The sequence below is a fragment of the Nodosilinea sp. AN01ver1 genome, from assembly GCF_050565655.1.
In the GTDB taxonomy this organism is placed as follows: domain Bacteria; phylum Cyanobacteriota; class Cyanobacteriia; order Phormidesmidales; family Phormidesmidaceae; genus Nodosilinea.
This window is the reverse complement of sequence record NZ_JBNXVS010000016.1, coordinates 1-57,061: the sequence shown is the minus strand read 5'-3', so window position 1 is coordinate 57,061 and position 57,061 is coordinate 1. Positions and strand designations below refer to the sequence as shown.

Genomic DNA, 57,061 nt, shown 5'->3' with positions numbered 1-57,061 from the left:
AAATGATCTACGGCAATGCCGAGGGGGGCAACAATGACACCGCCACCCTCAGCCTGTTTTGGCAGGCCCTGGGCCGATCGCCCGCCGAAGCCCCGCTCAAGCAGCGCTGGGCCGCGCTCCAGGCCAAAACCCTGCTGGAGCAGCACCGCGATGCCTTCGACGCGCTGGTCGCTGCTATGGGCGATCGCGCCCCTGTAGCCGACTGCTGTGCTCTGATCGAGCAGCACCGCACCCCGCTAAAGGCGGTTTAGGCGACTTTTGCAAAAGATTATCTAATGGTGGGCACTGCCCACCCTGCGGTGGCTACGGTCGCTGGCTGCGAGGGGATGGTTGCTTCCTGGTTGAGAATCTCTATAGCTGACGGTTACACCTTTTGCAGCACAAACAGGCTGCCCTGGTTGCCGCGCCCAATCCGCAGGTCGTCGTCGAGGTAGGTGACCTCCAGCCAGCCCGACTGGCGCTCCGGGTTAATGCTGAAATCGAGGCCCTGCAGCAGCGAAAACTTGGGAGTAGTTTGCATTTTCTCGATGAACTGAGCCACCGACTGGTAGCCCAACGCCCGCCGCAGGCCCACCACACCCCGCACAAAGCGCACGTTCACCCTCTGGGTAGAAACGGGCTCCAGGGTCGCCGCCACCGCCACCAGGCCCGACAGCAGAGGCGGCCCGTTCACCTCGGCAATGTTGTAAATGCGGTTTTCGGCCAGGCAAATCGACTGGTAGATGGGGCCAAGGGAGGCCAAGGGCACGCGATCGATATTCAGCAGCTCGCGGCTGGTGGTGTAGAGCAAGCGCCAGTCGCCATTGAGGCGATCGCTGGCCTGCAGCGGCTCAGGCGTGGGGTTGCGGCCCTCCAGGGTAGCGGCAGCGGCCTGAATAGCGGCGCGATCGCTAGGGCTGCTATTGATCCCTCGATTGACTCCAGCGACCGCGTCTAGTAGCTCAGCTTTGCCCAACATGGCTCCAGTCTCCCAGCACTATCTCCGCAGCCAAGAGGCATGATACGGCAAAACCCCGAGAGCGGCAGAGTGAGCGACAGAAGGGGCGGCAAACATAGGGTCTCTGCTAGGATGGAGTGTCTGCCTCTTGCTATAGGCCACCGCTATGTCTGAAAAATACTACAACCCCTCATTGCGCCAGGTGCCCCGCAGCGCCAAGGCTCCCATTCTGCCGTCTTCGGGCGACTCCTCGATTCTGCACTGGCTAGAAGACATTGGCCGTCTGCGCAGCCGCGATGTCGTTGAAAACATCCCCGACGAGGCCGAAAACGAAGAAATTTCAGACCTGATGGGCAACGATGACAGCTTCGAAGACGATGACGATACCGATCTCGCCCTTGACGATGACGACGACTAGCCGCCGTACCCAAGCGGGCCTCAGCCGCGTCAGCCAAATTTATCGTTAAGTGTTGTTAAACTTCGCGTCTTAGTGAGACCATTCATTTAGACTTCCTGACTATTTCCTGCCGCCAGTCGTAGTCAATTGGAAGATCATCCAGTAGACTCCTGTTGGTGTGTGGTGTGATGCAATTGAGGAATTGTTCGTGGATGCGAAGTTTTTAGCATCGAAGCGGCTGTCTCTGAACGGCCAAACGCTATTTTGGCTGCTGGGCCTGGGTCTCAGCGCTGCCGCCGTCGGGCTAGACGGCCTTTTGGGGAACGCTGCCAGTCTGGGGGCGTCCATTACTGTGCCGTTCATAGTGGCGGCTCTGGGCAGCAGCCTGCTGGGCTTCACGGCCGTGCCCCTGCTGCGCGCCCTCAAGACCGGGCAGTTTATTCGCCAGGAAGGCCCCCAGGGCCATCTCAAGAAGGCGGGTACGCCCACGATGGGCGGGGCCTTCTTTGTGCCGGTCGCGATCGCCGTAGCCCTGGCCGCAACGGGTTTTGCCCGCGACGCCGTCGCCGTCTCGCTGCTGACGCTGGCCTACGGTGCCATCGGCTGGGTCGACGACTGGCAGGTGATTCAGCGCCGCTCGAATAAGGGCATTTCTCCCCGCGCCAAGCTGGGTCTGCAAATTGCGGTGGCCGTGCTGTTTTGCCTGTGGGTACTCGCCAGCCAGCCGGTCAGCTTGACTACCGTAGCTCTGCCCCTGGGCCTGGGTTTGCCCCTGGGGTTTCTGTTTTGGCCGCTGGCCGGGTTTGTGCTGGTGGCCGAGAGCAATGCCACCAACCTCACCGATGGCCTCGACGGGCTAATGGGCGGTACGGGCGCGATCGCCTTTATGGGTCTGGCCGCCATTGTGGCCCCCACCCACCCCGATTTAATGGTTTTCTGCGCCGCTATGGCCGGGGCCTGTCTGGGCTTTTTGCTGCACAACCACAACCCCGCCCGCGTTTTCATGGGCGATACCGGGTCGCTGGCGCTGGGTGCGGCCTTGGGCGCAGTGGGCATTCTCAGCGGCAACCTGTTTGCCCTGCTGGTGCTCACCCTGCTGTTCTTTGCCGAAACCCTGTCGGTAATTATTCAAGTCGCCTACTTCAAGGCCACCAAAGGCCCCGATGGCGTGGGCAAGCGCTTCTTTAAGATGGCTCCCCTGCACCACCACTTCGAGCTATCCGGCTGGTCTGAGATTCAGGTGGTAGCGGTCGCCTACGCCGTGACGGCAGGGCTGGCGCTGCTCGCCCTCCAGGTCAAATAGCCGCTTCCTTACCGCCTAAGGCTGCCTCCCCCAAAGGTTGACATGAATGTCTCAAACCTGCGTCCGTTGGGCAACCCGCCCAATGCCTGGTGGGTCAACGACCACACCGCCGATATTAGCCGCCAGGAACTACAGCCTCGGCTGGCGGTTTTAACTACCCAGACCAAGCAGGTGCGGTTTGACCTCAGCAAAACGGCCTGTCTGGTGGTCGATATGCAAAACGATTTTTGCCACCCCGACGGCTGGCTGGCCAGTATTGGGGTCGATGTCACCCCGGCCCGGCAAGCGATTGGGCCGCTGCAAACCCTGCTACCTCAGCTGCGATCGGCCCAGGTGCCGATTGTGTGGATCAACTGGGGCAACCGCGCCGACTTGCTGAACATCAGCGCCGGGCTGCGGCACGTCTACAACCCGTCTGGGGCGGGGGTTGGTCTGGGCGATCCACTGCCCGCCAACGGTGCTCCGGTGCTGACCAAAGGCAGCTGGGCGGCGGCGGTTGTCGATGAGCTCCAGGCCCAGCCCCAGGATATCTGGGTTGATAAGTATCGCATGAGCGGCTTTTGGGATACGCCCCTCGACAGTATTTTGCGCAACCTGGGCAAAACCACCCTGCTATTTGCCGGGGTAAACGTAGACCAGTGCGTAATGGCGACCCTGCAAGACGCCAATTTTCTGGGCTACGACTGCATTCTGCTGCGCGACTGTAGCGCCACCACTTCGCCCGACTACTGCGCCCAGGCCACGGTCTACAACGTCAATCAGTGCTTTGGGTTTGTGGCCGACAGTGCTGCGATCGCCGCCGCTCTAGGGGCTGTCGTCAATTAGCTGCTAAACGTTCAAGAATCAAGGGTTACAGGCCCTAGCTTGTCTTTGGGTCGGGGCGTGGCAAGGCTGACATACCGAGCTTTTGGTCAGAATTAATGACACGCCCTAAGACTCGTTAATCAACACTCGTTGCTTGACCTGGTCGGCAAACTATCAGCGGTAGCGTATTTTTTTAAGTAATACACGTAAACTATAAGGCAGGGGAGGGGCCAGAGCGCTTTTTCCTGAAGGCCTGTGTTTGCCCTGACTATCGTCTCCATCTGCAGGCCCAGCGGCAAAACTTTTTTTGATTCAGCTGGTGCATTCGCGCCAAATTGAACTACCCTTGGGCAGACCAATTATCAGCCTAGTTTTTCAGTCTTCAACGCCCCTTCTACCGTCATCATGAACGCACCTTATTCTTCCGAATCGGCTTACCCAGGGGCGGTTGCCCCAGAGGTACCCCAGGGTAACCGTCAGGCTCCGTCCGTACCTATTTCGGTGTACCGCGAGCTGGCCACAGAACTGCGGGCGACCCAGGCTATGGTCGATTCGCTCAATCAGCAAAACCAGCAGCTTACCCAGCAAAACCAGGTGCTGCGTCAGGAAATGATTCGCTTTGCCGACTCAGCCGCCCGCCTCAAGCAGGCCATCGAGGTCAGCCAGCCCCAGCCGCTCGATATGGCCAACGGAATGGCCAACGGCGGGCGATCGCCCCTAGAGGTCCACTTCAACGCCGAGGCCCAGGCGATGGCTCCTGCCTACCCCATGTCTCTACCGACAATGTCCAGCGACGACGGGGCAACAACGTCTTTGCCAGAGCGGCTTTCTGAATCGGTGGGTGAAGGGGTCTCTAACCTGGCCAGCCAGATCACCCAAATCGTCAAAAAGCCCAAGGCCAAAAAACTGTCTAAAAAGCCACCTCAGCGGCCACAGTCCGGAATGCCCCAGCGGCTTTACACCGAAGAGCGCCTCGACCCCAACCGCCCTGGGCAGCTCAGCCAGCGGTCCTCAGATCTGAGTGGGCTATGGCTGGCCGCCACCATTCTGCTGATTGTCGTCAGCGCCTTTGGGGCCGGTTTTCTGATCATGAAGCCGCTGCTGAATACCTCTCGCTAGGGCCTCTCGCCAAGGCTTTGTCGCTAAATTAGACAAAGCGCTAACCCCAACCACCGCCGTCTCTTCTACGGTTTTGTAGCGAGCGATGCAGTATTCTAGGGGGCAAGCCCGATACACATAGACCGAAGCTAAACGAAAATCGCTGAAGCACCCAGTTTGATCTATGAAAAAAATAGAAGCTATTATTCGCCCCTTTAAGCTAGACGAGGTCAAAATTGCCCTGGTCAACGCTGGTATTGTCGGCATGACTGTTTCGGAGGTGCGCGGCTTTGGTCGCCAAAAGGGGCAGACCGAGCGCTACCGTGGTTCAGAGTACACCGTTGAGTTTTTGCAAAAGCTCAAAATCGAAATTGTGGTCGAAGAGGCCCAGGTTGATATTGTGGTTGACAAAATCATCTCCGCTGCCCGCACTGGCGAAATTGGCGACGGCAAAATTTTCGTCAGCCCCGTAGACGACATTGTCCGCATTCGCACTGGCGAGAAAAATACCGAGGCCGTTTAGCTCAGCTGATCTGGCTCGACTCGTTGAGAACGTAACCTCAGGCGCAGCGGAAGGCTGCGCCTTTTTCATGAGGATGCAGGATCAGAGATACCTTCAACGCAGCTTTTCAATTTCTAAATCGAGGGGCTAGCTGCGATTTGGTAAACTCTACTACTCCAAGCCGAACTCCAAACCGAACATTTGATGCCCGTGGTGCAATCCCCAGTTCCGCTAGATCAACCAATACAAGCGCTGCTCGACCCCTTTGGGCGGTTTGGGGTGGAGCTGGGGCTAGAGCGCATTCAGCGGCTGCTGGCGGCCCTGGGCAACCCTCAAACACGGGTACCCATCGTGCATGTGGCGGGTACCAACGGCAAGGGATCGGTGTGTGCCTACCTGGCGGCGGTGCTGCAGACGGCGGGCTATCGAGTCGGGCGATATACTTCGCCTCATCTGGTGAGCTGGCGCGAGCGCATTACGGTGAACGACGCGCCAATTCAGGCCCAGGCTTTAATGCAGCGGCTGCATCAGGTGGTGGCCGCCATTGACCCAGCTCAGCCCTCACCCACCCAATTTGAGGTGTTTACCGCTGCGGCCTGGCTGCACTTTGCCGACGTGGGTGTTGATCTGGCGGTCATGGAGGTGGGCTTAGGGGGGCGACTCGATGCCACCAACGTGGTGGATGCGCCTCTGGTTAGCGTGATTACCTCCCTGAGCCGAGAGCACTGGCAGCGTCTTGGCCCCACCCTGGCCGATATTGCTGGCGAAAAGGCAGGGGTGCTCAAACCAGGGCGGCCAGCGGTCATCGGTCCACTTCCCCCCGAGGCGGAGGCCGTGGTCAAGGTGCGACTGGCTGAGCTGGACTGTCCGGTGGTGTGGCCCACCCCGGCGGTACCGCTTGAGCATGGCCAGGCCCGCTACGGCAGCGGTGACGATGCCATCACCTACCCGCTGGTGCTGCTGGGTGAGCATCAGCGGGTCAATTCGGCGGTGGCGATCGCCGCCCTCCAAAACCTCCGCCATCAGGGCTGGAAAATTTCCGATGCAGACATTGTCCAGGGCATGGGCAAAGCCCGCTGGCCCGGACGCCTGCAGTGGGTGAGATGGGGCCAGGACTCGGTCAGCTATCCGCTGCTGATCGACGGTGCCCACAACCCCGCCGCCGCCGAGGTGCTGCGCCAGTATGTCGATAGCTGGTGGGCCAGTCAATCAGTCAGCCCCTCAGGAACGGCCTGGCTAATGGGCATGCTTGCCACCAAGGACCACCGCGATATTTTTGCGGCTCTGCTGCGGCCCGGCGATACCCTGCATCTGGTGCCCGTGCCGGGGCACGAAACGGCGGCACCAGAGGATTTGGCGGCGATCGCGCGATCGGTCTGCCCCAGCCTGGCCCATTGTGAGATCTACAATTCCCTCAGTGACGGGCTCACCGCCCTGGGGCACACCCCCAGCCAGCTCAAAGTGCTGTGCGGCTCGCTGTATCTGATCGGCTATTTTCTGGCCACCGAAGCCTACCAAAACCAGGCCTAGCCGCTCACTGGCCTAGCCTAAACTCGTCGAATTTCACTACCTCAGAGTTTGGCTGCCGGGTGTCGAAGTAGTAGCTGCTGACGGTGCCCTTCTCGGTTTCAAACACGCTAAAGACGGTGATGTCGTTGCTAGCGACGTAGGGCAGGGGCTGGCCGCTGTCGTCGCGCAGGGGGGCGAGGGTGGGCACGACAGGCTCCAGGCCGTTGGGGTCGCCCTGGGCCACGTAGTCGGTGGGGGAGTAGGTTACGGCTGAGCCCTCAATGGTTTCAGGCGGCACCGGGCGCGACTTGTCGTTCCAGAAGGCCCCATAGGAGTTGCCGACGTTAGAGGTTTCGAGGTAGTGGGTGCCCTGGGGTGACACAAAGCGGTTCCACAGGTGCGAGTGACCGTAGAAGACCAGATCTACCCCGGCCTGCTCTAGCAGGGGCACCAGGTCGCGGGCGATGTAGTCGTCGGCGCGGGGGTACTCGTAGCGCACGCCTGTGAGGCGACCCTGGCTGTCGCGATCGTAGCGGCGCACCGGGTTGGTAAAAGCGGGCACGATGTTGTCGCCCAGGGTGTGGGGCGGGTGGTGCATCATCACCACCTTATACCGGGCCTGGCGAAAGGCATCGCTGGCCAGCTCTTGCTCCAGCCACTGGTACTGCAAGCTGCCCCGCTCGATCGGCTCGAAAATGTGCTGACCGTGGCCCCAGTTTTGCGGCGTGCCCAGGTCGGCCTCGCGCTCCTGGTAGCGGCCCCGCGTGGTGGCATTGAGCTGGGAGGGCCGCCAGATCTGGGTCACATAGAGCGACACCAGGCGAACATCGCCCAGGGTAATGGCGTAGTAGCGGCTGGTCGTCTCGGGGCGATCGGGGTTGGGCACCTGGGTGACGGGCAGGCTAAAGAGATCCTCGTAGGTCTGGCTGTTGAACGAATTGTCGACAATCCACTGGCGGCGCAGCTCGGGGTCGCCAGCGGGGTTAAACAGGTCGGCATTGGCCTCGTACAGGCCCACTGCCACCTGTCGGGGCACGGGCTGGTTAAACTGCTCTCCCAGCGGAGCGGTGGCGGCAAAGCGCCCCATTACCTCGTGGTTGCCCAGGGTTGTAAACAGCGGCGCGTGCTGGATGATTTCGCCCCCTCGATAGCGCACGGTGCGGCCATTGCGCTCCAGGGCATAGCTCGTGTTGCCCTGTAAACAGGGAAAAAAGCCGCAGCCCCGGCTGTCGTCAAACCACTCAGAGGCGCGATCGGGAATGTTGACCAGATCGCCCGCAAAAAACACTGCGTCTACCCGGCCCAGGGTTTCGTCCACCTTTTGCAGGTTGGCGGCGGTCATGGGCATGTTCTGGTGGTCAGAGGTCAGCAAAACTTTGAGCGGCTGTCCGGGAATGGGGGCTCCAGCCAGGGTAAAGACGCGGCTTTCGGCTACGATGCCGTCTGGCCCGGTGCTGGCCACCCGGTAGGGCACCCGCTGCCCCGGCGGCAGACCGGTCACTTCGGCCTCGTGCCGCCAGATCGGCCGCCGCACGGTTTGCTGAAGATCGGCAAAGTTGGGGTGGTCGAGCCGAGACTGGCCGTCTTCTCGGGTGCGGGTTAACTGGGTGGTGAGCGCTGGTGCCTGGTTGGGTAAGTTAGCATCAGGGCGCTGATCGGCTGTCCCCCACCGGACCTGGTGGTCTTGGCCCTCAAACTCAGTAAACCACACCACCCGTACGGTACCGGGGGTGGGGTACTGTAAAAACGGGTCGGTCAACAGCTGGGTGGGCACGGCAGTAACCTCGGAGGATGGAGCAACCGACGATGTACGAGGCTCTAGAGCAATCAAAAGAATGGCCGTTAGCACGAGCAAAAGGCCCGCTGTCAGTAGGGTCAGGTCTTCGCGTCGCATGGTTCTGAGCCTTCTTTGCTAAAGCCTCGACAGCCCTAGGTTAACGGTAAATGTAGCGCTGGCCAATTCGCTTAGGACAGTACTCATGACTATAGCCAAGACTGGGACGGCGCATTGGCGTATGGCCATCACCTAAATGTGACCTACGCAGTCGCCTTAACCGTTATGGCGATGGCCATGACGACAATATAAAAACTGTCTGTTCACTGTTAACGTCACTGAAAAGTTGTGCCACCTTTAGAGGGCCTAGAAAAGCAAACGCTGACATATACTGGCGCAGAGCAACGGACATGGCTATGGCATTTCCTCTCAACTTTAGGCTGGGCAAACGCGCTCTCCGCTGGTCGGGGGGCGGTTTGCTGGCGGCAGTTTCGATCGGAATGCACGGACTGCTGCTGGGAATGCCGATGCCTGGGAGTGCTCCTGAGGCCGAAGACAAGTTGACCGAGCTCAGCGATCCAGCGGCAGTCATGGATGTGGTGCGCCTGCCCGCGTCGTCAAAACCGATCGCGGCAGGGGGGACGCTGGCCCCAGTGCCCGCCACCCCAGCTGCCCAAACCACTCAACCGGCGCGATCGCCTGTGGCCTCTGCGCCTGAGGCCCCTGCCCCTGAGGCCCCTGCGCCCGCCACGCCGCCGCCAGCTAGCCCCCAGACCTCTCCTCCGCCCCAGGCGGCTCCGGGACCGCCCCCAGAGAACATCGCCCTGGAGCCGCTGCCCTCAGCGCCGCCCCCGCTCACCCTGGACGATCGCCTGCGCGACCCGGCCCAGTACCAGTTCAACGGACAGGCCAAGTCGCTGCTGAATGACGAAGTCTCGCTCTACACCAACAATTTGTCCAATTGGCTAGAGCAGGAGAGCCAGGGGCTGAGCAATGACGATACCCCCATGCTGGGGACTAAGCTAGCCCCAATTCAGGTTGCCTACCCAATTAATACCTGCCTGGTACCGCCCCCCATTGAGGGGCTGATAGGGGTCATCGTCAGCCCCACGGGCCAGCTGGTTAAAGATCCGGTACTGCTCGATAGCACTGGCTACACTGTCCTGGATGAAAAGGCCCTGGAGGGCGCGCTACAGCGCACCTTTGCCCCCCAGAGCGGGGCATTGCCCAACCCCCAAGCTCACTGGCTGCCGGTGCAGGTACAGTACGATGGGGCAAATTGCACCCCTTAAGGAAATCTTTAGCCCCCCCCAGGGTAGAGGCAGCGGAGCGTATAGCTTGTCATAGTGGCATCTAAGTCGATTGCCGCTACTGATGTTCCCATGGCTCAAGCTATTTCTACCTCCAGTAACTCTGTTCAGGCATACCTGAAGGAGATTGGTCGCATTCCCCGACTCACCCGTGATGAAGAAATTTCTCTGGGCAAGCGGGTGCAGCGGCTAAACCAGCTCAATGCGATCGCCGCCAAACTCTCCAAGTCATCGGACCAAGATCCTTCCACTGAAGATTGGGCCGCTGCCGCCAACCTGTCGGTGGAGGACTTAAATCAGGAGCTGGAGGCTGGAGAGGCCGCCCGCCGCCGCATGGTGGAGGCCAACCTGCGCCTGGTGGTCTCGATCGCGAAAAAGTACACCAAGCGCAACCTCGATCTGATGGATCTGGTGCAGGAGGGCACCCTGGGTCTGCAGCGGGGCGTAGAAAAGTTTGACCCCACCAAGGGTTTCCGCTTTTCGACCTACGCCTACTGGTGGATTCGCCAGGCCGTCACTCGGGCGATCGCCGAGAAAAGCCGCGCCATTCGCCTACCCATTCACATTTTCGAAAAGCTGACCAAAATTAAGCGTGCCCAGCGCCACCTGGCCCAGGAACTGGGTCGCACCGCCACCCTCGAAGAAGTGGCCAACCATCTAGACATGCCCATTACTCAGGTGCGTCAGTTTTTGGCCCAGTCGCAGCAGCCGATGTCGCTCAACGCCATGGTGGGCGACAAGGGCGATACCGAGCTGGCCGATATGCTCGAAGACGACCAGGGGCGATCGCCCGAAGACTATGCGGCCCAAAACAGCCTGCAGCAAGATATTTTTCGCATTCTCGATCGCCTGACCCCGCAGCAGCGGGAAGTGCTGGTGCTGCGCTTTGGCCTCGGCACTGGCGAGGGGCTATCGCTCTCAAAGGTAGGCCAGCAGCTCAACGTCAGCCGCGAGCGGGTGCGCCAGATCGAGCGCGATGCGATTAAGAAGTTGCGCTACGCCCGCCACGACTTGAAAGCGTATTTGGCTGGATAAGGCAAGTCAGGCAATTGACTAACGCATGGGCAAGCGGTTTTACCCCTTGCCCATTTTTGCGGCTGTCTATCCAGAGAAAACCTGTGAGCTCTACACCAACGGGGCTAACGACATCCTTCAATCTTGCTCGAAATTGGCCTCTCAGTCCATAAGTCCCGGCGGTACCATAGAGCAACGGTGCAGCGCGATCGCCGCCCAACCCGCTTCCTCAGCCCCCTATGGATCTCTTTGATCACAGTCGCCAGGCCCAGATCGCCCGCGATGCGCCCCTGGCGGCGCGGCTGCGACCTCGCACCCTCGATGAATTTATCGGCCAGGATGCCGTGGTGGGGCCGGGGCGGCTACTGCGCCGCGCGATTCAGGCCGACCAGCTCTCCTCACTGATTTTTTTTGGCCCGCCGGGCACGGGCAAAACCACCCTGGCTCAGATCATTGCCAACACCACCAGCGCCCACTTCATCGCGCTGAACGCCGTGCTGGCCGGGGTAAAAGACATTCGCGAGGCGATCGCCGCCGCCCAGGATCTGCGCGGCCAGTACGGCAGGCGCACCATTCTCTTTATCGATGAAGTGCACCGCTTCAACAAGGCCCAGCAGGATGCGTTGCTGCCCTGGGTGGAGAACGGCACGGTGATTTTAATTGGGGCCACCACCGAGAACCCCTACTTTGAAGTCAACAAAGCGCTGGTCAGCCGATCGCGCATCTTTCAGCTCAAGCCGCTGGAGTCAGCGGATCTGTACCGGGTGGTGGAGCAGGCGCTGGCGGATCGGGAGAGGGGGTATGGCGATCGCGCCATTCAGCTTGCCCCCGATGCCCTGGATCATCTGGTAAATGTGGCCAACGGCGACGCCCGCGCCCTGCTCAACGCCCTGGAGCTGGCGGTGGAAACCACGCCCCCCGATGCATCGGGCCACATCCAGATCACCCTGGACGTGGCGGAAGAATCCATCCAGCAGCGGGCGGTGCTCTACGACAAAGAGGGCGACGCTCACTTCGACACCATTAGCGCCTTTATCAAAAGCGTGCGCGGCTCCGACCCCGACGCAGCCCTGTACTGGCTGGCCCGCATGGTCTACGCGGGCGAAGACCCCCGCTTTATCTTTCGTCGCCTGGTGATTTTGGCTAGCGAAGACATTGGCCTGGGCGACCCCCACGCCGTCACGGTGGTGACCAGCTGTGCCGCCGCCTTCGACCGGGTGGGCATGCCCGAGGGCCGCTACCCCCTGGCCCAGGCAACGCTGTATCTGGCGACGGCACCCAAATCCAACAGCACCATGGGCTTTTTTGATGCCCTGGCCGCCGTCGAGCAGGAGCGCGAGCGCGAGGTGCCCAACCCCATGCGCGACGGCAACCGCGACAGCAAAGGCTTTGGCCACGGCAAAGGCTACCTGTACCCCCACGCCTACCGCGACCACTGGGTCGAGCAGCAGTATTTGCCCACGGGCTTGCAGGGGCAGGTGTTTTACCAGCCGTCGGACCAGGGCTACGAGGCGTCGATTCAGACCCAGGTGGCCCAGCGGCGCGAGGCTCAACTGGCGGCGCTGGTGGATGGCGGCGGCGCGCTGCCCGAAACCCTCACCTACAGCCCCGACGACCCGGCCCGCGATCGCTGGCTGCAGCGCACCCTCAGCCAGGCGGGCGAGCAGCTGGGGCAGGTGCGCGATCGCATTTTTGAGCTGGCCCCGCCCCAGCGCCACCACCGCGTGCTCGACCTCAACGCTCGCACCGGGCTGCTCACCTGGGAGGCCCTGCGCCGGGTGCCCGAGGGCGGCGTCTATGCCCGTGTCCACACTGCCCAAGACCAGGCCGCGCTGGAGGAACAGGCGGCCCAGCTACCCAAACTGGTGCGTCCCGTGTTTGTGCATGCCGACTTTGAAGCCCTGGCCGCCTACCTGGAGTCGCACACGCCAGGGGTGCGCTTCGAGCGCATCGTGGGCCGCAATGCCTTTGGCCAGGTGGTTAACCGCGATCGCTTTGTCGAGATTGTGCAGGGGTTTCTCGCTGCCGATGGCGCGGTGGTGCTGGCCGAAACCATTCCCCGCCACAGCCAGCGCATTTCAGAGCTGGTCGATACCGCAGCCCTCAGCAAAGCGCTGGTCAAGCGCTGGCATCAAGCTGAGGATGCGATTCACGGAGTGATCCCTTCGGGAATCGCCCACTCCACCACCGACCCTCGCTTCAACTGGCAGGCCGACACCCTAGAAACCTTGTTTCGCAAAGCAGGGTTTACGGTGCAGCTCACCGAAGATGTTTTGCACAGCAGCATCTATGTGTCTTCTGCGCTGCTGCAGCGGTGGTTTGCGACGGGCGGCACCCCACCCAGCTACCGTGACCAGCTGGCCCAGCATCTATCGGATCAAGATATTGCCACTATTCAGCAGAGTTGTCAGCGGCAGCTCCAGGGCAAGACCGTGCAGTGGCGATCGCCCCTGGTCTACCTGGTGGCCAGGGCCAGCCCTTAACAAACACCTTCAGGGCTTCACCCGTCCTGATTCAACATTCCTAGAGCGGTATGCGCGATGGGGCAGCAACCGTAGGTGCTGTGCTTAGGCCCAGGACTGCTCACTGAAAGGTCGCTAGCAGTTCCTTGGCCGACTCTAGCGTATCGGCTTCGGCGGCAGGTTTGTCCTTTCGCCAGCGCAGAATGCGGGGAAAGCGTACCGAAATGCCCGATTTATGGCGAGTCGATTCTGCAATTCCCTCAAAGCCAATCTCGAATACGTGGATCGGTTCGACCGATCGCACCGGGCCAAACCGCTCGGTGGTGTGGCGGCGAATCCACTTGTCCAGCGCGTCAATTTCCGCATTATCCAAACCGCTGTAGGCTTTGGCAAAGGGCACCAGCGTCTCGCCTTGCCACAGCGCAAAGGTGTAGTCGGTGAAGAGGTTGGCCCGCTTGCCGCTGCCCGCCTGGGCGTAGATCAGCACCGCATCGAGGCTCATGGGTTCAACCTTGTACTTCCACCAGTAGCCGCGCTTGCGCCCCACCAGGTAGGGGCTGTCGATCGCCTTTACCACCAGCCCCTCGGCCCCCTGCTGGGGAGAGTCTTGGCGCAGGGCCTCTAGTTCGGCAAAAGAGTGGAACTCCAGCGGAACGGACTGGTGCAGGTTGGGGGCAGTGTGAACGGCCAGCAGGGTGGTGAGCGATTGGGTGCGATCGCCCCAGCTTTTTTCCCGAATATCCACGCCGCCGTACTCCAGCAGGTCGTAGGCGATGAAGTGGACGGGGCTTTCCTCCATTACCTTTTTGCTGACTTTCTTGCGGCCCAGGCGCTTTTGCAGGTGGTTGAACGACAGCGGCTTACCGTCCTGCCAGCAGAGAATTTCGCCATCCATCACAATGCCGTTGGGAAACGTCGCCATTATCGCCTCTATTTCGGGAAACTGGGCCGTGACCAGGTCTTCGCCCCGTGACCAGATAAACACCTGGTCATCGCGCTTGATCACCTGGGCGCGAATGCCGTCCCACTTCCACTCGGCCCGCCAGCGCTCAACGTCTTCGCTTTGAAACTTGGCTTCGTCCAGCGACGTGGCCAAAAAGAAGGGATAGGGCTGGCTGGGGGCATTCTGCGTGGCCTCTTCACTGGTCAGGCTGGTGTAGAACTCGACTGTGGGCGTGAATTCGCCCATCAGGCGGTGGGTCAGCACCGGTTCTGAAATGCCCGTAGCGGCGGCGAGACCTTTGATCACCAGCTTTGCCGATGCGCCCACTCGAAAGGCCCCGGTGAGAATTTTGTTGAGAACAAAAACCTCGGTGTTATTCAGCGCTGCCCACCAGGAGACGATTAGATCGCGCCGTTCCGCGTCGGTTTCCATCGCCTTGTACAGGGGAATAATCTCCTCCATCCACTGGTGCAGGGGAAGCGAAGATGAGGAGGGGGAGGAAGAGAGGGAGGGCAAATCTACATCGCGCAGCAGCAGGGCGATTACCTCTGCCGAGTCGCCCACCTGGGCGTAGCAGTCTTTAAACAGCCATTCAGGAATGTCAGAAATTTGCAAAAACACGTCCCGCAGCACCCGCGAGGTCACCGTGCGACGGCGGGTTTTGCCCAGCAGCAGGTAGAGCGCCCAAACTTTGTCGGCGGGGTCGGCGGCTTGAAAGTAGGCCTGCAGCGATCGCACCTTTTCATTGGTTGAGGTAGTCGCGTCTATATCTAGAAAAAGCTGGGTGAATCGCTGCATGGCTGGCGGGATGGGCACACGTTGCTTTGCTCATCCTACTGTTCTGGCTCAGATTCTGCTTTCACGCTGGCGACGTGAACCAGCGCGTCGCCCTGGTTGACCAGCGGGTTCTGGCCGTGGCCGATGACGATGCCCGCCATCGGGCTGCGCACCTGTACGGGTTTGTCGCCAAAGGTGTCGCTGATAAAGCCCAGGGGCTGGCGCTGCTTGACCTCGTCGCCCAGGGCAATGGCGCGGTGCCAGATACCGCCGCGCGAGGCTCGCACCCAGCGGGTTTGTTGCACTTCGACAGTGGGCAGCGGCGGCGGCTCGATGGGGGCGACCATGCCCAGGTAGGCCATCACCCGGTAGATGCCCTCGACGCCGGTTTGAATCGCCGTTTCGTCAAATCGCAGGGCCTCGCCGGCCTCGTAGAGCAGGGTGGGAATGTGGCGCTTGGCGGCGGCCTGACGCAGCGAGCCATCGCGGTGGGAGGCGTGGATCATCACCGGGGCTCCAAAAGCCTGGGCCAGGGCGTAGGTAGCTGGGTCGTCCAGATCGGCCCGCACCTGGGGCAGGTTAACGCGGTGAATGGCCGCCGTGTGCAGGTCAATGCCGTGGGTGCACTGGCTGACCACCTCGCGCATAAACAGGGCCGCCAGCCGACTGGCCATCGAGCCCCGGCTAGAGCCCGGAAACGAGCGGTTTAGATCGCGGCGATCGGGCAGGTAGCGCGACTGCTCCAGCAGGCCAAAGATATTTACCACCGGCACGGCAATCACCGAGCCAGTCAGGCGGCTGGGCCTCAGCGCTTTGGCCACCCGGCGAATAATATCGACCCCGTTGAGCTCGTCGCCGTGGATAGCGGCGCTCAACCACAGGCGCGGCCCCGGCTTTTTACCGCAGATCACCGTCACCGGCAGCGACATCATGGTGCCGGTGGTGAGGCGGGCGATCGGCAGATCCAGCCGCACGCGCCTGCCGCGAGGGATGGTTTCGCCCCCGATGGTGAGCGGCGAGGGGGGAGCCGCCGCTGCGGCTAGGCTGGCCGCCCCGACCCGCCGCAGGGACTCTGGTGTGGGTTTGCCCAAGGCAACCTCCAAACACAACCTTCGAGCAGGGGAGGGTTGGTTTGCCGTCACTATAGCCAATTCGCTCCGTTCTGGATAGAGACCGGCTGAAATTGCCAGTCGGCCAGGGCCAGATTTACGGACTTTGATCCAGCGCTCAGCCCCTCCAGATTGACAATTTGCCACAAAACTTATTAACTTGAAGTCATTACGATTATGCATTAGGAGGTTCGCGATGGTTAAGTTTGTGGGTATGGCCGGCAGCCTGCGGCCCAATTCGTACAGTCAGCTGGCGCTGGGGCTGGCCTGCGATCGCCTGCGCGCCCTGGGGGCCGAGGTTGAACAGCTCGACCTGCGGGAGCTGGATTTACCCCTCTGCCACGGCGGTCAGGATTACCCCAACCACCCCGACGTGGCCCGTCTGCGCCAGGCGTTTCTGGAGGCCGACGGGTTTGTGCTGGTGACGCCGGAGTACCACGGCAGCGTTAGCGGCGTGCTCAAAAACGCGCTAGATCTGATGAGCTTTGAGCAGCTCGACGGCAAAGTGGCCGGGGCAATCAGCATTCTCGGCGGCCAGTCGAACAGCAACGCCCTCAACGACCTGCGCACCATTCTGCGCTGGGTGCACACCTGGGTAATTCCAGAACAGGTGGCGATCGGTCAGGCCTGGCAGGCCTTTGATAACCAGGGCAAACTGACCGACGAAAAGCTCTCCCAGCGCTTCGACGGCTTTGCCCAGAGCCTGTTTGACAACACTCGCAAGCTGCGCGGGGTTGATTAACCCGTCGCCTGCCAGCCCAGCAGATCGGCGATCTGCTGGGCCAGGGTGAGGGGGTTAAAGGGTTTGGTGATCAACCCCGCCACCTGCAGGGCGGTGAAGCGGGCGCGATCGCGGGCCAGCACCTTAGAGGTGAGCACAATGACCGGGATGTTTTGGGTGGCGGGGTGAGTTTGCAGCTGCCGGTAAATCTCAAAGCCATCCATGTTGGGCATTGAAATGTCGAGCAGAATCGCGTCAATTTTAGACTGTTGAGCCAGCGCCAGCCCTTTCTGACCCGACCCCGCGCCCAGGGTTTGCCAGCCCGCCAGCTCTTCCAGCGCCGCCTGCACAATGTCGCGAATGTCGTCTTCGTCATCCACAATCAGCACGCGCTTAGTCATGGTGAACCTCCAGGCCGCCCGGCGGAATGAGGGGCAGGGCGACAAAAAAGGTGCTGCCCTGGCCCAGCTGGCTCTCCACCCAGATCTGGCCCTGGTGCTGCTCAACAATGCGCTTGCAGATAGCTAGCCCCAGCCCGGTGCCGCCCCGCCGTCGCGAGTCGGAGGCATCGACCTGCTGAAACTGGTCAAAAATGCGATCGCGCTTGTCGGCAGGAATGCCGCGCCCCTGGTCGCGAACGGTGAATAGGAGGTGAGGGGATGAGGGGGTGAGGGGATGAGGGGGTGAGGGGATGAGGGGGTGAGAGGACGCGTAAGGAGTCAAGCTCGACGCATCTTCCCCATCGCTCCATCCCCTCATCCCCCCATCTTCACCATCTCGCCATTGCCTCATCCCCTCATCGTCTACCTCGGCGCTGAGCCATACTGTCTGGCCTGGGTTGGAGAACTTGATCGCGTTGCTCAACAGGTTGGTGAGCACCTGAATGACGGCATCGGGGGCGGCGACCAGGGTGGTCGCAAGGGGGGTGAGGGCAATGGTGATGGCCGAATGGTCGGCCAGGGGCTGCACGCTGTCGATCGCCTGGTACATGAGGTGGGCCACCTGGCAGGGTTCTTTTTCGAGCTGCACCTGGCCCGACTCCAGGCGCTCGAAGCTGAGAATGTCATCGACCAGGCGCACCAGGCGATCGCTGTTGCCGATGGCAATGTCGAGCATGCGGCGCGCCTTTTCGGGCCGACTGGCGTAGACTCCGGCCCCCAGCAGCGCCAGCGCTCCCTGAATGGCGGTAATCGGGGTGCGCAGCTCGTGGCTCACCACCGAGATAAACTCATCTTTCATGCGGTTGATGGCGAGGCGATCGCGAATGTCCTGCACATGGCCCACCGAGTACAGCGGGTTGCCTGCTGCATCGTAGATGGGGGCTGCGTTGATGACCACCGGAATGACTTCTCCCTGTTTGCTCAGGTAGCGCTTTTCGATCTGGTAGCTGCCCGCCTCGCCGCTCATCATGCGCTCAAACCCGATCCAGTCGTTGTTCCAGTCGTCGGGGTGGGTAATGGCTTGGAAGGTGAGATCCAGCAGCTCAGCCTCGGTGTAGCCCAGCAGATTGCAGTAGTAGGCGTTGGCCAGCACAAACTGCCCGGTGGTTGTCACTAGCGAAATGCCGTAGGGAGCATCGTCGAAGGCACTGCGAAAGCGGGCTTCGCTCTGGCGCAGGGCAACTTCGGTGCGATCGCGTTCAGCTTCAGCCTGTTTTTGTTTTGTAATATTTTCGACGGTGCCAACAATGCGCACCACCTGACCAGCGTCGTTGCAGATGGGAAACGCCTTTGACCGGAGCCAGCGCAGCTCGCCTGCGGGGGTAAAGTAGCGGTACTCCTGGTCAAAGTTTTCGCCCTGGCGCTCCTGCTCTAGAGCGGCATCAATGCGATTGCGATCGTTCGGGTGAATGCCCGATAGCCACTGCTCCATGCTGTCGGCGCGGCTGTCGAGCGGCAGCCCGCGAACGCTCCAGTAGGCGGGGTTAATGTAGGAATATTGGGCAGTCTCGGTTTCGTAGACAAAAAAACCTTCCTCTACGGTTTCGGCCAGCTGCCGAAAGCGGGCCTCGCTCTCCTGCAGGGCCAGGGCAACCCGCTTGCGATCGGTAATATCCATTGAAACGCCCACCAGCTTGACCACCCGACCCCGCTCGTCAAACACGGGCTCGGCCCGAGTGTCGAGGTAGTGGAGCGAGCCATCGGGGTGAATGGGGCGCAGGTCTAGCTGGTAGGGCAGGCCGTTGACAAGGGCGGTCTCTACGCGCTGAATCAGGCGATTGCGATCGTCCGGGGGCAGCTTTTGCAGCAGCTCGTCATAGGTGGGAACGGCACCAGACGGGTCGAGGCCCCAGTTGCGAAAGGTCGTCTCCGACCAGGTCAGCGATCGGCTGGCAATATCTAGCTCCCAGTAGCCCACCTGGGCCACCCGCTGGGCCAGGGCCAGCCGCTGCTGACTCTGGCGCAGGGCTGCTTCGGCCCGGTAGCGGTCGGTGATGTCTCGGTGGGTAACAATCAGGCAGTCCTGGCCGTCAAGGGTCTGGGCTTCGGCGGAGAGCAGCACGGTTTTAACCCTGCCCCCCTTAGTCCTGATCTGGATCTCCAAATTGCGCACCCGCCCCTGCCGCTCTAGCAGAGTGCGATAGCGATCGCGCTGGCTGAGATCGGCCCACAGGTTAAGCTCTAGCGCCGTGCGCCCCACCATCTCGTGGCGGTCGTAGCCAAAGAATATCAGCAGGCTGTCGTTGACATCGATCAAGCGGCCTTCATCGCGAGTGGCAATGGCAATGGGGTCGGGGCTGGTGCGAAAAATGGTGGTGAACTTGGTTTCCGACTCGGCCAGGGTGAGCTGCAGGCGCTGAAACGACTGCTGCAGCTGCTCGGCCATCTGGTTAAACGAGCGAGCCAGGTGGTTAAACTCGCTGACGCGGCTGTTGGTGGGCAAGCGCTGGGTCAGGTCGCCGGTCGCCAGCTGGCTGCTGAGGTGGGCAAACAGCCGCAGTCGCGCCAGCAGTCGCTCGGTCAGCAGCAGCCCCAGGGCGATCGCCCCCTCCAGGGTGAGCAGCACCAGCGGTATGATGTAGCGCCCGTCGCCGGACTCTGCCCGCCAGGACAGGTGGCCAATTACCCCCGTCGCCACCAGGGTAGACAACGCCAGCGGCACCGTCAGCACCCAGTGCAGCGGCAGCGGCGGTGGCAAATAACTGAGTTGAGGACGAGGCATAGGCGCTAGGTCAGCTCAGACACGGCTTAAGGGCTGGTGTGCCCAACCGCAACCTCTTCCTCACTGGCCGACATCACCAGCGATCGCTTCAGCAACTCCAGGTGATGCCCGAGCTGAGCCTGGAGCTGGTGGGGCTGGGCCGAGCGCAGCAGCAGCTCGATCGCCTCGGCTACGGCCGACGCCTGGGCATAGCCAAATAGCCCCAGCCCTCCCGCCAGCTGGTGGGCCTCACTGGTAGCTAGCTGCCGCTGCTGGGGGCTCAAGGTGCCCGCTTCGAGGGCCTGGATGGCTCCGTCGAGGATGGCCAGCCGCTGCTCTAGAGAAGCCCGAAACCGTTGGGTGGCCTGCTGCATCACCTGGTCTAGCCGGGGTGAGGGTAGGTTCAACTCGTCTTCTGCTGGGGCAATGTCAGACTCGGGCGCGGTCTGGGGAGCCTCCTTGAGGCGATAGCCCAGCCCGTAGACCGTCTCGATGGGGCTGGTGGTGAGGCCAGCCGCCCTGAGGCGCTGCCGCAGATCTTTGATCAAGTTGGTGACTGAGCCTTCGACGGGGGTGTCGGCCATAGGCCAGAGGTGGTCAATAATGGCGCTGCGGGTGAGCAGGCGCTGGGGCGATCGCAAAAACAGCTCCAGCAGCTCGTATTCTTTGGGCCGACAGGGAATGGGCTGCCGATCGTAGGTGACCTGGGTGAGGGCGGGGTCGAGGCACAGCTTGCCCCAGCTCAGCACCGGAGTCGTAGCGCTACTGCGCCGCAGCAAGGCCCGCACCCGAGCCAGCAGCTGCGGCGCATCGCAGGTTTTGGTCAAATAGTCATCGGCCCCGGCATCTAGCCCGGCCACAATGTCATCGCTGCTGGCCTTCACCGTGAGCATGAGAATGGGGGTGCGGCTGCCCAAAGCCCGCAGGCGACGACAGACTTCTAGCCCGTCCAGGGTGGGCAATAGCCAGTCAACAATCAGCAGATCGTAGGGCCAGCGACTGGCCAGGTCGAGGCCGATCGCTCCATCGGCGATCGCATCGACGGCGTAGCGGTGAGTGGTCAGAGTATCGGCTAAAAACTCACTGGTGGGCTGGTCGTCCTCTAGCAGCAGTATTTTCATTATTAAAAGACATTACAAAAGAATGCTTAAAGAGAGTTGTATTGCCCTCACGATACTCCTGTGCTCTGCTGACCACAATCCCCTACCCCAGCAATAGATACTCCTCAAAAAATCTATTCTGCTAAAGCCGCCCCTATCTTTGGGTAGATATTACAAACGGCCACTGGGTTAGGACAGGTTCGCGCAGAGGCATTGCACTGCAATGCCCCACCAGAGAATTCTGCCTGTCCCTGTACTGACTACCTGACCCATTGCCAATGTCGGTGTGAAACGCAGTAGAACCCAACGCTAGCCAATCATCTGGGCCGGTTGGGCTCTGCTGTCGCGCCACTCAACCTACGGAATATCAATGCTTGCCAACGTTGTGTCGGTCAACCAGGTCAATGTATTAGGTGAAACTACAATCGGCGATGGCGGGGGAAGGAATCGAGTAACCCGATTCCTTCCCCCACAGTGACCTAGGCCCGACCAGCGATGCTACTCGGCGCTGTAGGTGGCTAGCTCTCCGGGCGAAATCGTGTTGAGCACGGTTTCGGGAGTAAAGTAGCCCAGCGCCTGAATAATGCGAGCAATGCAGCCCGTCCAGCCAGTCTGGTGGCTGGCCCCAATGCCCGAGCCATCGTCGCCGTGGAAATATTCGTAGAACAAAATTAGATCTTGCCAGTGGGGGTCGCTCTGAAACTTTTCGGCCCCGCCGTAGACCGGGCGACGACCGTTTTCATCTTTGGTGAAGATGCTGACCAGGCGCTCGCTGATGCACTGGGTGATTTCAAACAGCGTCTTGTGGTCGCCTGAGCCAGTCGGGTACTCCATCTTAAAGCTGTCGCCGTAGTAGCTGTACAGCTGCAAGAGCGCTCGAATCAGCAGCAGGTTGACGGGCATCCAGATCGGGCCGCGCCAGTTGGAGTTGCCGCCAAACATGCCCGAGGTCGAGTCGCCGGGCACGTAGCCGACTTTGTACTCCTGCCCAGCGTGGTAAAAGACGTAGGGATGGTCTTTGTGAATGCGCGACAGCGATCGAATGCCGTAGTTGCTCAAAAATTCGCTTTCGTCGAGCATACGGCTGAGCACTTTACGCAGCTTGTCTTCGTTGAGAATGGAGAGCATGAGGCGATCGCGCACGCCGTACTGGTTGGGCAAATGCACGTTGCCGACGAGTTCTGGGTGGCGCTGAATGAATTTGGTGGCCCGCTCGCGGAACCGGGGCAGCTTGTCAAAGGCCTCGCGGGGAAACACCGCCACCGCCATCAGCGAGAGTAGCCCGACGAGCGATCGCACCTTGAGCCGGGTCGAGTTGCCGTCGGGCAAGCGCAGCACATCGTAGAAAAAGCCGTCTTCTTCATCCCACAGCTCGTCGTGGTGAACGCCGATGCGGTCCATTGCGCCCGCAATCCACATGGTGTGCTCAAAGAACTTAATCGCCAGGTCTTCGTAGAGCGAGTCGTGCAGGGCCAGCTCAATGGCAATCTGGAACATGCGCTGGCTAAAGAACACCATCCAGGCGGTGCCATCGGCCTGCTCCAGCCGCCCCCCGGTGGGCAGCGGTGAGCTGCGGTCAAACACGCCAATGTTGTCGAGGCCGAGGAACCCCCCCTCAAACAGGTTGTTGCCGCCCTCGTCTTTGCGGTTGACCCACCAGGTGAAGTTGATCAGCAGCTTGGAAAAGGCGTACTTGAGAAACTCCAGATCGCCCTGGCCGTTGTTGCGCTCGCGATCGCGCACGTAAATTTCCCAGGTGGCAAAGGCGTGCACGGGCGGGTTGACATCGCCAAAGTTCCACTCGTAGGCCGGAATTTGGCCGTTGGGGTGTAGATAGTCTTCGCGCAGCATCAGCATCAGCTGGTCTTTGGCAAAATCCGGGTCAATCAGGCTGATGGGGATGACGTGAAACGCCAGGTCCCAGGCCGCGTACCAGGGGTACTCCCACTTGTCGGGCATCGACACAATGTCGTCGTTCATCATGTGGAACCACTCGCTGTTGCGCACCCCGCTCTTGCTGACCGTAGGCGTCCAGGGGGTAATGCCGCGCTCCCGCAGCCACAGGTCGAGGTCGTAGTAGAAATACTGCTTGGTCCACATCATGCCCGCCAGCGCCTGCCGCATGACATTGGCGCGATCGGGGTCAGCCTGCACCGCTGGCGGTATCACCGTGGCGTAAAACTCGTCGGCCTCCTGCCGTCGGACCGCAAACTGCTGGTCAAAATAAGCGCTCAGGGCATCGCCCACCTGATCGGGAGAATGTTTGCTCAACCGCAGCTTCACCACCACCGTTTCGCCCGCGCCCACGGTGAGCTGATAGTGGGGAGCCACTTTGGTGCCCACCCCGTCGGGGTTGACCAGGTCGGTTTTGCCGTCTACCACGCAGTTATTGATGCCGTCTTTGACGTAGGGGCTGGGGTTGGGTTGGCCAAACACACGCTCGGCGTTGGTTTCGTTTTCGGTAAACAGCAGCGGCACCCCGGCGTCGCAGTAGAAGTAGTAGTCGGTGATTAAATCGGTCAGCGCTGGGTTAGTAATGCTGGCCTGCACAGCCCCATGGCCCAGGGCTCTGAGCACCGGCTTTTCGCCCGTCTCGCGCCACGACCAGGTATTGCGAAACCACAGGGTGGGCAGCAGGTGCAGCGGTGCCGCCTCCGGTCCCCGGTTGGCCACGCTGATTTGAATCAGCAGGTCTTCGGCGTCGGCCTTGGCGTACTCGACAAACACGTCAAAGTACTTGTCTTCGTCAAAAATGCCCGTATCCAGTAGCTCGTACTCCAGCTCGTAGCGGCTGCGGTGGGCGTTGGTTTCGACCAAATCTTGGTAGGGGTACGCCGCCTGGGGATACTTGTAGAGGTACTTCATGTAGGAGTGGGTCGGCGTACTGTCGAGGTAGAAGTAGTACTCCTTCACGTCTTCGCCGTGGTTGCCCTGGCTGTTGGTGAGGCCAAACAAGCGCTCTTTGAGAATGGGGTCGTTGCCGTTCCACAGGGCGAGGGCAAAGCAGAGCAGGTTGTGGTCGTCGGTAATGCCGCCGAGACCGTCTTCACCCCAGCGGTAGGCCCGCGATCGCGCCTGGTCGTGGGGAAAGTAGTCCCAGGCGTTGCCGTCGGTACTGTAGTCTTCGCGCACGGTGCCCCACTGGCGCTCGCTCAGGTAGGGTCCCCACTTTTGCCACGGGGCGAGTTGGGCACGGTTTTCTGCAAGGCGATTGGCTTCTGCGCTCACGGTGCTGTCCTGCCTGACGAAAGTAGCTAGATTTTTGCCCGATCCCCAGGGGTGGTTGAGAAATCTCAAAAAGATTTAAGCCCCAGGGCAGAGGCTAAACGCTATCGTCTCCGATCTTTCTATGAATCTTCTATGGCTGACGGGGGCATTTCCACAAGCAGCCCTATCCAAGCTAAACAGAAACCTCCGAAGACCATCTTCCGGGGGATAGGCGTATATTGCAGAACGCTGGGGCCGCTGTAGCCGCCGTCGCCCCAAACCCGATAGACCCGCGCCACGGTTTCAGCTAGCCGCCCTCTGCATTTGGCGGCTGGCTGTAGCGGCTCAATTAACTCAAAATTAACTCGAACAAATCACGGGTCAAATTGCAGGTCCAGGCTTTACTGATCGCTCTCACGGAGCCGTAGTGTTTATAGCGTTTCTTGATGGAGTGAGGTGCCCAATTGCTGAGTTCTAGATCCCCCCAGTACCTTGCTGTCTAAGTTTCGCGCTTTACCCCCCCCCTTTTCAGGGGGCAGGTAAGGGGGCAGGGGGGATCACCTCGATGTACTTCACCCGAGTGAAATTCGCTATATCGTCTCTAGCCTAGATCGTGCGAGTTTTTTCACTGCTTTTCAAACGCTCTCTTAACCCGTCATCCAGTTGGCACTGGCTAAAAAAGAACCATCAGGGGCCGCAGAAGAAGCTGTTGACCCCTGATGATTGATGTCACCGTAGGTCAAATCCTACGTGTGGTTAGGGTGCACTTAGATCCCAGTGGGCACATTCAAGTTGCGAAAGGCGTTTTCCCAATTAAAGGTATCCCACGCTTCAAAAATACCTTGATCTTCAAAGCCAGCGGGGAATTCATCGTCCTCGACGTAGCCGCTCTCATCAACGTCCCAAGTTTCGAAGACACCCCGGTAAAATTCACCCAGACCAAGCTGGGAATCGCGATCGGCGTCCCAGGTATTAAAGTAGCTCAGGTAGGCATCGTTGGTAAGCCCGGTGCCAAATTCGTCATAGCTGAGATAGGTGTCATTGTCAATGTCTAGGGCATTCAAGAACCCAATCTCATTCAGGACGGTAGAAACCTCGTTCTCACTCAGAAAAGTGTCGCTGTTGTAGTCCCACCTGTCGATAATGGCGGCGTATAGTTCGTTGCTTAATTCACCGCCTACTCCGCCATAGCCAGCGGCAGTATAGCCCGCAGGACTACCGTAAGGATTGAAGCTGGTCGGGAGAGGTTCGTAACAATCGACCTCGGCGTTGCCGAAATACCGATCTTCGTAATATTCACCAAAACCGGAGGTCGGAATAGCTCGGTTATTGGGGCTTGCATCATTTGGTGAAAGAACACCCCCCACTAAATCTTGCGAGCGGTATTCAAACCGACGCTCTTCAGCGCGATTATAGGCCCCCTCTTCGGCACACATAACGTTAACGTTCTCAAGCTGAGCGATGGTGTCGCTGATAGTTTGAGCACGCACAGCAGAGCCCGTTGCTACGGCTAGAGTCGCGGATAGCGAATAAAGGATAAAGCGTTTCATTGCGTTACCTCCTATTTCATAGTCTTCAGTTAGCTTAGCTAGCGTGGCAGAAAAATTTAGGACTTAAACCAAATTTACTTTTTGAAAAATCTTAATCATTAGCCAGGCCAGTCGTTTTTACCCTAACGGCATAGCCTGGCAGGATTATCCGTCTAAAGATATGCATCTTATTTTTGTAATTGTTTTGATTGATGGAGATGATTCTTTTCACAGAAAGATTAAACAGCAGGATTGTGAAATTTCGACAGAGGGGCTCTTTCGGGCTGGCTTCCTCGCTGACTCAATTATGTGCTTGAGTGATGTGGCGCTAGCCGTATTACTGTTTGTGCTGCTGAGGCCGGTCAATAAAACGCTTGCCCTTATCGCGCTGTGCTTTCGCAGTGACGCAGACTGCTGTGATCGCCCTCAGCCTGCTTAACTATTGTGCAGCTATACTGCTTTTGCAAAGTTCGGGCTACACCTCTGTGCTCGATACAGCTCAACTTAACTCACTTGCATTATTGTGCCTCGATCTACACAGCTATGGCTATGATCTTGGCCTGATTTTGTTCGAGGTTCATTGCCTCATCCTCGGTTACTTGATTGCGAAGTCGCTGTATATGCCGAGGCTTCTTGGCTACCTGGTAATGGCTGTAGGCGTCACTTACCTAGTCGGAAGCTATACACGATTCCTGTCTCCCGACTTCGTCGAGACCCTATCGCCGATTTATCTGATTGCTATTATCTCAGCACTCTCGCTGTGTCTGTGGCTGCTGGTCAAGGGGGTGAACCTGGAACAGTGGGAAGAAACGACAGGGAGTGTTGGCGTGGTGTAGAAAAACACTTTTGTTAAATGGGACAAATTAACCTCATTATTTGTTAGAAAAGTTGTCGAAAAATCCGAAGACACTCTCAAAGCATCGCGATCGCTGAAAATAACGACACGCCTCTCTATCTAGGTTGGTGAAGCGCTGCGATGATGACGGTGCTTTTAGATAGGCCTAGCAAACAGCCGCAAAAACTCGCAACTGTCATGAGCGAGCGTATTCCCACCATTGCCGATTTAGCAGGGTACCTCGATATCAGTGGGCGATCGCGGCCGCGTCGGCTATCGGTTGCGATAAGTTAAATGAAGCTGCCGAGCACGATATAAAACCTCAGCAGCCGCTGCCTCGAACCGTCAGGCTACGTTTGATATTGGGCTCTAGTGAATTCTTAAATCTTGCTGGAACTGTTGCTAGTCTTATTCTCAAAACGCAAGTTAGCCGTAGGAGCGATGCGGGAAGTTGAGTCAAAGCACTATTTTGCAATAGTGGAGCTTCAACGGAGTAAGTGATATGACTCAACAGAAACAAATGTCAGGCATGGGCTGGGGTCGGTTCGCGGCGATGATCGCGACCTCAACGTTCATCATGTTCTTCTTGATGTATCAGCTCATATACTCCCTTGACCACGCCATGTTTAGCGTCAACCGAACGGTCGCTTCACTGGTGATGGGGTGCGTAATGACCGCTGTGATGCTTTCCTTTATGTGGTCGATGTACCGAGGAAAAGGAACCAAGATTGCCGTTCTCGGTTTAGCGATCGCGCTCGGCTTGATTCTGCTTTCTGTAAATAGAGCCCAGGCGCTGGTTGGAGATGTCACCTTTATGAAGTCGATGATTCCCCACCACTCCATCGCCATTAACAGTTCGCGGAAGGCCAGTATTAGCGATCCGCGCGTTCGCGAGCTTGCGGATGAGATTATTGAGGCCCAGGTGCGAGAAATAGCGATTATGCAGCTGCTCCTCGACGATATTGCGCAGAACGGAGAACGAGGGACGGAAGAGCTTCCCCCGCGCTCGACCGAAATTACCCCTGAGATGGAGCGTCAGATTAGAGAAGCGGTGCAGTAAACCTAAACAACATAATGGGCCTTATCATCGCCGTCTAGATCGTACTGCCGCTGGCTCTGATCCTGTGGCTCGTTCTGCTGCCTGCCGAGAGCCTTTTCGGGTTTCGTCTTCAAGCGCTGGGGACGGGGACGTTTCTCTTTGCCCTGACGCGGGTGGCGCAGTAGGCCTTGCCAGCAGGGTGGCTGCCGTGGCTCTACGGAGCACTTTGGCTGGCTGCTATTGGGGCATTTGCAGTGCGCAGGAGGCTGTCGGCGCGATCGCTAAATGGCTGAATCAGAGTACCAATTTTGGCCTGCCGAAAGCCCCATTCTGCCGTCTTTTGCCAAACCTGGCCCCACAGCAGCCAGCCCACCTGTGCAAACTGCTCGAAGGGATAGTTATACTGGATTTTCTCTGCTCTACCGATTACAGAGATGCTTTAGCTCTTTGGGTATTTCTACTGCTTCAAAGTTCTATACAAAGGTAATCATTTTCTTTTAAGTTTTAATATCGTGCAACATGGCTGCCAGATGGCTGAGGCGCTGAGCTTTTGCCCGGCTGCTGAGGGCATCGTAACGCTTAACCTATCCATTCAGCCTGGCAGGGCTGATACAATTAAGTTAATTAGCCTGATTAACCGTTATTTTGAATTTTTAGATTCCGCAGCTTTGTTGACTTCCCTTCATTCCTGAAAACTGGATCTTTACGTATGTCAATTCACCGAACTGTCCTGGTAATTGCTGACTCAGATAGGAGCAGTAACGACTACGGGAGGCAGTTGCAGCAGGATGGGAATATGACCTACGAAATCTTGTCAGAGCAGGCTGTAGTTCTCCAGCTTTCTCAGCAAATTGATGGCATTCTGCTAGAGTTTTGCTCTCCTCAGTGCGATCGCATCCAGCTGCTGGGTCAATTAAAGGAGCAGATGGGCGATCGCTGTCCGCCCATTGTGGTCGTTGACAGCGGCGATACCAAGACCGCCGTTCAGGTGTTTAAGAGCGGAGCCGCCGATTATCTGGTCAGAGACCAGACGACTCCCGATGACTTGCGCCTGGCCATGCGGAGCGCGATCGAAAATGCCGAGCTGCGACAGCAGTTGGAGCGCAGCCAGGCCCAGTTTCAGGCATCGGTTGAGACCATGCTGGGCTGCTTTGGTACCTTCTCATCGGTGCGCGACGAGTCGGGCCAAATTGTAGACTTTCGGGTTGACTATCTCAACCAGGCCGCGGGCGAAAACAACCCGGTGCCTAAAGACAGGCCGCTGGGGCAAGGGCTGTGCGATCGGTTGCCTGCCCATCGCGAGGCGGGGTTGTTTGACGACTACTGTCGACTAGTAGAAACCGGATTGCCGCTGATCAAGGAGGTGCTGGTCTACGACAATCTCTGCGAGGGTGAGCAGCGGCTAGCGCAGGCGTTTGAGGTGCGAGCGACCAGGCTGAATGACGGCTTTGTGGCCTGCTGGCGAGACATCACCGATCGCAAGCGGTTAGAGCTGGAGCTGAGCCAGACCGTCACCGATCTGCGGCAGCAGCAGCAGCGTTTGCAGCGGCTGATTGACACCGCGCCAATCGGCATTGGGGTCGGCAGCGCTGACGGCCAGGTGAGCGTGGTCAACAACGCCATGCTGCAGCTGCACGGGCTGACGCGAGCAGACTATGAGCACCAGGGCCTGACGTTGGCTAGCTTAATGCCGCTTGAGCAGGCTGAACTGGCCGATCCGGCGGCGCAGACCCAGGGCTTTGCGCCGCCGGTAGAGCAAGAACTGCTGCGTCGAGACGGCACGCGGCTGCCAATCTGGGTTAGCAGCACCCAGTGGCTCGATGGCACGGGTGAACAGGTGGCCTTTGCGATCGATTTGAGCCAGCAAAAACGAGCCGAAGCCGCCATTCAGCAGCTCAACCAGGAGTTGACCAATCGGGTTGCCGAGCTGCAAACCCTGCTAGAGGTGAGTCCGGTTGGCATTGCGATCGCCTCCGATGCCGCCTGTACCCAAATGCAGAGCAATGCCTACCTGCGGCAGCTGCTGGGAGTTGAGTCCGAAAACAACGTTTCGAAGAGTGCGCCTGCCCCCAATCAGCCGACCTATCGCACCTTTCAGGCGGGGCAGGAAGTCGCTCCTGAAAATTTACCGATGCAGCTCGCGGGCAGAACCGGGGCAGAGGTGCGCGATGTAGAATTTGACATTCTGCTGCCCAACGGTACTGTGCGCCAGCTGCTGTGCTACGCCACGCCTCTGCGGGGCGATCACAATCAGGTTCGGGGGGTGATAGGCGCTTTTCTAGACATTACAGCCCGCAATCGAGATGCGGCTGCGCTCAAGGTTAGCCAGCAGCGGTATCGAGAGCTAGCCGAAGCCATGCCCCAAATGATCTGGACGGCTGATGCCGCCGGGGTGATTAACTACCGCAATCAGCGCTGGTACGAATACACCGGGCTGAGCGAAGACGAGTCGATTGGCACCGCAAGAGCGCATGCCGTTCACCCCAGCGATCGCGATCGCGCCCTCAGGCAGTGGCGCGAGGCGATCGCCCTGGGCGACCCCTTTGAAACCGAATGCCGCTTTCGCCGCTGGGATGGCCAGTATCAGTGGTTTATCTGCCGAGCGGTGCCCACCCGAGATCCGCAGGGCCAAATTACCAGCTGGATTGGCACCATTACCAATATCGACGATATCAAGCGCAGTGAAACCCTCATGCAGCAACAGCTGGCCGAAATTGAAGCCATTTATGAATCGGCTCCTATTGGGCTCAATGTGCTCGATGCCGAGCTGCGCTTTGTACGCATTAACCAGCGGCTGGCCGACATCAACGGCCTGCCAATTGACGCTCACATTGGCCGCAGTGTGCAAGAGCTGTTTCCCAACCTGGCCCCTACCCTTGAGCATCTGCTGTACCCCATCTTAAAAACGGGAGAGCCGCTGCTAAATGTCGAAGTTCAGGGAGAAACGCCTGCCCAACCGGGGGTACAGCGCACCTGGCTAGAACACTTCTTCCCTCTCAAGGCTGGCAATCAGGTGATTGGCATCAGCACGGTTTGCGAAGAAATTACCGAACGCATTCGGGTAGAAGCGGCCCTGCGCCAGAGTGAAGAACGCTTTCGCGATATGGCCGACAACGCGCCCGCCATGATTTGGGTGACCGACTCCACCGGCTGCTGCACCTATCTCAACCGGGGCTGGTATCAGTTCACCGGGCAGACAGAAGCAACGGCGCTGGGCTTTGGCTGGCTCGACGCGGTGCATGCTGAAGACAGTCAGTTGTCTAAAGATATCTTTTTGAGTGCCCACGCCCGCCGCGAACCGTTTCGACTGGAATATCGGCTGCGTCGCCAGGATGGCGAATACTGCTGGGCGATCGATGCGGCCAACCCCTGGTTTGACAAAGACGGCGAGTTTAAGGGCTATATCGGCTCGGTGATTGACATTAGCGATCGCAAACAGGCCGAAGAAGCCCTGCATGAGAGCGAGAGCCGCCTGCGTCTGACCATCGCCTCCGCCGAACTTGGCACCTGGGACTTTAACCCCGGCACCCAAGTTCTGCAGTGGGACGACCAGTGCAAGGCCATGTTTGGGCTGCCCCCCAGCGCCGAGATTACCTGGGAGGTTTTTCTGGCGGGGCTGCACCCCGACGATCGCGATCGCACCCAGCAGGTGGTGCTGCAGGCCACCGATCCGGCGGGCAGCGGCGACTACGACATTGAGTACCGCACCATTGGCCTTGAAGACGGCGTTGAGCGCTGGGTTGCCGCCAAAGGCAAAGCGTTCTTCAACCCGGCGGGGGTGGCCATCCGCTTCATCGGCACCGTCCTCAATATCACCGAGAAAAAGCGGGCCGAGGCCGAGCGCGAACAGCTGCTGCAGCGCGAGCAAACCGCCCGAGCCGCCGCCGAACGCGCCAACCGCATCAAAGACGAATTTTTGGCGGTGCTTTCCCACGAGCTCAGGTCGCCCCTCAACCCGATTTTGGGCTGGACAAACCTCCTGCAAACGCGTCAGTTTGACGCCACCAAAACCGCTGCAGCCCTCGCCATTATTGAGCGCAATGCCAAACTACAGACTCAGCTGATCGACGATCTGCTCGACATTGCCAAAATTTTGCGGGGCAAGCTCAGCTTAACGATGGCCCCCGTAACTCTGTCGGACGTAGTTGAAGCCGCGATCGAGACCATTAAAACAACGGCTGTAGCCAAAGGTGTGTCGCTGCACTGCGAGCTGCCCGACGTTGGGCAGCTGTCTGGCGATGCTGCTCGGCTACAGCAAATCGTCTGGAATCTGTTGTCTAACGCGATTAAGTTCACGCCCAAGGGTGGGCGGGCCGAGATTCGGCTGGAGTGCATCACCATTAGCCACACCGCCCTGAGCCAGCGGCACTATCCAACCTCTCCGGCCTCAGGTTCTTCGGCCCCCTATGCCCAAATCACCGTCACCGACACCGGCAGAGGCATTCACCCAGACTTTCTCCCCCATATCTTTGAATCCTTCCGCCAGGAAGACGCCTCAATAACTCGCAACTACGGCGGATTGGGGCTGGGGCTGGCGATCGTTCGTCAGCTGGTTGAGGCCCACGGCGGCAGCATCACGGCTAACAGTTCTGGCGAAGGCTTGGGAGCCAGGTTTACCGTGCGATTGCCCCTGCTCAACCTTGAACCAGAGTTTCAGCCCACCGATACGTTGCTACCGCAAGCGTTCGATCTCAGGGGCATTCGAGTCCTTGCCGTCGATGATGACCCCGATGCGCGCGAGCTATTAACGGTCTTGCTGACTCAGTTTGGTGCCGATGTGTTGACCGTTACTTCGGCAGCAGAAGTACTGGCCTGTGTCGAATCTTTTCAGCCCGATGTGCTGGTCAGTGATATTGGCATGCCGGAGGTCGATGGCTATACCCTGCTCCAGCAGCTGCGGGCCCTGCCCGCCATCAAAGGAGGGCAGGTGCCCGCGATCGCCCTAACCGCCTACGCCAGAGAAGATGACTACCAGCGCTCAGTCGCCAGCGGCTATCAGCGGCACGTCACCAAGCCCCTACAGCCAGAACAGCTCGTTCAAGCGGTGTTGGCCCTGGCCCACGCCAAAAGCTGCTGACGGCGCACCTGCTGAAGATGATCCTGCAACGGTTGCAGCAACATTGTTGTTGACGTCGCGACATTCCCGACCCCTGGCATAGCCATCGCCAGAACGGCTAGGGCCGGTCTTCTACCTCTGACGCGATCGCCAGCTCGCACCAGGCCTGGCTACGGGCAGGCAGCCCTGTGTCTCAGGCTCACGGGCCAGCCAAACTAGCCCAACCGCTGCACCAGATGTAGGGGTTCCGGTTCCGCAGCACTCGTCAGTTTTAGAGCACTTCTGGGCAGCACCCGCAGCACTTCTTCTACGGTGGTGACGCCGGCCATCACTTTTTCGATCGCCGATGTGCGAAATGAGATCGAGTCGCTCTTGCTCAGGTGGCGGCGCAGCTGAGTCATGGTGCCATCGTAGATCAGCTCGCGAATGCGATCGTCCACCTCCAGCATTTCGACCACTGCCTCCCGGCCCGAATACCCAGATTGAAAGCAGGCTGGGCACCCCCGACCCCGTCGCCAGTTGCCTTTTTTGATCTGGGCCGCCTCCAGCTGCAGGATGGCCAGGAGTTCTGGGTTGGGCTGGCTGGGTTCAGCACAGTGGGGGCAAATGCGCCGCACCAGGCGTTGAGCGACTACCCCGAGCAGGGCATCGCTAATCAACCCTGGATCGGGTCCAATATCTTTGATGCGGGGAATGGCCCCAGCCGCATCGTTGGTGTGCAGGGTGGTGAATACCAGGTGGCCGGTGAGGGCGGCTCGAATGGCGGTTTCGGCGGTTTCGTGGTCCCGCACTTCCCCCACCATAATGATGTCCGGGTCCTGCCGCAGGATCGATCGCAGCCCCGCCGCGAAGGACATGCCCGCCGCTTCGTTCACCTGGGTCTGGGTGATGCGGGGCAGCACGTATTCCACCGGGTCTTCTACCGTGACCACGTTGACATGCTCGGTGGCGATCGCCTGCAAACTGGTGTAAAGGGTGCTGGTTTTACCGGATCCGGTCGGGCCGGTGAAGACAATGATGCCCTGGGGCTGTTCTAGCCAGGTTTTGTAAATCTTCAGCGCTTTGGGCGAAAACCCCAGCTTGTCGATGGTAGTGAAGGGGTTTTCGCGGGGCAGCAGACGCACGACGGCCTTTTCACCACAGACACAGGGTAGGGTGCTGACTCGCATATCCATACTCTGGTCGGCTTCGTTATCGACCTGGTATTTTTCCCCAATCCGGCCATCCTGGGGCCGGCGGCTGTCGGCAATGTCCATGTTGGCCATCACCTTCAGGGCCACGACCACCCGGCGGCTGATGTCCCCCGGCAGCAGGGTAATGTTGCGCAGTACCCCATCAATTCGGTATCGCACCCGCAGCCCTTCCAGGGTCGGTTCTAAGTGAATATCGCTGGCCTGGTGCCGTAGGGCGCTAGAAATGATCGCCTTAATCCGCTCAATTTGCCCCTCGGCCTTAGACAAAAATAGCTCAGTGGTTTCGCCAATATCATCGGTCGATTGCTGGCCGGTGATGGGGTCTAGCAGACGACTGGAGGTAATGCGGGTCAGGTCAGCGGTGCGGGTATGGTACCAGGCCCGATAGCTCTTGGCTGAAATGGGTAAAACTTTAACGGTTGTCAGGGTGCGATCGCTAATTGTCTCTAACACCTCGGTCGAAACATCAACCGGGCTGCCCAGGTAGAAGCAGCTTTGCCAGAGCAGCAGCGGCACCACAGGGGGCAGTTTTTGCCCCTGAAAATATTGAAAGAAGCGACTGCAAACCTCCTCATCCAACAGATCTGGCTTTAAAGTACCCTCGTCATCCCGCACCAGGCTCAGGGCTTCTTCACAGGAAATTTTTCCCTGTTTGAGTTGTTGCCAAGCAGAAACTGGCCAAGGTACGGTTTGCATGGGATTGAATTCCTGAATATAAATAGGCGTGATGAAAAACTGAGCCAGCCTTACCAACTGCCAGAACAGAAACCGTTTCTTAGTCTTGTTGTCAGTGGCAGCTGGAGAGATAACTAAAAGGCCAAGGAACCAGCCAGCTCGGGTAGAAGCCAAAAGCTGGCCGGTAGGGGTTACATCAAAACTGGGGCGAAGGACTCAACACCAGTTACGCAGTTGCACCATTCAAGGCGATCGAGCGATTATCCGTCCGCCAGATACAGTAGGTAATGCCAGATCCCTGGGAATTGACGTACATGTATTTGCCATTCTGAGAGAAACAGGCCCCGGCAAACTCAGCGGTGCTGCCCGGAATGATGTTGCGGCAGAACTCAAACAAACCACCGCTAGCATCTACCCCAACCACCCGCTGGCTAAAGTTAGGCGCGCCCGGCTGACCACCGCTGCCATCTTCACAGAGGTAGAGGGTGCCATCGCGAGCGACCGCAATGTTGTCGGGGCCATCCAACAGGTTTTCATCCGTCGACTCAACCACCAGGGTAACCGTTTCATTGCTGGGGTCATAGACCCAAACCTGCCCCTCGCCAGCATCCCCGGCATTACTGCAAACCCAGTAGTGCTTGCCCTGGTGATACCAGGCCCCTTCGCCCCTGTACCACACGGCAGCACCTTTCGCCTGCGCCTCATAGCGCAGGGTGTCGTCCGCTGGGTCAACGTCATCGAGCTTGACCCACTCTACGCGAAGGGGTTGCCCTAGGAAAGGTAGCAGGCTACCGGAACCATTCGCGCCCAGGCCACGGGTATCAACCCCGCTAAAGCTGCCGCCCCGGTCATTCGTTCCGCCAGTGGGAATCGAGGCTCCGGTACAGTCAGAACGCTGCCCCGACTTGATGACCATGGCATAGAGGTCGCCCCCCTGCTGCAGATCGCCAAAACCATTGGGTTTCCGCACCTTAGGCACGAACTTGTAGTAGGCGCTGTCGCCCCGGTCCTCGGTTTCAAAGACATACCCACTCTGGGGGTCAACCGAAACCGCCTCATGGTTCATGCGACCCATAGCCACTAGAGGAATCGGGTCAACCGCCTGCCCCGCCTGGGATGGCACCTCAAAGTTGTAGCCGTGCTTTTTGGTCACCCGCGGGTCGGTCGCCGGAGTGGCTACGTTTTCTTCACAGGAAATCCAGGATCCCCAGTAGGTGGGGCCACCGGCACAGTTGCGAATGGTGCCGCTCAGGGAAACATAGTGCCGAACTACCTCACCATTGCGATCGACTTCGACCGTGGTGGTGCCGCCGCCGCCGCTGTTTAAAACGCTGCCCGTGTAGGGGTCATACTGCTTGCCATTAGGCGCAACGGTGCCACCGCCCCCCGGATTGCGCTCATGGTTGCGCACCAGAATAGAGTTGCCACTGCGCCCCTGAAAAGCAGCCATGCCATCGTGGTTGCCAGGCACAACAGACCCATCGGACATGATATCCCCACGAATGGAGATAGCGGTGTACTGAAACTTGTCAGGCAGGGTAATCAGTGGAGTGTTGGCAAGGCTGCCTAAGCTTCTGGTGTTGTTAGGCAATTTAGGAGTGGGGGTACCAAATCCGGCCACTGTAAAACTAGCGGTACTACAACTCCCTTGGGCCATGGCCCGACGAGCATTTAATAAACCCATGGGGGCTACTGCTGTACCCGCAGCCGCTGTAGACATCAGCATGACAAACCGACGCCGTGAGAAATTAGACATCGAACTCTTGCTCCTCTCTAAGCCATTAATGTCACAGACTATTGCAGAATAAAAGTCAGCTAAAAGCTGCCCCAGAGTTACCCCTAAGGCTGGCCAAAAGCTTCTTTGGTGACAGGTTATTGCACCTATTTCTAAAGATGAAATAAACCTAAATGCGACGAGACAACCAATTCAATCACTGGTCATTCCCGAGTTTTCCTGCTAGCACAGCAATCTTGACTCAATAAGGGTTTGGCTGCAACCGCAATGGAGTTAAAATTTGGTTAATCAAAAGTTTTTGTTGAATTAAACAATCGAGTTCATGCTTATAACTCTCCGTTACCTAAAAGCCCGAACAGAACTAAATTTCCTTGTGAAGAAAACATGGATTTTAGCTTATAAAAGCACAAAGCTTATCCCTCTTTACGTTCATCAGAAAGAATATTTGAAAACTGCTCAGCATAGGTGGCAGTGTAAGCAGTGTAATTTCCAATCCTTCTAACTTTTGCCTGTTTAAAGGCCAAATATTACCCCTTTTAGGGCCCTGGCGATCAACCTTTCACGTAAACTTTACGCCGCCAGCCAGCGGGTGCGCCATACCAATTAGGATGGGTTGGCGATCGCGTAACCCATAGAGGCACTAGCTTTTGCCCGTTGGCGAAACCTTGCCAACGGGCCTCATTCAACCCACATCGCTGTCGGTGCGTGCTGCCAAGAGCACAACACAGAGACATCAGGCAGTCCCTTTCCCGTTTCCAAGCAACACCGCTGAAACCCTCACTGACTTATCCAGTCCATGATTAGTCGAGAGCATCAATTAATTGATCGTATTCTTGGGGGCTTAAACGACCTTGACGAAACGCCTCACCCACTTGGACAGAGGGATCTCGGCTCACCAAGGGGACTGAGGGTGCCTGAGCGATCGATTGTGACGGCAGTCCCCCATCGGTTGAATCCAACCCCAGCAATCTGTAGGAAGAATAATAATACTGAGCCGTTTGAAGAGCACTTTGGCGATCGCTCAACCATTGTTCTCGAGAAACACTGAGGCTAAAAATTGGCACCACCCGTCCGTTGAGCTGCCCTAAGACATCAACTTGGACGGAGTTTAGCTGCGCATTTTCATTAAAGGCTCGCGTAATTTCATCGATCGCCGCAGATTCCGCCTGTCTGGCCAAAGACCCCCGCGTAGGGACGCCGTAAATTTCTAACATCAGCATTAAAGGATCCGAGTTTGCCTGCGCCGGATGACTGGCAAACACAAATTCAGTAGCAGTTGCAAGCGCCACTGAAAGCAGCAAGCTTCTTGTTATTTCGCCGAAAGAGAACAATGATCTAAACGCCACCATGAAAGGCTTTTCTCAAAAAAGCTTTTTTTCTCAACGCCAGTATTTTTTCATCAAAAGGGAGCGGTTTGGGTAAAAGAACAGTTAAAAAAGATCTAATCTCTCTTAACTAAACAAGGGTTATTTTGAGTTGATTACCTGTAATCACGGCCTTACTGCTGGGCAACATCTCAAACTGTCGTTATTTGCTCGTTTCGGATCCGTAGGATTTCTCCACAGATCTCCAAGCCTCGATTGATCGCCCTCCTGCAAAATGTGTTTCTGGCTCGTTCTGCCATCGTCATGAAGGATTTAAGCTAGCAGCACCGTTGTCACGCCTCTCTGGTGGGAAGGACGCGACAACCGGTATTTGGCTAGAACTAGCCTGCTGGAATCAATAGCCAGTATTCTCGCCTGGTAATAGAACTGAGCGAGAGATGGAGTGCTTAAGCACAGTGAGCTTTGGGGCGATCGCTCTCTCATGGCAAATCCGCCTTGAAAAAACCCGATTCAAAATGGAGATCTTGTAGGGGCATTGCAGACAGAATTCGGTATCATACCGAATCCAAATTCCACATCCTCGATATCCAACAGACCAACTTGTAGGGGTAAACGGGGGTTTGCCCTCAACCAATCAGGTGTAGCCAGGCAAGATTTCGTATCAGCAGCTCTTATTTTGAAAATCGCACTGGTAGATAAAGGGCTCTTGCCAGTGCAGCGGAATTTCGAGCAGGTCGCGCACGCCGGTAACGCCCTGGCTAATGAACAGCAGCACGGCAACGGTGTTGAGAACCGCGTGGGTCAACCGCCAGCGCTTTGACTTGTAAATTTCGGGCAGGGTGGCGAGGGCAAAGATCATCAGCATGGCCGCTGTCATACCCAGGTAAAAGTGGGAGACCTGCCACTCGTAGCCGCGCCGAAATACGCCTGGCTGCATACCCAGCAGCCACAGGCCCATCCCTGTGAGGGTAGCAAAAATGGCTCGCCAGTGGCGAGCGCTAGAACGGTACAGCAGCACCAGCGCCGCCAGGGTCAACCCGTACATAGCCACCACAAAGATCACCCGAAACGGGTCTTCGGCCCAGGCATTTTCGCGCAGAATAGTTTTGAAAATGGGGTGAGCTAGCCCCAGCAGCACCAGCCCCACCACCGCCCCAGCCAGCCACTGCCCCACCCGCACGTGCTCTTTGCCCACAACGGGGGCAATGGTGGATTTGGTTTTGTTGGCAACCGCCAGTCGGCGCTGGCGGGTTTGCACGGCAAAGTATACGGCCACACCAATCAGCGGCATCACCACCGTAACGGCCAGAAACGGATGCAGCAGTCTCAGCAGGTCTGGAGTATCTAACATAAGGTTTCCTGGGGGCAAACTCGCTTAGGGCAGAATTTTCCTTACTTTAAGCCACCAGCCCAGGCTCACGCCGTGATCCGCTTAACAATCGTGATGTTCGCCGGTTCTGGTCAGGTGCTTCTGCTGGTCCTACAGTAGCGATCGCCCCAGGGTCAAAGATTAAAGCGAGATAAGTGTTGCTCCAGCGCCTTGGGCAGCTGCTTGGCAATGTCGCCCTTGGTTTTAAAGGTGAGTCGGTTTTGGGCGGGCAGGTCAAAGGGGTACTGGCCAACGATATCGGGGCGCTCCATCTGGGCCAGCAGAATTTGCTCTGGCGGTTTGGCTTGCAGGGCGTAGCCCATCTCCACGCACACGTTGGGGCTGGGCACCAGCAGCGTTGTGTTGCCCTCCACCGAGGTAATTGGGGTGCCGTCGGCGACAAACAGCAGCGATTTGCGAATTTTGCGAGTCAGGGCGCTGTTTAACCGGGCCGGGCCGTCGCTCAAGCGATTGGACACCTCCAGCGTGAGAGCAACCCGCGATCGCTTGTTCAGATTTTCGACGGCATCGGTCAGCGCCTGGTGCAGCACCTCCGCCGACTCGCCGTACTCCTGCTGGTAGCAGAAGTAGATGATGGGCTCCAGGTGGGCCATGACCTCTAGCTTGGTGAAGTAAATTTCGTGGCTGGTCAGATCGATATTGGCGATCGCATAGCCGCCGCTGCCCTCAACGTAAAACTCCACCGTCTCGCCATCCAGGTAGCGCTGAAACCAGGCCGACTGCTTGACATCGTCGCTGTCGTCTAGAAAATCGGCCCGCAGCGCCGACTTCAGCAGGCTATTTTTGCTCAGCCGCAGGTCGTGGGGGCGCTTCTCCAGATCTCGCACCGGCTCGTAAGCTTCGAGATACCAGGCTTTAAGAGCAATAATGGCCATAAAAAGTCATCCTCTGAGGCTGAACGCGGCTTGTTTGGGCCAGGCTACGGGGCACGGGGCAGAAATCATCGCTTGATTCTAAGGCCAGATCGTAATTTCCAAAGGAACAAAATCGAAAGAAATGTTGCATTCCCCTCAGCCCGCTCCAGCAGCCTACGCGAGAACGCCAGAAACCAGCGCAGGTCGGCCAGCACCATCGCCTTTTGCTAGAGACTATTCTTCAGTATAACGCCTCAATAGATCATATGTACTATGTCTGAAGATCCACAAGGCCAGCAGACTCGGTTAGGCTAATTTGAACTGCCCCTGCGCTCTGGCTTTAAGGACACTTTTCCATGATCGACCTGTACTACTGGACGACCCCCAACGGCCACAAGATCACCATTTTTCTTGAAGAGGCCGACGTAGACTACACTATCAAGCCCATCCATATCGGCAAGGGCGAGCAGTTCGCCCCCGACTTTCTTAAAATTGCCCCCAACAATCGCATCCCCGCCATCGTCGATCACGAGCCTGCCGATGGCGGCGCACCCCTGAGCCTGTTTGAGTCGGGGGCCATTTTGCAGTATCTGGGCGAGAAGACGGGGCAGTTTTTGCCTACGGGATTGCGCGATCGCGCCAGCGTCATGCAGTGGCTGTTCTGGCAGATGGGCGGGCTGGGGCCAATGCTCGGCCAAAACCACCACTTCGGCAGCTACGCCCCCGAAAAAATTCCCTACGCCATCAACCGCTACGTCAAAGAAACCGAGCGCCTCTACGGTGTACTCGACACCCAGCTTGAAGGGCGTGAGTTCATTGCGGGCGACTACTCGATCGCCGACATGGCCTGCTACCCCTGGATTGTGCCCTACCAAACCCAGCAGCAAAACCTGGAGGATTTTCCCAATCTAAAGCGCTGGTTCGACGCCATCCAGGCCCGACCAGCCGTGCAGCGAGCCTACGACATCGCCAAAACCATTAGCTCCGAATCGACCATGACCGACGAGGCGAAAAAGATTTTGTTTGGCCAGGGCAGACGGTAAAAAATCAAGAGGCGTTTCCTGAGCGGAGTCGAAGGAAACGCCTCCTTACCGTCAGCGCCTTTCGGCTGCCTTAGACCAGCACTCCATTCAGGAAAATATCGGTCAAACACTCGGCCAGGTCTTTCATCGACTGGGGCGAGGCAGCTTCGTCGCCGAGGGTGTCTTGGCTGAAACCGGCGACGGTAAACATGCCCAAAAACACTCGCGCCACCATGCGGGCGTTCATGGGGCGGTAGACGCCGCGATCCATGGCGGTTTGAAAGAAGGCCTCGGCGACATCGATCATCTTACCGATCACTTCGGTCTGAATCTGCTCGCGCAGCTCGGGGTGAAACTGCGCCTCCATAAAGCAAACCCGCATCAGGGCCGAATTTTTTTGCAAATTGAGCATGCGCCGCTGCATCACCTGGCCGATCGCCTTGTAGCTGGCCATTTCGCTCAGCTCAGTCAGCAGATCGGTGAGAATTTCGACCCAGCCCTGGCTGGCGACCGCGACCAGAATGGCTTTCTTATTCTCAAAGTGGCGAAATAGGGTGCCTTCGGCTACCCCCGCCACCTGCGCCAGTTCGCGAGTGGTGGTGGCTCCGTACCCTCGCTTGGCAAACAGCTTCAGCGCCGCCTGCAAAATCTTAGTTTCGGTATCGACTTCGGCGGCGGCTTTAAAGAAAGGCACCATGATCATAGCCCTCTAAAGGAGAGCGCAAGGGAGCGCTTGAGGCCATTGTGACGCCATAATCTTGAGGCTCAGGGCGAGGTTTACATAACCTCATAAAACCTGAGATAACTACTCCTAATCTTGAATTCGATTGAGGTTTGCAAGTGAGGGGGCAAACGGCGTTTGCCCCTACGAGATAGCCCGTTTTTGACCTAGTGCTCTGTCAAGACTGAAATTTAGGGTAAGGCTATGCTTGGAATGGCTCTCCTCACGGTGCATTGCTGCGCGTTGGCAGAGCCTCGCCTTAGCGTTATGCACTCTACGGCACCCTAATCCTTATCATTGACGCTGCACTAGGGATGGACTTCGGCTTTGACCCCTTAGGATTTGCCAGCCACAAGACCCTTATTCAGCCTGGGCAGCCGAGTCTGCTGTCACCAGGGTCTGCTTCACAATCTCATCGCTAATCTTTCGCTTCAGGTCGTTGTCGTCAGCAGACTGCTCCAGAATGCTGTTGAAGGTGTCAATCGTCATACCATCGGCTTCAATGGCTTTTTCCATCTCCGCTTCGGTATCTTGCCGAATGGCGATAATGCGGTCTACAGCGGCCTTAAACTGCTTGTTTTCTTTTTTTGAGATCTTGGCCTTTTCAGCTACTTTGGCCATGTCTTCAGGGCTTTCGGCACCGCCACTGAGCTGGGTTTCTGCGATCGCATTAAACCGCTCAATACCCAGCCCTTCGTCTTCAACCGCCTTGACCATCTCCCGTTCGGCCTGCATCCGCAGAAGCTGCACCTCTTGATAGGCCTTAGCAAAGGTGGGAATGTCGCTGTCGCTGATCGCGGCTGGGGTGACGTCAACCACCTCAACACTGGCCGCCTGGGCCAGCAGCGGAGCAGCAGGGCTGGCCCAGGCCGCTCCTGGAATCAGCCACGCCAGCATTACGAGTAGGGCAGCAGCACAATAGTTCACCATACGGGTCTCCTGATTACGCGAAACGTCGGCCTAAAAATTCTTCCCTAGCCTAGCTTTTTGTTAGCACATCGGCATGGTGACGCAGGTGGTCGGCCATACAGGATGCAATAAAAAAGTAGCCGTGATCGTACCCAGGCTGCATGCGTAAAATTAAGGGTTGCCCCGCTTCCTTACAGGCCGCCTCGAATACTTCGGGCAGCAGCTGGTTCTGCGCCAGAAACGGATCGGCTGTGCCCTGGTCAATCAAAATGGTGCGTTCAGGCTGGGCACAGGTTTTTACCAGTTCGGTAGCGTCGTAGGCCTTCCAGCTATCGGAATCTGAGCCCAAATAGCCCGAAAACGCCTTTTGCCCCCAGGGGCACTGGGAGGGGGCCGCGATCGGGGCAAAGGCCGAAATAGATTTGAACCGCTCGGGGTTGCGTAGCCCGCACACCAGCGCCCCGTGCCCCCCCATGGAGTGGCCAAAAATACCCATGCGATCGGCTCGAATAGCAAAATTGTCGACAATCAGCGCGGGCAGCTCCTCAACCACATAGCTATACATGTTGTAGTGAGTGCTCCAGGGCGCTTCCGTCGCATCCACGTAAAACCCAGCCCCGGTGCCAAAGTCCCAGGCATCGGCTTCGTCGGGAACCCCTTCGCCGCGCGGGCTGGTGTCGGGAGCCACCAGCATCAGCCCGTGTTCCGCCGCGTAGCGCTGCGCCCCGGCCTTGCTGGTGAAGTTGTCTTCGGTGCAGGTCAACCCCGACAGGTAAAACAACACCGGCACCGGGCCAGCCTCCGCCTGGGGTGGCACAAACACCGCAAACCGCATCTCGCAGTTGCAGGCGATCGAGGGGTGGCTGTAGTAGCCCACGGTGCCGCCAAAGCAGGCGTGCTGGTTGTGGAGGGTGAGGGGCATGGGTGGATGGGTGGTGGGTGGATGGGTAGGCGGGTAGGTGGCTAGGTAGGTAAGCGGGTGGATGGGTTGTGTGATGACTTCTGACCTCCGGGCATGAGGGATGCCTAGTACTCGAAGGCCGTCATGTAACCACCGTTTTGGCGCGCTTGGCTCCCTAGCTCACCTGCTCCCTAGGGTCAGGAAATAGTCAACCTTGTTGGGTTCTGCGATCGCGCCACCCAACCTACAATTTCAGGTCTGACAGACCACTAGGTTGGGCAGTTCTTAACACCGAAGATGCGATAGGAGTGCCTAGAAGGTCACGACGCTGCGGATGCTTTCGCCCCGGTGCATGAGGTCAAAGGCGGTGTTGATCTCGTCGAGCGGCATCACGTGGGTGATCAGGTCATCAATATTGATTTTGCCGTCCATGTACCAGTCCACAATTTTGGGTACGTCGGTGCGGCCCCTGGCTCCGCCAAAGGCGGTCCCTTTCCACTCGCGCCCGGTGACAAGCTGAAAGGGACGGGTGCTGATTTCTTCGCCCGCCGCCGCGACGCCGACAATTACGCTCACCCCCCAGCCCTTGTGGCAGCACTCCAGCGCCTGGCGCATGAGGTTGACGTTGCCGACGCACTCAAAGCTGTAGTCGGCCCCGCCGCCGGTTAGCTCGACCAGGTAGGGCACCAGGTCGCCTTCAACCTCTTTGGGGTTGACGAAGTGGGTCATGCCGAATTTTTCGGCCAGCTCTTTTTTGCTGGGGTTGATATCAACGCCAATGATTTTGTTGGCCCCCACCATGCGGCAGCCCTGGATGACGTTGAGGCCAATGCCGCCGAGGCCAAACACCACCACATTGGCCCCCGGCTCGACTTTGGCGGTGTTGATCACCGCGCCAATGCCGGTGGTAACGCCGCAGCCGATGTAGCAGACTTTCTCAAAGGGGGCATCGGGGCGAATTTTGGCCAGGGCAATCTCAGGCACCACGGTGTAGTTCGAAAAAGTGGAGGTGCCCATGTAGTGGAACAGCGGCTCGCCTCCCAGGGAAAAGCGGCTGGTGCCATCGGGCATGAGGCCGCGCCCCTGGGTGAGACGAATGGCTTGGCAAAGGTTGGTCTTAAAACTCAGGCAGTACTCGCACTGGCGGCACTCGGGCACATACAGCGGAATCACGTGATCGCCGGGCTTGAGGCTGGTGACGCCGGGGCCGACTTCGGCTACAACTCCGGCCCCTTCGTGCCCAAGCACCGCTGGGAACAGCCCTTCTGGGTCTTTGCCGGAGAGAGTGTAGGCATCGGTGTGGCAAATGCCGGTGGCTTTGATTTCAACTAGCACTTCACCCTCGCGCGGCCCTTCGAGCTGAACGGTTTCGACGGTGAGGGGCTGGCCTGGGCCAAGGGCAACGGCGGCTCTAACATCCACGGGCAAAATCTCCTTTGGGCAGTTGAAATGACGGTGTTTGCCAATGACCAATGCAGACCCCTAGCAGAGGTGAGGCTCACTTGGGCTAGCCCTGAGCCGGAACGCTAAAGAGCCATTGCAATACCTTAGTCAGCTTACCGACTTTGTGGACCTTGAGCCATGTGTCAGCCTTTTCAGACATTCCCCGGCACAATGGCTGATGTCGCCGGGTACCCAGCCAAACCTCTTAGCGGGTGGGCATCTTAAGCCTAATAATTCCTGTGCATCTACCTATGATTGAATCGCTGCGACGGTCGCGCAAACCGTCTTCTGAGCAGTTCCAGACTGCTGGTTTTACGCTGACCGAAGGGCTGATTGTAGCGGTAATTATTGGGCTGCTGGTGGCGATCGCGGCTCCCTCCTTCTTTGGGTTTTGGCAGCAGCGCCAGATCAATATAGCCCGCGATATGGTGTATCAGGCCCTGCGAGTTACCCAGGCCGATGCCATGCAGCAGCGCAGCGATCGCCGCTTCAGCATTCGCGAGCGCAATGGACGCATTGAGTGGGCCAACCATCTTGAGGCTGTTCCAGCCACTCAGGTCACCACCTGGCAGCCCTTAATAGACGGCGTTGTACTTGCCGATATTGACAACACGCTCACGAAGGCTGGGGGAATTCACTACACCCGGTTTGATATGTACGGCAATTTGAAGTCAAAGGCCATCGGTGAACAGGGCACCATTACCCTCACCATCTCTGGTAAACGGGACACCAACCGCTGCGTGGTGGTTTCGACTGTGCTAGGAGCTTTGCGCAAGGGACAAGGACAGGCTAGGGCCAACGACAACGAACGCTTTTGCTACTAACCCACCACTCATTTGGAGCAAAACCGAGTTTAATGGGTTAGCGATACGAGTGGTTTGGGGAGTGGGAATGCCAGAACGAAACGAGGGTTGGTACGTGGTGCAGGGAGAAGACGGGAGTTGTCAGGTGCTCTCGGCTGAGAGCATTAGCCGAGAGCGGCTCCAGGATCAGCGCCCAATTTGGGGGCCATACGCTACTCAGGATGAGGCGATCGCCCGCCGAGTTGGCCTGATTCGCAGCGGCAAATGCAACCCTGTCTAAGGGTTGCGTCTAAGGGTTGCCTGATGGACAGCCGGGACGGCTATCCCACAAATCCATAGAAACTGTTTGGCTTTCTCTTGTGGGATAGGCATCCTGCCTGAGCCTGGCAGCCGAGGCGGCTATGCCCCGTGAAGCCTGGAGTCTAGGCTGCTTCGCGTCCGCGCAGAGAGTCGTAGCTCTGCAAGAACCAACCGTAAGTTTGCTCAATGCCGGTTTTGAGGTCGGTTTTAGCCTGCCAGCCGGCTGCGTTGAGCCGCGACACATCGAGCAGCTTGCGAGGGGTGCCGTCGGGTTTGCTAGTGTCGAATACCAGCTCACCCTCGTAGCCGACCACGGCCTGCATCGTCAAAGCCAGCTCTTTGATCGACACTTCCTGCCCGGTGCCAACGTTGACGAAATCCACGCCGTTGTAGGTGTTCATCAAAAATACCAGGGCGTCGGCCAGGTCATCGACGTACAAAAACTCGCGCAGGGGGGTGCCGGTGCCCCATACGGTGACGGTAGGGTCGCCGTTCACCTTAGCCTCGTGAAACTTGCGCATGAGGGCGGGCAGCACGTGGGAGTTAGCCAGATCGAAGTTGTCGTTGAGGCCGTAGAGGTTGGTGGGCATGGCCGAGATAAAGTTGACCCCGTACTGGCGGCAGTAGTTTTCGCAAAGTTTGAGGCCAGCAATTTTGGCGATCGCGTAGGGTTCATTGGTCGGCTCTAGAAACCCCGTTAGCAGGTATTCCTCTTTCATTGGCTGGGGGCACAGCTTGGGGTAAATGCAGGATGACCCCAGAAACAGCAGCTTTTGCGCCCCGTGGCGGTAGGCGCTGTGGATGATGTTGGCCTCAATCATCAAATTGTCGTACAGAAACTCGGCCCGGTAGGTGTTGTTGGCCTGGATGCCGCCGACTCTGGCTGCGGCCAGAAAGACATAGTCGGGCTTTTCAGTGGCAAAGAATTCATCCACGGCGGCTTGATCGCGCAGGTCTAGCTCCCGACTGGAGCGCAGCAGCAAATTCTCATACCCCTGGGCTTTAAGGGTTCTGACCAGGGCGCTACCGACCAGACCACGGGAGCCAGCAACGTAGATTTTAGAGTGAGTATCCATAACAGTTAGTTGAAATAGCAATTACACGAGCACTCATGTAGATGGCTGAACCCCATTGGCATGAGTCTGGCATTGCCCGTAGGTGATGACAACAGGTTGCCTTTAGAGTTTAGCCGTAGTTCACAATGGGCTTGAGGCTGCTCTCAAGTTTCCCCACCTCGTGATGCTATGCTCCCATTTTATGCCCCTGGCCAGCGCTGGCAGTTCTGGATCGATCGCGGCGGCACCTTTACCGACATTGTGGCCCGCCGCCCCGACGGGCAGATTTTGCTCCACAAGCTGCTGTCTGAGAACCCCGATCGCTACGCCGATGCCCCCATTCAGGGCATTCGCGACCTGCTGGGGCTGGGAAAAAATGAGACGATTCCCGCCGAGGCGATCGAGGCGGTAAAAATGGGGACGACCGTGGCCACCAATGCGCTGCTGGAGCGCAAGGGCGATCGCGTCCTGCTCTTGACCACAAAAGGATTCCGCGATGCCCTCCGGATTGGCTACCAGAACCGCCCCAACATCTTTGCCCGCCACATTGAACTGCCAGAGATGCTCTACGAGCGGGCGATCGAGGTCAACGAACGGCTCAGCGCCCAGGGGGAGGTGCTGCTTCCTTTACAAACGGAGGAAGAAGAACGCCTGGTTCAGGAACTTCAGCGAGCCTACGATGACGGGATGCGGGCCTGCGCGATCGCGCTCATGCATGGCTACCGCTACCCCGCCCACGAGCTGCGCCTGGGGGAACTCGCCCGCCAGGTGGGCTTTACCCAGATTTCCCTATCTCATCAGGTCAGCCCCCTGATCAAACTGGTCAGCCGCGGCGATACGACAGTAGTAGATGCGTATTTGTCACCGATTCTGCGCCGCTATGTCGATAGGGTGGCAGCGCAATTAATGCCTTTGTCTGAGGCACAGCTAGCTGTGCCTCAGACAAAGTTAATGTTCATGCAGTCCAACGGCGGCCTGACCGACGCAGCGCTGTTTCAGGGCAAAGACAGCATTCTCTCTGGCCCAGCGGGGGGTGTCGTCGGCGCGGTGCAGACCAGTCGCCAGGCCGGGTACGATCGCATGATTGGCTTCGACATGGGCGGCACCTCAACGGATGTCTCCCACTACCGGGGCGAGTACGAGCGCACCTTTGAAACTGAGGTAGCCGGGGTACGGCTGCGGGCACCGATGATGGCGATTCACACGGTGGCGGCGGGGGGCGGCTCCATCGTCAGCTTTGACGGCAGCCGCTACCGGGTGGGGCCAGAGTCGGCGGGGGCATATCCGGGGCCGGCCTGCTACCGCCACGGCGGGCCGCTGGCGGTGACCGACTGCAACGTCATGGTGGGCAAGCTCCAGCCCGAATTCTTTCCTCATGTGTTTGGTCCGGAGGGCGATCAGCCTTTGGATGCCGAAGTCGTGCGGGAAAAGTTTGCGGCCCTGGCGGAGGAGATCCGCGCGGCAACGGGGGATGTGCGCAGCCCTGAGCGGGTGGCGGCAGGGTTTTTGGCGATCGCGGTCGAAAAAATGGCCAACGCGATCAAAAAGATCTCGGTGCAGCGGGGCTACGACGTGTCTGACTACGTACTGTGCAGCTTTGGCGGGGCCGGGGGGCAGCACGCCTGCCTGATTGCCGATGCCCTAGGCATGAGCGAGGTGTTTTTGCACCCCTACGCGGGGGTGCTGTCGGCCTACGGCATGGGGCTGGCGGATGTGCGGGCGCTGAATGAGCGATCGGTCGAACTGCCGCTGGGGGAAGAGACACTGCCCGAGATTCAACAGGTGGTGGAATCGCTGGCGGAGAAAGGACTGGCGGAATTGCGGCGGCAGGGGTTTGAGGTTCAAGATTCAAAGTTCAAAATTCAGGCTTCGACAAGCTCAGCCACCCAGTCTGAATTGCCTCAAGTTTTGCCTCGGCTGCTGCTGAAGTATGAGGGCACCGATTCGACGCTGATGGTGGATTTTGCCGGGGTAGAGGCGATGCGATCGCAGTTCACGGCCCTACACCGCCAGCGCTACGGCTTTGCTCAGGAGACTAAGCGGCTGATTGTCGATACGGCTGCGGTCGAAGTCATCGGCCACACCCACAGCCCCGACGAACCCGAGGTTCACAGAACCCGCACCGCGCCGCTGGTGCCCAAGGCCACCGTCCCCGTCTACACCGCCGATGCTTGGCACGATACGCCGGTCTATCACCGCGAGGATTTGTGTCCGGGGGATGCGATCGCAGGCCCCGCCCTGATCATCGAAGCCACCGGCACCAACGTCATCGAACCCGGCTGGAGCGCTACCCTAACCGCAAAAGGGCATTTGATATTGAAGAAAATAGCCTCAGGTACAAGTTCCGTGGGTTTCGCCAGCGGAGAGCTTGTGAATAGTAGCTCAGTGGAAATCAGCTCAACCCACGCTACAAATTCAAAATTCAAAATTCAAAATTCAAAATCCAAAACCATCGATGCCCCCCTTCGACTCCGCTCAGGGAACACCACGCACCCACGCACCCACGCACCCACCTCCCCCCCCGATCCCGTTCTGCTGGAAATTTTCAACAACCTCTTTCGCGCCGTAGCCGAAGAAATGGGAATCGCACTGCAAAACACCAGCTACTCAGTAAATATCAAAGAGCGGCTCGATTTTTCCTGCGCGGTGTTTGATCAAAACGGTCAGCTCGTCGCCAATGCGCCCCACATTCCAGTACACCTGGGCTCAATGGGTGAGAGCGTGCGAAGTTTGATCGAGGCCAAGGGCGATCGCCTCCAACCGGGCGACGTTTACCTGCAAAATAACCCCTACAACGGCGGCACTCACCTGCCAGATATTACAGTTATCACGCCAGTATTTTTTGAGGAAAGCCAGAAGCCAGAAGGCATTCAACACTTAACATTCAACACCCACCCATCCACGCCCTCCCTTCGACTCCGCTCAGGGAACGCTACCCATCCACTTATCCACCCATCCACTCACCCACTCTTCTACGTTGCATCGCGCGGCCACCACGCCGACATTGGCGGCATTACCCCCGGTTCAATGCCCTCAAACAGCACCTCCATTGAAGAAGAAGGGGTTTTATTAGACAACATTCAACTCGTCGATCAGGGGCGGTTTCTGGAAGCTGAACTGCTGGAAATTCTCACCAGATCTCCCTATCCCGTGCGGAACCCGACGCAGAATGTGGCCGACTTGCAGGCGCAGATTGCAGCCAACGAAAAAGGAGTGCAAGAGCTGCAAAAGCTGGTCGATCACTACGGTCTCGACACTGTGCAAACCTACATGCAGCACGTGCAAGACAACGCTGAAGAATGCGTGCGGCGGGTGATCGATCGCCTCCACGACGGCCAGTTTACCTACCCCATGGACAATGGCAGCGCGATCGCCGTGCAGGTCACGGTGAACCGAGCGCAGCGCAGCGCCCGCATCGACTTCACTGGAACGTCTGCTCAGCAGCCCAGCAACTTCAACGCCCCCTCGGCAGTGTGCAAAGCGGCGGTGCTCTACGTGTTTAGAACGCTGGTGGATGACGATATTCCCCTCAATGCGGGCTGTCTGAAGCCGTTGGAAATTGTCATTCCTGAAGGTTCAATGCTAAACCCGCGCTACCCGGCGGCGGTGGTGGCGGGCAATGTAGAAGTGTCGCAGGCGGTGACCGATGCGCTGTATGGGGCACTGGGGGCGATCGCGGCTTCCCAGGGCACCATGAACAACCTCACCTTTGGCAGCGATCGCCACCAGTACTACGAAACCATCTGCGGTGGCTCCGGCGCTGGCCCCGGCTTCTGTGGCACCGACGCGGTGCACACCCACATGACCAACTCGCGGCTGACCGATCCCGAGGTGCTAGAGTGGCGCTTTCCGGTGCTGCTGCGGGAGTTTGCCATTCGCCAGGGCAGCGGTGGGGCAGGGGAATTTGCGGGCGGCAACGGCATTGTGCGCACCCTAGAATTTCGCGAACCGATGACGGCGGCGATTCTGTCGAACCATCGCCGGGTACCGCCCTTCGGCCTGGCGGGCGGTCGGCCGGGGCAGGTGGGCGAAAACCGGGTGATCCGCGCCGATGGCCAGGTGGAGGTGCTGCCGGGGCCGGTAACGGTGGTGCTGGAACCGGGCGATTGCATTCAAATTGCGACCCCTGGCGGCGGTGGTTACGGGCATAGATCGGGGTAAAATGCAACCAGAAACCGGGCTCCTTTTTAGAAATTGTTAGCGAACTCGTACAGCTCGCAAAAGAAGCCCAGTTTCTAATCTGCACCTGCTCTAAAGATGTCCTGCGCTGTTAGCCTCAGGTCTTCAAAGGTTGGTGAAACCAGGCGATCGTTTCCAGTAAATCGCTCTAATTGATAGCCATCGGCCCCAAGGGTACAGAGCGTAATTGTAGGCTGCTTGGGCTGGCCAATCACCCGTGCCGCTCCCAGGGCGCGAAAATCTACGATCCAGTATTCGGCAATGCCCATGGCCTTATAGTCTATGAATGCCTCAAAGCTCAGGGGTTGCTCTGTAGCCTGCACCATCTCAACACCCGCCAGGGTTTTAGAACTGATAGGACTAGCTTACTGCACGACACCTACGACCTTGGATGCACAAACCTGCACTCGTTAAAAGCAAGGCGATGTAGTCCAAACGACTTGACAAATCAAGTTTTCTTGAAATAATCAAAGCATCAACTTTTTTTGAAATAAAGCGGATTGGCCAGGCGTGATTCATCCGGGTCACGGAATGGTTTGCTTTGGATTTTGGCGGGGAAAAACGCATGGTTAGAGTTGCCGTTAACGGATTTGGTCGCATTGGGCGACTGGTGCTGCGGGCAGGCTGGGACTTCCCAGAACTTGAGTTTGTCCACATCAACGAAGTCAAGGGCGGCGCTGAGGCAGCGGCGCACCTGCTCAAGTTCGACTCCGTCCACGGGCGGTGGAATCATGAAGTAGAGGTCGTGGGCAGTGAAAAAATTGCGATCGACGGCACCCCCCTTAGCTTCAGCAGCGGCGCGTCCCCCGGCGAGGTGCCCTGGGCTGACTACGGCGTAGACCTGGTGCTGGAGTGCTCCGGCAAGTTTCGCACCGCAGAATCTCTGGCCCCCTACTGCGATCGCAGCGTCAAAAAAGTCATCGTCGCTGCCCCGGTAAAAGAGGGGGCGCTCAACGTGGTCTACGGCATCAACGACAGCCTCTACAATCCGGCAGAACATCATCTGCTGACTGCCGCCTCCTGCACCACCAACTGCCTGGCTCCAGTGGTCAAGGTCATCCACGAAGGGTTGGGCATTCGCCACGGCGTGATCACCACCATCCACGACCATACCAATACCCAAACCATTGTGGATGCCCCCCACAAAGACCTGCGCCGCGCTAGAGCGACGGGGATGTCGCTGATTCCGACCAGCACGGGGTCGGCCACCGCCATCACAATGATTTACCCCGAACTGGCGGGCAAGCTCAACGGCCTGGCGGTGCGCGTACCGCTGTTGAACGCCTCCCTCACTGACTGCGTATTTGAGGTCGATCGCCCCACCACTGTTGAAGAAGTCAACCAGCTGCTCAAAGCCGCCGCTGATGGCCCCCTGCACGGCATTCTCGGCTACGAAACCCGGCCCCTGGTATCGGTGGATTACAAGGATGATCCGCGATCGTCAATTATCGATGCCCTCTCCACGATGGTCGTGGATGGCACCCAGGTCAAAATTCTCGCCTGGTACGACAACGAGTGGGGCTACTCCTGCCGGATGGCCGAACTCGCCCGCAAGGTGGCGCAGAGTCTATAGACCGATTCTTCAAAAGATAGACCTGAACTCTGTGGTGCATTGCTGCGCGTTGGCGGAGCCTCGCCCTAGCGTTATGCACCCTACGGATACCGATCCACCCATCTACTCGCCCACCCATCCACCCGACTACCCATGACCTCCTCTACCTTCAAGCCTGAGAGCTTGCGCAACTACGCCATCATCACTGCCGCCTATTGGGGCTTTACCATCACCGATGGTGCCCTGCGGATGCTGGTGCTGCTGCACTTTCACGTGCTGGGCTACCAGCCGTTTGAGATTGCCATGCTGTTTCTCTTCTACGAAGTGTTTGGCGTGGTGACAAACTTTTTTGGCGGCTGGATTGGCTCTCAGGTGGGGATTCGGCAAACGCTGTACGGCGGTATTGCCCTGCAAATTTTTGCCCTGGGGATGCTGAGCTTTTTGAACCCCGACTGGCTGGTGCCGGTGCAGGTGGGCTACGTGATGGTAGCCCAGGCGTTCTCAGGCATCGCGAAGGATCTGACCAAGATGAGTTCTAAGAGCGCCATTCGCCTGGTGGTGCCCAGGTCGGCAGCGTCGCGGCTGTTCAAGTGGGTGGCAGTGCTGACCGGGTCAAAGAATGCGCTGAAGGGGGTGGGTTTTTTTGTCGGGGCGGCTCTGCTGGAGTGGGTGGGCTTTCGCCCGGCGCTGTGGATTCAGGCGGCAGTGCTGGGGATGATTTTGCTGTCGGGACTATTGCTACCCGCCGAGATGGGCAAGATTGGCAAAAAGGTGCCGTTTCGGCAGCTGTTTTCTAAGAGCAGAGAGATCAACGTGTTGTCGGCGGCGCGGTTCTTTTTGTTTGGCTCGCGGGATGTGTGGTTTGTGGTGGCGCTGCCGGTGTTTTTGTACGAGGTGCTGGGCTGGCAGTTTATGCAGGTGGGCACCTATATGGCGATTTGGGTGATTGGCTACGGCATAGTGCAGTTTTTGGCTCCGCAGCTGTTGCGCAAAGACAGTACCGGCAAGGTGGTGCCCAGGGCAAAAACGATTCTGTTTTGGACTTCGATGTTGACCGCAATTCCGGCCCTGATTGCGCTGGTGCTGATGTCAGGGCTGCGCGGCGACATTGCGGTAACGGGGGGGTTGATTGTGTTTGGGGTGGTGTTTGCGTTTAACTCGGCGGTGCACTCGTACCTGGTGCTGGCCTACACCGAGGATAAAGACGTCAGCTTGAATGTGGGCTTTTACTACATGGCTAACTCGGGCGGGCGGCTGCTGGGCACGATTACCTCGGGCCTGTTTTACCAATGGTTTGGGCTGGTGGGCTGCCTGTGGGTGTCGAGCCTGTTTGTGCTGGCGGCAGCGCTGATTACGACGCAGCTACCCGATCCTAAAACCTCAGGTGCAGTAGGGGTTTGAGCTGTTTAGAACCATCAATAGTGGTAGCGGCAGGCCAAGATGCGAACCTGGTCTTCGCAGACTTCGTAGACCAAACGATGCTCTTGAGTAATGCGCCTCGACCAGCATCCCTGCAATTCATGCTTCAGGGGTTCTGGCTTGCCTGTCCCAGTGAAGGGCGATCGCTGAATTTCTCGGATGAGCTTGACAATCCGCAGGGCAGTTTTGCGATCGTTCTGAATCTACCAGGCTAAGTCTTCAAAGGCATTTGGGTCAAATTCAACCGGCTTCATTCTAGCCCTAGCTGAGTGAGGGCAGTTTCAAAGGCAATGCCCTCGCCACGTTGCTTAGCTTCTAGTAAGCGCTGACGCATGGCATCACTTTTGAGCAAGTGCTGAGTCTCAAGTTCACCCAAAATACTCTGCCATAGCTGAACAGGCAGAATAACGCCTGTGACCTCCCCCTTGTCGTTAGAGATGTATTGAACTTGTGGGTCAAGCATAGCTAGATCATGAGACTGTGTGCCTGTAGTGTAGCAACCTGAGTTGTGGAGGGGCCGCTCAACCAACGTCGGTAAGCTCTCATCCCAAAGAATTGTAAGGGGAGGGAGTTTCGGGAATTTAGTTCACTAAACTGTAGTTATAGCTACAGTTTTTTCGAGGAAATTGGTATGGAGAACAAGTCTGCCAGCGAGCGTCGTCAGGTGATTGGTGAGCTGCGTCATCAGCTGCGGTTTGCGCAGCCTCAGGAGCGCGATCGCATTCGTCAAGAGCTAAATTTTTGGGAAATGCGGGGCCGCTAACTCGCGGGTAGCAGGGGCAGCAGCAGGGTGACGAAGAAGTACACCAGCGCCCCTGTAAACACATAGCTGTCGGTGCGGTCTAAAATGCCGCCGTGGCCGGGGATGAGGGCTCCAGAGTCTTTGACCCCGGCGTCGCGTTTCATGAGCGATTCGGTCAGGTCGCCCAGCAGGCTGGAGATGCCAACCATGAGGCCCAGGGCCGCACCAGTGGCAGGCCAGAGAGGCCACTGTAGCCAGTAGCTGCCGAGCAGGGCTACCACCGTGCTGCCCAACATGCCAAAGGCCGCCCCTTCCACCGTTTTCTTGGGGCTGATGTTGGAGAGCGGGGTGCGGCCAATCATTTTTCCAGCGGTGTAGGCCCCAATATCGGAGGCCCAGATGCAGGCGAAGGCCAGCAGCGTTACCACCAGTCCGTAGGGCAGCGCCTCCAGAGCCGGGGGCCAGGTTTCGGGCCAGAAGCCGCCCAGGGGTAAGGAGGCCGAGGTGTCGCCCAGGTCGCGCAGCCGTACCCAAAAGCTGGGCAGATAGCCACCGTAAAACAGGCCCAAAATGGAGGCGGCCACATCGGCAATGGTGGCCACCTGGGGCTGAAACAGCAGATAAAAACAGATAAACGTGCCGCTCAGGGGCAGCAGGGCATCGGCCAGCGGTGGGGAGACATGCGCCATAATCAGCAACAGCTGACTCACCACCAGCGTGGTTTTGGCCGCTGGCAAAATGCCTTTAGCCTTGACCAGGGCAAAAATTTCGAGCTGGCCCAAAAAGATCAGGACGCCAAACCCCAGGGTAAAGTACCATCCCCCCAGCCCAATCATGGCCAAAGCCACGACGATCGCAACGAGTCCGCTAATGATTCGAGACCAGGGCATAGGCGAGGGCAAAAAAGGATTAACTGAGGGCTGAGTTGGGGCGCTACCCCCGAGCGGTGGGCAGTAGCAAACGCTAACTGTCTACTATCACTGTGCCACATTACCCCGCAAGCACCGCAGAAACTAAGCTGATTGGCCTGTGATGGTCAAAACCAGGCAGATAGTATTGGCTGAAATTTGCTCTCGCATCCGCTCGTCGGGCGACTAATTGGCGGTCGCCAGCTCGGGGTAGCCTGCCTCAATGAGGGCGCGATCGCGGATTCGGCAAGAGTCACACCGGCCGCAGGGCGCAGCCCCACCCTGGTAGCACGACCAGGTGGCGGCGATCGGCACCCCCAGCGCTACGGCGCGACGCACAATATCCACTTTAGAATCCATTACCAGGGGCGCAACCAGCCTGGGCGCGTGGCCCTCCAGCCCCGCTTTGGATGAGAGCTGGGCCAGCTGTTGAAAGGCGGCCAGATACTCAGGCCGACAGTCGGGATAGCCGGAGTAATCGACCGCATTGATGCCCAGGTACACCGCCTCGGCCCCCTTGGCTTCGGCCAGGGCCAGGGCGAGGGCAATAAAGACCGTGTTGCGCCCCGGCACGTAGGTGGAGGGAATGCCCGCCTCAATACCGTCCTGGGGCAGCGGCTGGGCCAGGTCGGTGAGCGACGATGCGCCCCACTGGGCCAGGTTGACATCAATAAAGTGGTGATCTGCGATCGCAAAATGCTTTGCCACCGCCTTTGCGGCCTCCAATTCGCGCTGGTGCCGCTGGCCGTAGTTAAACGAGAGGGCCACCAGGTTGTAGCCATCTGCGATCGCCTGGGCGGCAGCGGTAGCCGAGTCGAGACCACCGGAGAGCAGCACAACGGCCTTGGGGGTGGGCTGAGACATGGGTAAACGTTCTCCTGGGGCACTGGGCAAAACCATTCTCTTGGCCAAGAGCCAGAGCGTAAGGTTCAGCCCTCAATTCTAAAGGGTCACTGAAATTAGGGCAGAGCGGGGTTGCATTGAGCGTCCTGGCGCTACTCGACCAGCACGTAGCGGGTGAGTACGCGCATGATTTCGTTGATGCGCCCGGTGGGCTGGGGTTTGCTCCACTCTCGCACTTCGGCAAAGCCCAGGCGGTAAAGCTCGTGGATGATGCGCTCGACGCCGTGGGCGCTGCCGATGACCAAGATGCGAATGACCTCGCGGCCCGGCTCGGCGGCAGGTTCGATGGTGACTTGCAGTGCAGGGTTATTCAAGGTGGAGGGGAGAAAAGCTTGAGGGTAATTGCTCAACTCAGTAGCCAATCAGCCTGCTGTGAGGTAAGGGCACGAGAAATAGCCTCGAAGGCAGAAATGCCTTGACGGCGAGCCGTGTTCACCAGTGAGCGCACCTGAGCAAACAACTCCG

Annotated in this window: 48 protein-coding genes (1 of these 48 cut by a window edge); 22 read left to right on the top strand and 26 right to left on the bottom strand. The window is 58.4% G+C overall.

Annotation, left to right across the window (positions count from 1 at the left end; translation table 11 throughout):
* Positions 1–251, top strand: the end of a protein-coding gene (locus ACQ4N7_RS14110) for an ATP-dependent Zn protease (RefSeq protein ID WP_430712142.1). Its footprint begins 436 nt before the window's first position; 251 of the gene's 687 nt are visible here — the last part of the coding sequence; its start codon lies beyond the left edge, outside the window; it ends in the stop codon at positions 249–251.
* A 113-nt stretch (positions 252–364) separates the two neighbouring features.
* Here ACQ4N7_RS14110 and ACQ4N7_RS14105 read toward each other — a convergent pair whose 3' ends face one another.
* A complete protein-coding gene (locus tag ACQ4N7_RS14105) occupies positions 365–958 on the bottom strand; it encodes a PAP/fibrillin family protein (protein WP_430712141.1) in 594 nt (197 codons plus the stop codon).
* A gap of 145 nt (positions 959–1,103) precedes the next feature.
* Here ACQ4N7_RS14105 and ACQ4N7_RS14100 point away from each other — a divergent pair, with 145 nt between their 5' ends.
* The 6 genes from ACQ4N7_RS14100 to ACQ4N7_RS14075 all read left to right on the top strand — a co-directional run bounded on the left by ACQ4N7_RS14100 (position 1,104) and on the right by ACQ4N7_RS14075 (position 6,571).
* Positions 1,104–1,355 (top strand): DUF3134 family protein, encoded by a 252-nt coding sequence (locus ACQ4N7_RS14100; RefSeq protein ID WP_106870064.1) that lies wholly within the window; start codon positions 1,104–1,106, stop codon positions 1,353–1,355.
* 187 nt (positions 1,356–1,542) lie between these two features.
* Positions 1,543–2,637 (top strand): phospho-N-acetylmuramoyl-pentapeptide-transferase, encoded by a 1,095-nt coding sequence (mraY, locus tag ACQ4N7_RS14095; protein WP_430712140.1) that lies wholly within the window; start codon positions 1,543–1,545, stop codon positions 2,635–2,637.
* 42 nt (positions 2,638–2,679) lie between these two features.
* Positions 2,680–3,462 carry a cysteine hydrolase family protein gene (locus ACQ4N7_RS14090; protein WP_430712139.1) on the top strand — a complete coding sequence of 261 codons (783 nt, stop codon included), beginning with the start codon at positions 2,680–2,682 and terminating at the stop codon, positions 3,460–3,462.
* Between the two features lie 384 nt (positions 3,463–3,846).
* Positions 3,847–4,560: a hypothetical protein gene (locus ACQ4N7_RS14085; RefSeq protein WP_430712138.1), complete on the top strand. Its 714-nt coding sequence runs from the start codon at positions 3,847–3,849 to the stop codon at positions 4,558–4,560.
* Between the two features lie 163 nt (positions 4,561–4,723).
* Positions 4,724–5,062: a P-II family nitrogen regulator gene (locus tag ACQ4N7_RS14080; protein ID WP_430712137.1), complete on the top strand. Its 339-nt coding sequence runs from the start codon at positions 4,724–4,726 to the stop codon at positions 5,060–5,062.
* A gap of 183 nt (positions 5,063–5,245) precedes the next feature.
* On the top strand, positions 5,246–6,571 hold the full coding sequence (locus ACQ4N7_RS14075) for a bifunctional folylpolyglutamate synthase/dihydrofolate synthase (protein WP_430712136.1): 1,326 nt from the start codon (positions 5,246–5,248) through the stop codon (positions 6,569–6,571).
* Positions 6,572–6,575: 4 nt separating this feature from the next.
* On the opposite strand, the gene ACQ4N7_RS14070 is transcribed toward ACQ4N7_RS14075, so the two are convergent.
* Positions 6,576–8,444 carry a metallophosphoesterase gene (locus ACQ4N7_RS14070; RefSeq protein WP_430712135.1) on the bottom strand — a complete coding sequence of 623 codons (1,869 nt, stop codon included), beginning with the start codon at positions 8,442–8,444 and terminating at the stop codon, positions 6,576–6,578.
* 296 nt (positions 8,445–8,740) lie between these two features.
* On the opposite strand from ACQ4N7_RS14070, the gene ACQ4N7_RS14065 reads away from it, so the two are divergent.
* From ACQ4N7_RS14065 to ACQ4N7_RS14055, 3 genes are all read left to right on the top strand, one after another.
* Positions 8,741–9,616 (top strand): hypothetical protein, encoded by an 876-nt coding sequence (locus tag ACQ4N7_RS14065; RefSeq protein ID WP_430712134.1) that lies wholly within the window; start codon positions 8,741–8,743, stop codon positions 9,614–9,616.
* Between the two features lie 90 nt (positions 9,617–9,706).
* On the top strand, positions 9,707–10,669 hold the full coding sequence (locus ACQ4N7_RS14060; RefSeq protein ID WP_430712133.1) for an RNA polymerase sigma factor, RpoD/SigA family: 963 nt from the start codon (positions 9,707–9,709) through the stop codon (positions 10,667–10,669).
* A gap of 218 nt (positions 10,670–10,887) precedes the next feature.
* Complete coding sequence (locus ACQ4N7_RS14055; RefSeq protein WP_430712132.1) at positions 10,888–13,131, top strand: AAA family ATPase; 2,244 nt, start codon at positions 10,888–10,890, stop codon at positions 13,129–13,131.
* Positions 13,132–13,231: 100 nt separating this feature from the next.
* Here ACQ4N7_RS14055 and ACQ4N7_RS14050 read toward each other — a convergent pair whose 3' ends face one another.
* Together ACQ4N7_RS14050 and ACQ4N7_RS14045 are read right to left on the bottom strand one after the other, a co-directional pair.
* Positions 13,232–14,851, bottom strand: coding sequence for an ATP-dependent DNA ligase (locus ACQ4N7_RS14050; RefSeq protein ID WP_430712131.1), 1,620 nt, complete (start codon positions 14,849–14,851; stop codon positions 13,232–13,234).
* Between the two features lie 35 nt (positions 14,852–14,886).
* Entirely contained in the window at positions 14,887–15,837 is a 951-nt protein-coding gene (locus ACQ4N7_RS14045; RefSeq protein ID WP_430712198.1) for a succinylglutamate desuccinylase/aspartoacylase family protein, read from the bottom strand.
* 298 nt (positions 15,838–16,135) lie between these two features.
* Between ACQ4N7_RS14045 and ACQ4N7_RS14040 the strand changes: the two genes are divergently transcribed.
* A complete protein-coding gene (locus ACQ4N7_RS14040; protein WP_430712130.1) occupies positions 16,136–16,681 on the top strand; it encodes an NADPH-dependent FMN reductase in 546 nt (181 codons plus the stop codon).
* On the opposite strand, the gene ACQ4N7_RS14035 is transcribed toward ACQ4N7_RS14040, so the two are convergent.
* The 5 genes from ACQ4N7_RS14035 to ACQ4N7_RS14015 form a co-directional block, all read right to left on the bottom strand.
* Positions 16,678–17,061: a response regulator gene (locus ACQ4N7_RS14035; RefSeq protein WP_430712129.1), complete on the bottom strand. Its 384-nt coding sequence runs from the start codon at positions 17,059–17,061 to the stop codon at positions 16,678–16,680. The two genes, ACQ4N7_RS14040 and ACQ4N7_RS14035, sit on opposite strands and share 4 nt — an antisense overlap.
* Positions 17,054–19,822 (bottom strand): PAS domain S-box protein, encoded by a 2,769-nt coding sequence (locus ACQ4N7_RS14030; RefSeq protein WP_430712128.1) that lies wholly within the window; start codon positions 19,820–19,822, stop codon positions 17,054–17,056. The genes ACQ4N7_RS14035 and ACQ4N7_RS14030 overlap by 8 nt, the downstream gene beginning before the upstream one ends.
* A 26-nt stretch (positions 19,823–19,848) precedes the next feature.
* Positions 19,849–20,922, bottom strand: coding sequence for a response regulator (locus tag ACQ4N7_RS14025; protein ID WP_430712127.1), 1,074 nt, complete (start codon positions 20,920–20,922; stop codon positions 19,849–19,851).
* A gap of 477 nt (positions 20,923–21,399) precedes the next feature.
* A complete protein-coding gene (locus ACQ4N7_RS14020; protein ID WP_430712126.1) occupies positions 21,400–24,129 on the bottom strand; it encodes an MGH1-like glycoside hydrolase domain-containing protein in 2,730 nt (909 codons plus the stop codon).
* Positions 24,130–24,875: 746 nt separating this feature from the next.
* Positions 24,876–25,658, bottom strand: a complete 783-nt coding sequence (locus tag ACQ4N7_RS14015; RefSeq protein ID WP_430712125.1) for a hypothetical protein — start codon at positions 25,656–25,658, stop codon at positions 24,876–24,878.
* Positions 25,659–25,818: 160 nt separating this feature from the next.
* On the opposite strand from ACQ4N7_RS14015, the gene ACQ4N7_RS14010 reads away from it, so the two are divergent.
* The 3 genes from ACQ4N7_RS14010 to ACQ4N7_RS14000 all read left to right on the top strand — a co-directional run bounded on the left by ACQ4N7_RS14010 (position 25,819) and on the right by ACQ4N7_RS14000 (position 27,532).
* A complete protein-coding gene (locus ACQ4N7_RS14010) occupies positions 25,819–26,076 on the top strand; it encodes a DUF4386 family protein (protein WP_430712124.1) in 258 nt (85 codons plus the stop codon).
* On the top strand, positions 26,039–26,473 hold the full coding sequence (locus ACQ4N7_RS14005) for a DUF4386 domain-containing protein (RefSeq protein WP_430712123.1): 435 nt from the start codon (positions 26,039–26,041) through the stop codon (positions 26,471–26,473). Before ACQ4N7_RS14010 ends, ACQ4N7_RS14005 begins: the two co-directional genes overlap by 38 nt.
* A 501-nt stretch (positions 26,474–26,974) precedes the next feature.
* On the top strand, positions 26,975–27,532 hold the full coding sequence (locus ACQ4N7_RS14000) for a DUF305 domain-containing protein (protein ID WP_430712122.1): 558 nt from the start codon (positions 26,975–26,977) through the stop codon (positions 27,530–27,532).
* A 193-nt stretch (positions 27,533–27,725) separates the two neighbouring features.
* Here the strand turns inward: ACQ4N7_RS14000 and ACQ4N7_RS13995 are convergent, their stop codons facing one another.
* Positions 27,726–27,884 (bottom strand): hypothetical protein, encoded by a 159-nt coding sequence (locus tag ACQ4N7_RS13995; RefSeq protein ID WP_430712121.1) that lies wholly within the window; start codon positions 27,882–27,884, stop codon positions 27,726–27,728.
* A 423-nt stretch (positions 27,885–28,307) separates the two neighbouring features.
* On the opposite strand from ACQ4N7_RS13995, the gene ACQ4N7_RS13990 reads away from it, so the two are divergent.
* Entirely contained in the window at positions 28,308–32,588 is a 4,281-nt protein-coding gene (locus ACQ4N7_RS13990; RefSeq protein WP_430712120.1) for a PAS domain S-box protein, read from the top strand.
* A 194-nt stretch (positions 32,589–32,782) separates the two neighbouring features.
* On the opposite strand, the gene ACQ4N7_RS13985 is transcribed toward ACQ4N7_RS13990, so the two are convergent.
* The 5 genes from ACQ4N7_RS13985 to ACQ4N7_RS13965 form a co-directional block, all read right to left on the bottom strand.
* Entirely contained in the window at positions 32,783–34,456 is a 1,674-nt protein-coding gene (locus tag ACQ4N7_RS13985) for a GspE/PulE family protein (protein WP_430712119.1), read from the bottom strand.
* A gap of 205 nt (positions 34,457–34,661) precedes the next feature.
* Positions 34,662–36,191 (bottom strand): alkaline phosphatase PhoX, encoded by a 1,530-nt coding sequence (locus ACQ4N7_RS13980; protein WP_430712118.1) that lies wholly within the window; start codon positions 36,189–36,191, stop codon positions 34,662–34,664.
* 779 nt (positions 36,192–36,970) lie between these two features.
* Positions 36,971–37,519, bottom strand: a complete 549-nt coding sequence (locus tag ACQ4N7_RS13975) for a hypothetical protein (RefSeq protein ID WP_430712117.1) — start codon at positions 37,517–37,519, stop codon at positions 36,971–36,973.
* Positions 37,520–38,156: 637 nt separating this feature from the next.
* Positions 38,157–38,846 (bottom strand): DUF4079 domain-containing protein, encoded by a 690-nt coding sequence (locus ACQ4N7_RS13970; RefSeq protein WP_430712116.1) that lies wholly within the window; start codon positions 38,844–38,846, stop codon positions 38,157–38,159.
* Positions 38,847–38,998: 152 nt separating this feature from the next.
* Positions 38,999–39,760, bottom strand: a complete 762-nt coding sequence (locus ACQ4N7_RS13965) for a hypothetical protein (protein ID WP_430712115.1) — start codon at positions 39,758–39,760, stop codon at positions 38,999–39,001.
* 335 nt (positions 39,761–40,095) lie between these two features.
* Here ACQ4N7_RS13965 and ACQ4N7_RS13960 point away from each other — a divergent pair, with 335 nt between their 5' ends.
* Positions 40,096–40,782 carry a glutathione binding-like protein gene (locus ACQ4N7_RS13960; RefSeq protein WP_430712114.1) on the top strand — a complete coding sequence of 229 codons (687 nt, stop codon included), beginning with the start codon at positions 40,096–40,098 and terminating at the stop codon, positions 40,780–40,782.
* A gap of 70 nt (positions 40,783–40,852) precedes the next feature.
* Here the strand turns inward: ACQ4N7_RS13960 and ACQ4N7_RS13955 are convergent, their stop codons facing one another.
* From ACQ4N7_RS13955 to ACQ4N7_RS13940, 4 genes are all read right to left on the bottom strand, one after another.
* On the bottom strand, positions 40,853–41,458 hold the full coding sequence (locus tag ACQ4N7_RS13955; protein WP_106872490.1) for a TetR/AcrR family transcriptional regulator: 606 nt from the start codon (positions 41,456–41,458) through the stop codon (positions 40,853–40,855).
* Between the two features lie 384 nt (positions 41,459–41,842).
* Entirely contained in the window at positions 41,843–42,412 is a 570-nt protein-coding gene (locus ACQ4N7_RS13950; RefSeq protein ID WP_430712113.1) for a DUF4168 domain-containing protein, read from the bottom strand.
* 49 nt (positions 42,413–42,461) lie between these two features.
* Positions 42,462–43,313: an S-formylglutathione hydrolase gene (gene fghA, locus ACQ4N7_RS13945; RefSeq protein ID WP_430712112.1), complete on the bottom strand. Its 852-nt coding sequence runs from the start codon at positions 43,311–43,313 to the stop codon at positions 42,462–42,464.
* Positions 43,314–43,604: 291 nt separating this feature from the next.
* The gene (locus tag ACQ4N7_RS13940) at positions 43,605–44,714 is read right to left on the bottom strand and encodes an S-(hydroxymethyl)glutathione dehydrogenase/class III alcohol dehydrogenase (protein WP_430712111.1); all 1,110 of its coding nucleotides are present in this window, start codon (positions 44,712–44,714) and stop codon (positions 43,605–43,607) included.
* A 272-nt stretch (positions 44,715–44,986) separates the two neighbouring features.
* On the opposite strand from ACQ4N7_RS13940, the gene ACQ4N7_RS13935 reads away from it, so the two are divergent.
* Positions 44,987–45,559 carry a pilus assembly FimT family protein gene (locus tag ACQ4N7_RS13935; RefSeq protein ID WP_430712110.1) on the top strand — a complete coding sequence of 191 codons (573 nt, stop codon included), beginning with the start codon at positions 44,987–44,989 and terminating at the stop codon, positions 45,557–45,559.
* A gap of 67 nt (positions 45,560–45,626) precedes the next feature.
* Positions 45,627–45,818 carry a hypothetical protein gene (locus tag ACQ4N7_RS13930; protein ID WP_430712109.1) on the top strand — a complete coding sequence of 64 codons (192 nt, stop codon included), beginning with the start codon at positions 45,627–45,629 and terminating at the stop codon, positions 45,816–45,818.
* A 142-nt stretch (positions 45,819–45,960) separates the two neighbouring features.
* Here the strand turns inward: ACQ4N7_RS13930 and fcl are convergent, their stop codons facing one another.
* Entirely contained in the window at positions 45,961–46,914 is a 954-nt protein-coding gene (fcl, locus tag ACQ4N7_RS13925; protein ID WP_430712108.1) for a GDP-L-fucose synthase, read from the bottom strand.
* A gap of 168 nt (positions 46,915–47,082) precedes the next feature.
* On the opposite strand from fcl, the gene ACQ4N7_RS13920 reads away from it, so the two are divergent.
* On the top strand, positions 47,083–51,054 hold the full coding sequence (locus ACQ4N7_RS13920; protein WP_430712107.1) for a hydantoinase B/oxoprolinase family protein: 3,972 nt from the start codon (positions 47,083–47,085) through the stop codon (positions 51,052–51,054).
* 74 nt (positions 51,055–51,128) lie between these two features.
* Here the strand turns inward: ACQ4N7_RS13920 and ACQ4N7_RS13915 are convergent, their stop codons facing one another.
* The gene (locus ACQ4N7_RS13915) at positions 51,129–51,398 is read right to left on the bottom strand and encodes a Uma2 family endonuclease (RefSeq protein WP_430712106.1); all 270 of its coding nucleotides are present in this window, start codon (positions 51,396–51,398) and stop codon (positions 51,129–51,131) included.
* A gap of 239 nt (positions 51,399–51,637) precedes the next feature.
* Between ACQ4N7_RS13915 and ACQ4N7_RS13910 the strand changes: the two genes are divergently transcribed.
* Together ACQ4N7_RS13910 and arsJ are read left to right on the top strand one after the other, a co-directional pair.
* Positions 51,638–52,645: an ArsJ-associated glyceraldehyde-3-phosphate dehydrogenase gene (locus ACQ4N7_RS13910; RefSeq protein WP_430712105.1), complete on the top strand. Its 1,008-nt coding sequence runs from the start codon at positions 51,638–51,640 to the stop codon at positions 52,643–52,645.
* Between the two features lie 132 nt (positions 52,646–52,777).
* Complete coding sequence (gene arsJ, locus ACQ4N7_RS13905; protein ID WP_430712104.1) at positions 52,778–54,025, top strand: organoarsenical effux MFS transporter ArsJ; 1,248 nt, start codon at positions 52,778–52,780, stop codon at positions 54,023–54,025.
* Positions 54,026–54,039: 14 nt separating this feature from the next.
* Here the strand turns inward: arsJ and ACQ4N7_RS13900 are convergent, their stop codons facing one another.
* Together ACQ4N7_RS13900 and ACQ4N7_RS13895 are read right to left on the bottom strand one after the other, a co-directional pair.
* Positions 54,040–54,246 (bottom strand): Txe/YoeB family addiction module toxin, encoded by a 207-nt coding sequence (locus ACQ4N7_RS13900; RefSeq protein ID WP_430712197.1) that lies wholly within the window; start codon positions 54,244–54,246, stop codon positions 54,040–54,042.
* Between the two features lie 47 nt (positions 54,247–54,293).
* Positions 54,294–54,506 carry a prevent-host-death protein gene (locus ACQ4N7_RS13895; protein WP_430712103.1) on the bottom strand — a complete coding sequence of 71 codons (213 nt, stop codon included), beginning with the start codon at positions 54,504–54,506 and terminating at the stop codon, positions 54,294–54,296.
* Positions 54,507–54,674: 168 nt separating this feature from the next.
* Between ACQ4N7_RS13895 and ACQ4N7_RS13890 the strand changes: the two genes are divergently transcribed.
* Positions 54,675–54,806, top strand: coding sequence for a hypothetical protein (locus ACQ4N7_RS13890; RefSeq protein ID WP_255534659.1), 132 nt, complete (start codon positions 54,675–54,677; stop codon positions 54,804–54,806).
* On the opposite strand, the gene ACQ4N7_RS13885 is transcribed toward ACQ4N7_RS13890, so the two are convergent.
* The 3 genes from ACQ4N7_RS13885 to ACQ4N7_RS13875 form a co-directional block, all read right to left on the bottom strand.
* Complete coding sequence (locus ACQ4N7_RS13885) at positions 54,803–55,675, bottom strand: phosphatidate cytidylyltransferase (protein ID WP_430712102.1); 873 nt, start codon at positions 55,673–55,675, stop codon at positions 54,803–54,805. The genes ACQ4N7_RS13890 and ACQ4N7_RS13885 overlap by 4 nt on opposite strands.
* Before the next feature lie 204 nt (positions 55,676–55,879).
* The gene (queC, locus tag ACQ4N7_RS13880) at positions 55,880–56,557 is read right to left on the bottom strand and encodes a 7-cyano-7-deazaguanine synthase QueC (RefSeq protein WP_430712101.1); all 678 of its coding nucleotides are present in this window, start codon (positions 56,555–56,557) and stop codon (positions 55,880–55,882) included.
* A 131-nt stretch (positions 56,558–56,688) separates the two neighbouring features.
* A complete protein-coding gene (locus tag ACQ4N7_RS13875; protein WP_430712100.1) occupies positions 56,689–56,910 on the bottom strand; it encodes a hypothetical protein in 222 nt (73 codons plus the stop codon).
* Between the last annotated feature and the right edge of the window lie 151 nt (positions 56,911–57,061).

Bases quoted from the DNA above. Each gene is read 5' to 3' on its own strand.
- ACQ4N7_RS14105 (WP_430712141.1), bottom strand. From the start codon at position 958: ATGTTGGGCAAAGCTGAGCTACTAGACGCGGTCGCTGGAGTCAATCGA.
- ACQ4N7_RS14100 (WP_106870064.1), top strand. From the start codon at position 1,104: ATGTCTGAAAAATACTACAACCCCTCATTGCGCCAGGTGCCCCGCAGC.
- ACQ4N7_RS14090 (WP_430712139.1), top strand. From the start codon at position 2,680: ATGAATGTCTCAAACCTGCGTCCGTTGGGCAACCCGCCCAATGCCTGG.
- ACQ4N7_RS14085 (WP_430712138.1), top strand. From the start codon at position 3,847: ATGAACGCACCTTATTCTTCCGAATCGGCTTACCCAGGGGCGGTTGCC.
- ACQ4N7_RS14080 (WP_430712137.1), top strand. From the start codon at position 4,724: ATGAAAAAAATAGAAGCTATTATTCGCCCCTTTAAGCTAGACGAGGTC.
- ACQ4N7_RS14075 (WP_430712136.1), top strand. From the start codon at position 5,246: ATGCCCGTGGTGCAATCCCCAGTTCCGCTAGATCAACCAATACAAGCG.
- ACQ4N7_RS14070 (WP_430712135.1), bottom strand. From the start codon at position 8,444: ATGCGACGCGAAGACCTGACCCTACTGACAGCGGGCCTTTTGCTCGTG.
- ACQ4N7_RS14065 (WP_430712134.1), top strand. From the start codon at position 8,741: ATGGCATTTCCTCTCAACTTTAGGCTGGGCAAACGCGCTCTCCGCTGG.
- ACQ4N7_RS14060 (WP_430712133.1), top strand. From the start codon at position 9,707: ATGGCTCAAGCTATTTCTACCTCCAGTAACTCTGTTCAGGCATACCTG.
- ACQ4N7_RS14055 (WP_430712132.1), top strand. From the start codon at position 10,888: ATGGATCTCTTTGATCACAGTCGCCAGGCCCAGATCGCCCGCGATGCG.
- ACQ4N7_RS14050 (WP_430712131.1), bottom strand. From the start codon at position 14,851: ATGCAGCGATTCACCCAGCTTTTTCTAGATATAGACGCGACTACCTCA.
- ACQ4N7_RS14040 (WP_430712130.1), top strand. From the start codon at position 16,136: ATGGTTAAGTTTGTGGGTATGGCCGGCAGCCTGCGGCCCAATTCGTAC.
- ACQ4N7_RS14035 (WP_430712129.1), bottom strand. From the start codon at position 17,061: ATGACTAAGCGCGTGCTGATTGTGGATGACGAAGACGACATTCGCGAC.
- ACQ4N7_RS14030 (WP_430712128.1), bottom strand. From the start codon at position 19,822: ATGCCTCGTCCTCAACTCAGTTATTTGCCACCGCCGCTGCCGCTGCAC.
- ACQ4N7_RS14025 (WP_430712127.1), bottom strand. From the start codon at position 20,922: ATGAAAATACTGCTGCTAGAGGACGACCAGCCCACCAGTGAGTTTTTA.
- ACQ4N7_RS14015 (WP_430712125.1), bottom strand. From the start codon at position 25,658: ATGAAACGCTTTATCCTTTATTCGCTATCCGCGACTCTAGCCGTAGCA.
- ACQ4N7_RS14010 (WP_430712124.1), top strand. From the start codon at position 25,819: ATGCATCTTATTTTTGTAATTGTTTTGATTGATGGAGATGATTCTTTT.
- ACQ4N7_RS14000 (WP_430712122.1), top strand. From the start codon at position 26,975: ATGACTCAACAGAAACAAATGTCAGGCATGGGCTGGGGTCGGTTCGCG.
- ACQ4N7_RS13990 (WP_430712120.1), top strand. From the start codon at position 28,308: ATGACCTACGAAATCTTGTCAGAGCAGGCTGTAGTTCTCCAGCTTTCT.
- ACQ4N7_RS13985 (WP_430712119.1), bottom strand. From the start codon at position 34,456: ATGCAAACCGTACCTTGGCCAGTTTCTGCTTGGCAACAACTCAAACAG.
- ACQ4N7_RS13980 (WP_430712118.1), bottom strand. From the start codon at position 36,191: ATGTCTAATTTCTCACGGCGTCGGTTTGTCATGCTGATGTCTACAGCG.
- ACQ4N7_RS13975 (WP_430712117.1), bottom strand. From the start codon at position 37,519: ATGGTGGCGTTTAGATCATTGTTCTCTTTCGGCGAAATAACAAGAAGC.
- ACQ4N7_RS13970 (WP_430712116.1), bottom strand. From the start codon at position 38,846: ATGTTAGATACTCCAGACCTGCTGAGACTGCTGCATCCGTTTCTGGCC.
- ACQ4N7_RS13965 (WP_430712115.1), bottom strand. From the start codon at position 39,760: ATGGCCATTATTGCTCTTAAAGCCTGGTATCTCGAAGCTTACGAGCCG.
- ACQ4N7_RS13960 (WP_430712114.1), top strand. From the start codon at position 40,096: ATGATCGACCTGTACTACTGGACGACCCCCAACGGCCACAAGATCACC.
- ACQ4N7_RS13955 (WP_106872490.1), bottom strand. From the start codon at position 41,458: ATGGTGCCTTTCTTTAAAGCCGCCGCCGAAGTCGATACCGAAACTAAG.
- ACQ4N7_RS13950 (WP_430712113.1), bottom strand. From the start codon at position 42,412: ATGGTGAACTATTGTGCTGCTGCCCTACTCGTAATGCTGGCGTGGCTG.
- fghA (WP_430712112.1), bottom strand. From the start codon at position 43,313: ATGCCCCTCACCCTCCACAACCAGCACGCCTGCTTTGGCGGCACCGTG.
- ACQ4N7_RS13935 (WP_430712110.1), top strand. From the start codon at position 44,987: ATGATTGAATCGCTGCGACGGTCGCGCAAACCGTCTTCTGAGCAGTTC.
- ACQ4N7_RS13930 (WP_430712109.1), top strand. From the start codon at position 45,627: ATGCCAGAACGAAACGAGGGTTGGTACGTGGTGCAGGGAGAAGACGGG.
- fcl (WP_430712108.1), bottom strand. From the start codon at position 46,914: ATGGATACTCACTCTAAAATCTACGTTGCTGGCTCCCGTGGTCTGGTC.
- ACQ4N7_RS13920 (WP_430712107.1), top strand. From the start codon at position 47,083: ATGCTCCCATTTTATGCCCCTGGCCAGCGCTGGCAGTTCTGGATCGAT.
- ACQ4N7_RS13915 (WP_430712106.1), bottom strand. From the start codon at position 51,398: ATGGTGCAGGCTACAGAGCAACCCCTGAGCTTTGAGGCATTCATAGAC.
- ACQ4N7_RS13910 (WP_430712105.1), top strand. From the start codon at position 51,638: ATGGTTAGAGTTGCCGTTAACGGATTTGGTCGCATTGGGCGACTGGTG.
- arsJ (WP_430712104.1), top strand. From the start codon at position 52,778: ATGACCTCCTCTACCTTCAAGCCTGAGAGCTTGCGCAACTACGCCATC.
- ACQ4N7_RS13895 (WP_430712103.1), bottom strand. From the start codon at position 54,506: ATGCTTGACCCACAAGTTCAATACATCTCTAACGACAAGGGGGAGGTC.
- ACQ4N7_RS13890 (WP_255534659.1), top strand. From the start codon at position 54,675: ATGGAGAACAAGTCTGCCAGCGAGCGTCGTCAGGTGATTGGTGAGCTG.
- ACQ4N7_RS13885 (WP_430712102.1), bottom strand. From the start codon at position 55,675: ATGCCCTGGTCTCGAATCATTAGCGGACTCGTTGCGATCGTCGTGGCT.
- queC (WP_430712101.1), bottom strand. From the start codon at position 56,557: ATGTCTCAGCCCACCCCCAAGGCCGTTGTGCTGCTCTCCGGTGGTCTC.